Raw genomic sequence first — 57,013 nt, forward strand, 5'->3', positions numbered from 1 at the left:
CTGCCTGTTCCGTGTTTAGCGGACGGCAAAGGTAAATCAAACTTTTATTTCTGGCAAACTTTTTTTTGAAAAATTTTAATACCTTTCAACTAAAATTTCTGCCTCAATATTGATATGAACTACTGCTTTATTGCGGGTGCAAAAGTAATAGCTTTTTTCTATAACACAAACCTTTTTGCATTTATTTTTTATCCTTTTTTTTATTTTATATTTACTCAGTTGGTTTTGTGTATTTTACAATCAAAAATAATTTTAACCAGTTTTCATTATTAGCGCTCCAATCACAAACCAAACCTACACAACACCCCTTTTTCAATCAAATAAATCCACTTTATATTTATAAAAAATATTCTAAAACCATGAATCTTGTTAATAACTGAACTTTTATCTGAACTTATTTACTCCACTTTTTAGCTTTTCTTACCAAAACTTAAAATCAAAACAGCAAAACTTAATCTTTTAGTCACATCCTTTTCTTATTTACCATAAAAATAATGCAGAGCCAGAACAAAAAACTCTTTTAATTAAACTGAAGTATAAGATACTAATCGAAATCACACCTATATATAAAGGTGCATTTTTTTTATTTATAAATGAAACCTATATATATTGTATGTGTTTAGTCTTTGTTTTATATTTGCATCTTATTAAAAATACACAATGATACAAATTACTTTACCTGACGGGTCAATTAAGGAGATAACAAAAGGTTCTACTCCTATGGATGTTGCAATGAGCATTAGTGAAGGATTAGCTAGAAATGTTATTTCTGCTTCCTTTAATGATACAACAGTTGAAACAACAACCGAATTAACCACCGATGGTTCATTAATATTATATACTTGGAATAATGATGAAGGAAAGAAAGCTTTTTGGCATTCTACTTCTCACGTTATGGCACAAGCTATTGAAGAAAAGTTTCCAAATGCTAAATTAACATTAGGTCCTGCTATTGATAATGGTTTTTATTATGACGTTGATTTTGGTGATGATAAATTTACTGATGCAGACTTTAAAGCAATTGAAGATAGAGTTTTAGAAATATCTAGAGAGAAGCATGAATTTAAAATGCGTTCGGTTTCTAAAGCAGAAGCATTGTCTATATATAAGGATAATGAATACAAGACTGAACTGATTTCAAATCTTGAAGACGGAACGATTACGTTTTGTGATCATTCAAACTTTTTTGATTTGTGTCGTGGTGGGCATATTCCACATACAGGAATTATAAAAGCTTTTAAAATTCTTTCTATAGCTGGTGCATATTGGAGAGGAAATGAAAACAACAAACAGTTGACTAGAGTTTATGGAATATCTTTCCCAAAACAAAAAGATTTAACTGATTACTTACATTTACTTGAAGAAGCTAAAAAACGTGATCATAGGAAATTGGGAAAAGAATTAGATTTATTTCATTTTTCTCAGCGAGTTGGACAAGGCTTACCTTTATGGTTACCAAAAGGTGCTGCTTTACGTGATAGATTAGAACAATTTTTAAAGAAAGCACAAAAGAAGGCTGGTTACGAACAAGTAGTAACTCCACATATTGGTCAAAAAGAATTATATGTTACTTCTGGACATTATGCAAAATATGGAGCTGATAGTTTTCAACCTATAAACACTCCTGCAGAAGGTGAAGAGTTTTTGTTGAAACCGATGAACTGTCCTCACCACTGTGAAATATATAATGCTAGACCTTGGTCATACAAAGATTTACCTAAACGTTATGCAGAATTCGGAACAGTATATAGATACGAGCAAAGTGGAGAATTACATGGTTTAACTCGTGTAAGAGGATTTACTCAAGATGATGCACATATTTTCTGTACACCAGATCAATTAGATGAAGAATTTAAAAAAGTAATTGACCTAGTATTATATGTTTTTGGATCATTAGGATTTGAAAATTTTACAGCACAAATTTCTTTACGTGATCAAGAAAACAGAGAAAAATATATAGGTAGCGATGAAAATTGGGAAAAAGCTGAAAATGCTATTATCAATGCTGCAAAAGACAAAAACCTAAATACGGTTGTTGAATATGGTGAAGCTGCTTTCTATGGTCCAAAATTGGATTTTATGGTAAAAGATGCTTTAGGAAGAAGTTGGCAACTAGGAACAATCCAAGTTGATTATAATTTACCTGAACGTTTTGACCTTACATATAAAGGTAGCGATAATGAATTACATAGACCTGTTATGATTCACAGAGCACCATTTGGTTCAATGGAAAGATTCATTGCCATTTTATTGGAACATACAGCAGGAAATTTCCCACTTTGGTTAATGCCAGAACAAGCTATTATCTTGTCTTTGAGTGAGAAATATGAAAATTATGCTAAAAAAGTTTTAGAATTGCTAGAAAATCACGAAATTCGCACCCTCGTAGACAACAGAAACGAAACAATTGGTAAAAAAATTAGAGATGCTGAAGGACAAAAATATCCGTTCATGCTAATCATAGGTGAGGAAGAAGAGAAAAACGGTACAGTTTCTGTAAGAAGACATGGTCAAGATGGGAAAGGTAATATTACCGTTTCAATTGACGAATTTGCTTCACTTGTCAACGAAGAAGTGAAGAAAACATTAAAAACATTTGAAGTTTAACTAAATAATTAAAGCCATAGCAATAAGAAACAACAGAGGTTACCAACCTCGAGTAGAAAAGAAAGACGCGCACAGAATTAATAACTTTATTCGTGTACCTGAAGTACGTCTTGTAGGAGATAATATTGAACCTAAAATTTACAAAACCTCAGAAGCCATGAGAATGGCTGAAGAGCAGGAATTAGATTTGGTTGAAATTTCACCAAATGCTGAACCACCAGTTTGTAAAATAATGGATTACAAAAAATTTCTTTACATGCAAAAAAAGCGTGAAAAAGAAATGAAAGCAAAATCATCTCAAGTTGTTGTTAAGGAAATCCGTTTTGGACCTCAAACAGATGAGCATGATTATGAATTCAAACGTAAAAATGCAGAAAAATTCTTAAAAGAAGGTGCTAAATTAAAAGCATTCGTTTTCTTTAAAGGACGTTCAATTATCTATAAAGAGCAAGGACAAATTTTATTATTGCGTTTAGCTCAAGATTTAGAAGAGTTTGGTAAAGTGGAACAAATGCCAGTTCTTGAAGGAAAGCGAATGATTATGTTCATTGCTTCTAAAAAGAAAAAATAATCGAAAAGATTATATCGAAAAGAAAAGATGTTGAATAAATTCAGCATAAAAGATAATAAGTAAGATAAATATTAAATTAAGGAAGAAATGCCTAAAATGAAAACAAAGTCTAGCGCTAAGAAACGATTCAAAGTTACTGGTTCTGGAAAGATCAAAAGAAAGCACGCTTTTAAAAGTCACATTTTGACTAAAAAATCTAAAAAGCGTAAATTAGCTTTAACTCACTCTGCTTTAGTACATAAAACAGATGAGAAAAGCATTAAAGAACAATTAAGAATTATCTAATTTATTAGAAAACCTTAAAATTCTTTAGGTTAAAACAATTCAATAACCCTGTATTAGAGCAACTAAGTACTTTGAAAAAATAAGACGCCTACTACAAAACACATTTAAAATTATGCCAAGATCAGTAAATTCAGTTGCTAAAAGAGCACGTAGAAAAAGAGTATTAAAGCAAGCCAAAGGTTACTTTGGAAGACGTAAAAACGTTTGGACAGTAGCTAAAAATGCAGTAGAAAAAGCATTAACTTATGCTTACCGCGATAGAAAAGCAAACAAAAGAAACTTCCGTTCATTATGGATCGTGCGTATTAACGCAGGAGCTCGTTTACACGGAATGAGTTATTCTCAGTTTATGGGAAAAATTAAAGCTAACAACATCGAATTGAACCGTAAAGTTCTTGCAGATTTAGCTATGAATCACCCAGAAGCTTTTGGAGCTATTGTAAACAAAATTAAATAAAACGTCTAACCGTTTATCTTACTTATAAAAGAATCCCAATCGAAAGGTTGGGATTTTTTTATTTAATAGTTTTATCTTTACCAAAAACAAAAAACATTTTGAAAAAAATTCCAGAAAAAAAAGGTTTTCATCCTAGAAATAAATTTAAGTTTGGCTATGACTTTGAACAACTGATTAGCACTACTCCAACTTTAAAAGAATTTGTTTCCATTAATAAATTTGGAAATGAAAGTATTGATTTTTCAAACCCAAAAGCTGTAAAGTCTTTAAATGCTGCTTTATTAAAAACCTATTATGATATTGACTATTGGGATATTCCAAAAGGATTTCTTTGTCCACCAATTCCTGGTAGAGCTGAATATATCCATCATATTGCTGATGTTTTGAGTGAAGTTTATGGTGAAATTCCAACTGGAAAAAAAATAAAAATTTTAGATATAGGAACTGGTTCCAATTTAATCTATCCCATAATTGGTGTTAGTGAGTATGGCTGGCAATTTCTTGGTTCAGAAATTGACAGTCAATCTATAAAATGGGCTGATAAGATTGTAAAATCAAATATAAGTTTAAAAGATTTAATTGAACTTCGAATACAATCTTCCAAAAGAAATATTTTCAAAAACATCATTAAAGAAGGAGAATATTTTGATATGACTATGTGTAATCCTCCTTTTCACAGTTCTAAAGCAGAAGCTACAAAAGGAACGATTCGTAAAGTCAAAAATCTAAAAAATGAAATTACTTCTAAACCCACTTTAAATTTTGGTGGTGTCAATAATGAATTGTGGTGTGAAGGTGGAGAATTAGCTTTTATTACTAATATGATTTATGAAAGTGTACATTTCAAAACTCAATCTTTATGGTTTTCGACTTTAGTTTCCAAAAAAGAAAACTTGAAACCGATTTACAACTTACTTAAAAAAGTAGGAGCTGTAGAAGTAAAAACTATTAATCAAGAACAAGGAAACAAAATAAGTAGGTTGGTTTTTTGGAGTTTTAAAGATTTAAAAACACCTGTTATAAAACAATAAAGCATTCCAAATTGAAAATTATGCAAAAATCTGTAAAAAAAGAGAATGATAAAATCGGACTTAAAGATGCTATTTCCATTGGAATTGGTGGAATGGTTGGTGGTGGAATTTTTGCCGTTTTAGGTTTAGCTGTATCTTTATCAAAAGGAGGAACACCAATTGCATTTTTGATAGCTGGAATTTTGGCATTAGTTACTTCTTACAGCTATTCAAAACTTTCTATTACATATCCTGATAGAGGTGGGACAGTGAAATTCGTGAACCAAGGTTTTGGAGAAACTGTATTTAGTGGTGGAATTAATAATTTGCTTTGGGTAAGTTACATTATAATGTTATCCCTTTATGCATCAGCTTTTGGTTCCTATGCTCCTAACCTTTTCAAAATTACTGGAACTTCTGCAGATTTTCATATTTATGTAAGTGCTATCATTATTTTTGCTACTGCAGTCAACTATTACAGCATTAAAATAGTTGGAAAAATAGAATCAATTGCTGTTATTATAAAACTGGTTATTTTATTAGGTTTCATTGTAGTTGGAATTTATGGTTTAGTTGGAAATACAAATTTGACACAACTCTCATTATCAAATTGGGAAACTCCATTAAATCTTATAACTGGTGGAATGGTTATTTTTGTAGCTTACGAAGGTTTTGAGCTAATTGCAAATGCTGCTCCAGATATTGAAAATCCAAAAAAGAACATTTCAAAAGCATATTTCTATTCGGTTATTTTTGTCATTTTACTTTATATAATTATTGCTTTTGTAACTGTGGGTTCGTTGCCTTTTAAAGAAATTGCATCAGCTGAAGATTATGTTTTAGCTGAAGCTGCAAAACCCATGTTAGGGAAAGCGGGGTTCACTATTATAACAATTGCAGCATTAATTTCAACGTTTTCTGCCATAAATGCTTCTTTATATGGAGGAAGTCGTGTGAGTTATGAAATTGCAGAAGAAGACGAATTGCCTCACCAACTTACTGGAAAATTTTGGAATCAACCGATTGGATTAATGATAACTGCAATTGCCACATTAATAGTTGCTAATTTATTAAAGTTAGAAAGTATTTCCACAGCAGGAAGTGTTGGATTTCTATTGATTTTTGCTGTTGTAAATTATGTTGGATTTAAATTAGCTAAACAAATTAATGGAAATAAAATTATTTCAATAGTTGGTTTTTTACTTTGTACAATTGCTTTTTTTGTTTTATTAGCACAACAATATGAATCCAATAAAACTGGAGTGATTGCTGCAACTTCTATAATTGTAATTTGTTTTTTGATGGAATGGATTTATAAGAAAATGGGTAAATAGTTTTATAATTTCACTAAATTAGTTTTCAAATAAAATTATATGAAAGTTTATAAATATAGAGGCAGTGATGATAGAAAAATATTTGAACGAGATTTATTTTCTTTAGAAAAAAATTATTTTTGGGCTCCCGATTTTAATAGTTTAAATGATCCTTGTGAAACAACAATTAACAAAGATAATTATTTAAAACAATCCAATTTTATTCTTTCTTTTTTTGCTAGAAAAAATAAATCTACAAAATTTCAACCTGTAATTGAAGCTGTAAAAGACTTATTAGAATTTACTAAAAAAATAGGGATTTTTTCTTTATCAAAAACATTTAAAGACGAACTGCTCTGGGCTCATTATGCTAATTCCCATAAAGGTTTTTGCATAGAGTATGATCTTGATATCTTATTAAATACTTATCAATCTATCAATCTTTATAGTTTTCCAGTAATATACAAAAAAGAACCTCCTAGTATCGATTTAAAAGACATCATTAATCCAAAAAACATAATCCAAAAAATGTCTGGATATAAATCTTTAAGATGGAAATATGAAGAGGAAATTAGAGTAATAACTGAAAATTATGGAGAACATTCATATGACTTTATAGCAGTCAAGTCTATTTATTTTGGTTTAAGAATGTTGGAAAAAGATAAACTTGAAATTAAAAATCGCTTGAAAGGAAGAGGGATTAATTTTTATCAAATGGAAAGAATTCCTAAAACATATAAATTTGAGAGTGTTTTGATTCCAAATATGAAAGAAAATAATATTACTTATCTATGTCAAATCCAAAAAGCTAACAAAGAGAAAGTAAACTATAAAATAGTCGAAAAGAATTATTTTAAATATAAAGAAAAAGCAACTATTACTATTCTTTTAAGTGATAAAATAAATATTACAGAATTAAATTCAATTGCGGAAATAATAAAAAATGACATTTTTAGGCAAGCTAATAAAATATTTATTTCTTATATTTTAGAAGGTTCTTTAAAAGGAGAAGGTTATTGGGCTACTTCAAGATATTTAGATAATAAATTAAACACTACCATTCAAGGCTTAAGTCTAGAACAAGAAAAAACGTTAATAAAAGGATTAAAAAATGAAACTCGAGATGCTATTGGAATGTGGATTGATGAAACTCCACATGTTAGCTGTAGTATGAAATTATTGCAACTAAATGATGAAATTATTTTAGAAACTATTTATTTTGACGGTAGTAAATCTTCAGAAAAAATGAAATCCAAATTATTAAACAATAAAAAAAGATATGATTATTTAGAAACGAAAAAACATAATGAATATTTTGTAATTGATGAAAATGGTTTTTTAAACTTTTATTCAGAAAAAGATTTATTTAGAACACTTAAACCATTTAATAAATAGAAATCACCCAAAAACCTCCTCATTCTCCCCATCAAAACTAGCAAAAACCATACTTGGATGCGAATCTTGGTGAAACATATTTCCGCTTTTATCTATGGCAATTGCACCTGCAAAACCATCGTAAGGTTTTAATTCGTTGAACGTTTTTTCAAAGGCTTGTTCTAAAGTAAATCCATCCGTTACACGAGTTACTATTTTTGTAGCTACTGCTCCACTTACAATATCTTCACCAACACCAGTCAGACTTACACCACATTCAGCATTGGCATAATTTCCAGCAACGGTTGCAGAATCTGATATTCTTCCTGGAATTTCAAACCCTTTTCCACCAGTTGAAGTCGCTACTGCAATTTTCCCGTTTTTATCCAAAGCTACACAACCTACAGTTCCAGTTCCTGTTGCATTTAGTTTGGCTTCATATTCAGCTCTTCTTTGCGGAATTTCCGTTGAAAAAACTTCAAAACCATTTGCTCTCGCAAAATTTGTAGCACCACTTCCACCTAAAACTCTATCGTCAAAAGGCATTAATTTTTCAGCAACTCGAATCGGATTTTTAACGTCTTCAATATTAATAACACCACTGAATTTCTCTGTAGTTCCATCCATCAAAGCTGCACTCATTCTAATTTTTCCATCACTCTGAATTTGAGAACCAATTCCAGCATTGAATAATTCATCGTCTTCCAACAAAGAAACAGCATAAACTACAGTTTCTAAAGCCGAATGATTTTCCATATATGCATAAGATTCTTTCACAATTCGCAATAAAGCTTTTTGTTTAGCAACTTTCGTCTCATTAGAAGTAGATGATTCCGAAAAAAAACCACCGTGGATTATTAGTTTCATATTTTTTGGGCAATTGGTAATGGGCAATTGATAATGGGTAAACCTATCACCCAAAACCTATTACCTATAACCTTTATTAAACGTATTGCGAAGAATGAATTTTCATTTTATAGGTACTCAAATCAAAAGTATCGTGCATACTCATTACATGTGTAACCAAATGATTGATTGAAATCGGTTGACCTAGAGCAACTTCAGTTAAATTAGTGTCTTTTACTTCTCTTCCATCCACCAAAATAACTAAACCAGAACCAATCGCTTCCATATCATTATTATTGGTGATTAAAAGTCCAGTGTCTTCACCAAGTCCAATTCCAAGTAATTTTGGATTACTCACAACAGCTTGAAACAATCGTCCAATTCTTCCACGTTTTACAAAATGAGTATCAATAATTACGTTGTCAATAAACGAAAGTCCACTTGTGATTTTTACTTCACCTTTTAATAAAGCTTCACTACTACTTCCTTGATAAATCATATTATTAGAGGCTGCAGCAGCTCCAGCTGAAGTTCCTGCATATACAAAATCTTCATTTTTATACTTATCCATTAACATATCATGAAATTTTGTTCCTCCCAAAATAGAAGTCAAACGGAGTTGATCTCCACCAGTAAACATTACAACATCAGCTGCATTTAAACGAGCCAAAAACTCATCATCATTTGCTTGTTCACGTCTTTCAATATAAAGAACATCGGTGTTTTCAGCTCCTAAATATTGCAACGCTTTAACATATTCTGCACCAACTTCTTTTGGTATGCTTGAAGCAGTTGGTATAATTTCAATTCTCGATTTCTCTTTGTGTTTTGATTCGTCAATAATTCGTTTCAAAATACCTTTCTCAAAGAAATTGAGATTTTTAGCTACATCTTTATCAAAATTGATTTCTGTAAAACTGCCTTTGTCAACAGCTCCACCAATGATAATTAATTTTCCTCTACAATTCATGTATAGATACTATTTCCCCCAATTAATACTAAATTACTTTGTAACAGTAATTTCTTGAAGCAAAAATAACAAATTCATAATATCTAATCCTCTTTTTTATTTTAATTTATGAGCTAAACTTTTGGATTATTAACAATCCTTTTTCCTGCTGTCCGTTCTACAAGGTGCCACTCCCATCAGGGCTAGAAGAGAATGGTCTTTTTATTTTGAAAAGTTTACTAATTATTTGAATATCAACGCTATTTATGAATATCAAAAATAATTTTAACTTTCTGTCAAAATAATTCAAATATTAAAACAAAAAATTCTTATTTTTAACAATTACATAGATACATTTCACAAAAAACAGCATTAAACAATGAAAATATTAAAAATTCAAGCCTTGAGAGGGCCAAACATTTGGAGTGTAAAAAGAAAAAAATTAATCCAAATGCGATTGGATTTAGAAGAAATGGAGCAATCTCCTACTGATAAAATTCCTGGTTTTCGTGAACGTATCGAAAAAATGTTTCCTACTATGATTGAACATCGTTGTTCTGAAGGTTGTCGTGGTGGATTTTTTATGCGCGTTGAAAGAGGAACTTGGATGGGACATGTCATTGAACATATTGCATTAGAAATCCAAACTCTTGCTGGAATGGATACTGGTTTTGGTCGTACAAGAGAAACCAAAACTCCTGGCACATATAATGTTGTTTTTAGTTACACTGAGGAAAATGTAGGAATGTTTGCTGCCGAATCATCGGTTAGAATTGCAGAAGCTTTAATTTCGGGAGCTGAATATGATTTGGAAGCTGATATTCAAAAAATGCGAGAAATTCGTGAGCGAGTTCGACTTGGACCAAGTACAGGAAGCATTGTAGATGAAGCTGTTTCTAGAGATATTCCTTGGATTCGTTTAGGAACAAATTCTTTAGTACAATTGGGATATGGTGTTAATCAAATGCGTTTTCAGGCTACCATTACATGTAATACGAGCAACATTGCAGTTGATATTGCTTGCGATAAAGAAGAAACCAAACGCATGTTGAACATGGCTTCAATTCCAGTGGCTGATGGTGATATTTGTGTGGACGAAGAAGATTTAGAAGCTACAATTAAAAAAATTGGTTATCCAATTGTAATAAAACCTTTAGATGGAAATCATGGAAAAGGTGCTTCTATCAACGTAAAAACTTGGGAAGATGCTGTGGAAGGTTTGGCTTATGCAAAAAAATATAGTAGAAGAGTAATTGTAGAAAAATTCGTTACAGGTTTTGATTTTAGGGTTTTAATCATTGACAATAAATTAGTAGCTGCCGCCAAAAGAGTTCCTGCAAATGTGGTTGGTGATGGGAAAAACACAATCCAACAATTAATTGATATTACCAATCAAGATCCAAGACGTGGTTATGGTCATGAAAATGTATTAACCGAAATTGAAATTGACAGAGATTCTGAAGATTTATTAGACAAATATGGATACACTGTTGATACAATTCCAGCAAATGGTGAAGTTGTTTATTTAAAATCAACCGCTAATTTGAGTACAGGTGGAACCTCAGTTGATGTAACAGATATGATGCATCCTGAAAATATATTTTTGTGTGAACGAATTTCAAGAGTTATTGGTTTAGATATTTGTGGGGTTGATATTATGGCAGAAAATCTAACCCAACCTTTAAAAGAAAATGGTGGCTGTATTTTAGAAGTCAATGCTGCTCCAGGATTTAGAATGCATTTAGCTCCATCTGAAGGATTACCAAGAAACGTAGCTGCTCCAGTTATTGATATGCTATATCCACCCGGAAAAGAAAGTCGTATTCCAATTATTGCAGTAACAGGAACTAATGGTAAAACAACAACAACTCGATTATTAGCACATATTGTTAAAAATAATGGTTTTAAAGTTGGATTTACAACATCTGATGGAATTTATATTCAAAATCACATGATGGAAAAAGGTGACACAACTGGACCAATTTCTGCTGAATATATTTTAAAAGATCCAACGGTTGAATTTGCAGTTTTGGAAACAGCTCGTGGAGGAATTTTAAGATCAGGTTTAGGATTTAGTCGTTGCGATATTGCAGTTTTGACAAATGTAGCTGAAGATCATTTAGGTTTAGCTGACATTCATACTTTAGATGATTTGGCACGAGTGAAAAGTGTTGTTGTTCGAAGTGTTAAAAAAGATGGCTGGGCAGTTTTAAATGCTGAAGACGAACATTGTATAAAAATTGGAGAAAGTTTAGATTGCAACGTTGCTTATTTTAGTTTGGATGAAGAAAACCCATTTATAAAAAATTTGAGCAAAGAAGGAAAAACTGTTGCTGTTTACGAAAACGGCTACATCACTATTAAAAAAGGAGAATGGAAAATAAGAGTGGAAAGAGCTACTCATGTACCATTAACCCTAGGTGGGAAAGCTCGTTTTATGATTGCCAATGTTTTAGCTGCAACTTTAGCGAGTTATTTATGGGGTTTTAAAACCGAAGATATTAGTTTATCGTTAAAAACATTTATTCCAAGTGTAGCTCAAACTCCAGGAAGAATGAATATTTTTGAGTTCAGAAAATTCAAAGTATTGATTGATTTTGCTCATAATCCTGCTGGTTATCGAGGTATTGAAGAGTATTTACAAAATGTAGAAGCCAACAAAAAAATTGGAATTATTGCTGGTGTTGGTGATAGACGTGATGAAGATATTAAAGAATGTGGTTTAATTGCAGGAAGAATGTTTGATCATATTATCATTAGACAAGAAAAATATTTACGCGGCAGAACCGAACAAGAAATCATTGATTTAATTTTAGATGGAATTAAAGAAGCAGATAGCAATACAACATATGAAATCATCCCATTAGAAACTGAAGCTATCAAACATGCTATTGATACTGCTGAAGAAGGAGCGTTTATTACCGCTCTTAGTGATGTGGTTGCGAATGCTATTGATATAGTTCAAAATTATTTGGATAAAGAAAATGAAGAGCAGAATGTATAATTTTTAAATTAAATTAATATATAACAAAAAACCCAAATTCAGTAGTTAGAATTTGGGCTTTTTTACAAAACAAACAATTAATTTATTTTTTATCTAGAACTGTTACGTCATTTTTCTCTTTAATAGCAGCATCTAGATTAGCTTGTAATTCTCTTTCTTGTAATCTTCCTTTGCTCTTTTTGTTTGCAGCAAGTACTTCTCTGTGATTGTACTTTGGAGTATTTAACAAGTTAAGATTATTGTTTTTTGTTGGTGTAGTTGCATTTGCATATGTTCCATTTCCAAATGAACCAAAAGTATTCCATCCCATGTAATAAACACTTCCGTCTTTTTTAGTCAACATAGTTGCTTGAAATCCTTTTGCTTGAACTGTTTTCCAATCATTAGCTGTTCCTATTTGAACTGGTACATAACGATTTTCTGTTGTTCCATCACCTAGTTGTCCGAAGTTATTTCGTCCCCAAGCCCATAGTGTTCCATCACTTTTAACAGCATAAGAAACAGCAAAACCAGCAGAGAAATCAATCCATTTATCAGCAGAAACTAATTGTGGTCTATTTGTGTAACTTACTAATTCACCACTTCCTAATTGTCCCATACTTGAATCTCCCCAAGCCCAGATTGTTCCATCCGTTTTTTGAGCAATTACATGATTTTTTCCAGCTTCGATTCTAACCCAGTCTCTATCGTTGTTAACTTGTGTAGGTAAATACGTATTTCCAACTCTTGAATCTGGTACTATCATGTTCGAATCATTTAAACCCCAACCCCAAATTGTTCCATCTTCTTTGATAGCGAAAGCTGTTTTATTTGTAGTTACTGCAATATCAACCCAATTAGAAGCATCTCCAATTTGGATAGGTGATAATTCTTTATCACTTTTTGTTTTATTACCCATTTGGTTTGAGTCGTTTTGTCCCCAAGCCCAAATTGTTCCGTCACCTTTTATAGCAACCGTAAATAAATAAGAAGGAGCTACTTTAATCCAATCTGAATCGGTACCAACTTGATGGAAGTATTCTACCACTTGCTCTTCAGAATTAATTCCTAAAGCTCCATATTCGTTACTTCCACAAGCCCAAAGTGTTCCATCTTGTTTGATTGCAAATGTATTTTTTATTCCTGTTTGAACTGTTTTCCAATCATTTTCTTCGCTTAATTTAATTGGTTTAGGTTCGTTTTCACTTAAAGTTGCTAATTGTCCAGAAGAGGCATGACCCCAACCCCAAAGAGTTCCGTCAGCTTTTTTTGCTGTAGTGTGTCCACCACTGAATGAGTAACTTTCAAAATTTTGAGCACTTAAGGATAATGTTAATGCAAGAAACGATATTGTAAGTAGATTTTTCATAATATATAGTATTTTTTTGAGACTAAAAAGTCTAATTGTTAAGTTTGTTTTGGGTACTAGAATCCTGTGCTGAATTTCTTCAACAAAAAATTAATTTAAAAAAATAAAATAAGATACCTTTAACCGCTTGACCTCGAGGATTTACTTTGCTTCATCTGATTTAGGGACACAAATGAATTAAAAGTTTTTTCAAGCAGAAATTGATAGTAGATTTGGGAATAATTCTGATCTATAAAAAATAGAATTTATCGTTTGTTTTTGACTCGATAAATTTTATAAAGATAATTTACAAATTCGCTTTTTTCTAACTGAAAAAAAGCACTTTGTTGTTGAGATTTTGTTTGCTTTTTCATGACTAAATAATTGTTTGTTTGTTTTTGATATGTTAAATCTACAACTAAAAATCAATACGTTACAACTACAAAAATCACGAATGAGGTATTTGTGTAAAACAAAAAAGGTATAACCGTAATAAATATTGTTTTTTAACACAAAACTTGCATTAATTTTACACTATTTATCAATTTAATAAATATATTATCAATAAAAACAAATAACAACTTCTAATTATTCAATGCCAAAAAGCACATTTTCTATGTTTTTTGCTTTTTCTTTCTAGCTGCAGGAAACAATACATTATTTAAGATTAATCTATAGCCAGGAGAATTTGGATGCAAATCTAAAACTGTAGGAGCATCACCTACTCTATGTTGATAATCTTCAGGATCATGACCACCATAAAAAGTAAACATTCCCTTTCCTTTTGTTCCATGAATGTATCTTGCTTCACCATTGATTTTACATTCACCCATCACCAAAACATTTGATTTTACTTTGGAAGCATCAAAAGCCGTAGTTTGCCCCATAAATCCTTTTACTAATGTAGTATGATTTTGGCATAACATCGTAGGAATTGGATCCCATTTAGCAGAATATTCCATCAAAGAGAAATAATCATTTTCCATTGCCATTGCTCCTTTTCCATGTTCTAAAGTAGTGTCAATATCTGAAAACTCATACATCATTGGATTTCTTTCCAACATGAAGTCTTTAAAAGCAAATGTATTTGTAAAATCAATTTTTGATTGGTAATTGGCATCACTTTCATCACCATCAAACATAGGTTCACAAATATCAACTCCTTCAGCAGATAAAGCAATATCAAAACTGTCTGTAGCTGAACACATGGCAAACATAAATCCACCACCAATGACGTAATCTCTAATCTTTATAGCAACAGCTCTTTTTTCTTCAGAAACTTTACTATATCCTAATTTTGTAGCCAAAGCTTCTGCTTCTTTTTTTTGCTCTATGTACCAAGGTGCATTGCGATAAGCAGCAAAAAATTTTCCATATTGACCTGTAAAGTCTTCATGATGCAAATGCAACCAATCATACAATATTAATTGATCACTTAAAACTTCTTCATCATAAATTTCTGTATATGGAATTTCAGCATATGTCAAAACCATTGTTACAGCATCATCCCAAGGTTTTTTCCCTTTTGGTGTATACACTGCAATTTTTGGTGCTTTTTCTAGAATAACAGTTTCTTGATTTTGAGAAGGACTACTTATTTCTTCTAAAATAGTTGAAGTTTGTCCATCAGATAAAATTTCAAAAGTTACCCCTCTAATTTGGCATTCCTTACGAATTTCATCAGCATCAGGAAATAAGAATGATCCTCCACGATAATTTAGTAACCAATTTACTTTGTAGTTTTTTTCCAAAGCCCAATAAGTAATTCCATAAGCTTTTAGGTGATTTTGTTGCCCTTCAGCTTCCATTGGAATTAAAACAAAAGATGCTTTGGCAGTAAATGAAAATAAAATTATAAAGAGTATTGTAATTTTTCTAAGTAACTGCATTCCTTTTTTTATCAAAGATAAGAGAAAATATCTAAAAGAAAACATAAAAAAATCCACCTTTTGAGTGGATTTGTTTCTTAAAACGGAACATCTGAATCATCGTCATCATTGTTGAAATTACTTCCAAAAGCTTCATTAGGAGAAGGTAATTTTGGAGTAGCAAATGGATTTTGTTGATCATCCAAATTCATTTTTGAAGGTAAATCAGCAAAAGGAGAACTAAAATCATCTAAGTTATCAAACTTACCAAGATTTCCAACGAATTTTAATCTTACGTTATCTAAACCACCATTTCTATGTTTTGCAACAATAAATTCGGCTTGACCTTGAGTTGGAGAACGCTCTTCATCATCCCATTCATCAATTTTATAATATTCAGGACGATATATGAATGATACAATATCGGCATCTTGCTCAATTGCTCCAGATTCACGAAGGTCTGAAAGCAAAGGTCTTTTACTAGAACCACGTGTTTCAACCGCACGAGAAAGTTGAGAAAGAGCAATTACAGGAATTGATAATTCTTTGGCTAAAGCTTTCAAATTTCGTGAAATAGTTGAAATTTCTTGCTCACGGTTTCCACCACCTTTTCCATTTCCACCAGCAGTCATTAATTGCAAATAATCCACTACAATTAATTTAATTCCATATTGTGAAGCTAAACGTCTTGCTTTTGCTCGTAAATCGAAAATAGATAATGAAGGAGTATCATCAATATATAAAGGAGCTTTTTCTAAATTTTTTACTTTTATAGAAAGTTGTTCCCATTCGTGTTTCTCTAATTTTCCTGTTCTCAATTTTTCAGAAGACAATCCGGTTTCAGAAGAAATTAAACGAGTAATTAACTGAACTGAAGACATCTCTAACGAGAAAAAGGCAACTGGTGCTCCATAATCAATTGCCATATTTCGAGCCATTGAAAGTGTAAAAGCTGTTTTACCCATACCAGGACGAGCAGCTACGATAATTAAATCAGAAGGTTGCCATCCTGAAGTTAGCTTATCTAAAGCATGAAAACCTGTTGGAATTCCACTCAAACCTTCTTTACCAGCAATTTCTTCAATACGTTTTTTAGCTTGAATTACTAAACTTTGTGCTGTTTCAGAACTTCGTTTGATATTTCCTTGTGTAACTTCATATAATTTTGATTCAGCTCTATCCAATAAATCAAATACATCTGTAGTTTCATCATACGATTCTTCAATAATTTCGCTTGAAATTTTTATCAAACTACGTTGGATAAACTTTTGTAAAATAATACGTGAGTGAAATTCGATATGAGCAGAAGAAGAAACTTTTTGTGTCAACTGAATTAAATAAAAATCACCACCAGCTAAATCAAGTTTTGCGTTTTTACGTAATTGAGCAGAAACCGTTAATAAATCTATAGGTTGTGTATCGTTAAAAAGCTCAACAATAGCTTCAAAAATATGTTTATGTGCTTCTTTGTAAAAAGCATCTGCTTGCAAAATATCGATAACCTCATCAACACCTTTTTTATCAATCATCATTGCTCCAAGAACCGCTTCCTCCAAGTCTAAAACTTGAGGTGGCAACTTTCCTTTTTCAAGATTGATAATTGTTGTTTTATCTACTTTGATTGGGTTTATATTTCTGACATTTTCCATATTGCGAATGTATACCTTTTATAATAAAAAGTAAAGTTGAATTGTTAAAAATTCAATGTTAAATTAGTGTTAGTAAATTTATTTTAATGTTAACAACCCACAAAAAAAATCCGTCAGTAAATGTAAAAGACGGATTTTTTAAAATTGTAAGAATTTGGGTTATTAATCTTTAAATTCACCCATATTGCTATATTTATCCATTCTTTGTGCTACTAAATCTTTTGTTGATAACTCTTTTAGTTCATCAAAAGCCTTAAGTACATATTTTTTTACTGTTGCAAAAGTTGTTTCTCTATCATAATGAGCACCACCTAGTGGTTCAGGTATAATATCATCAATTAACTTTTGTTTCTTCATATCGTATGAAGTCAATTTTAAAGCTTCAGCTGCAACTTCTTTGTATTCCCAACTTCTCCATAAAATAGAAGAACAAGATTCCGGTGAAATAACAGAGTACCAAGTGTTTTCTAACATGAATACTTTATTTCCAACACCTATTCCTAATGCACCTCCAGAAGCACCTTCACCAACAATTACAGTAATGATTGGCACTTGAAGACGACACATTTCAAAAATATTACGAGCAATTGCTTCACCTTGACCTCTTTCTTCAGCTTCTAAACCTGGATAAGCACCAGGAGTATCAACTAAAGTTAAAACTGGAATTCCAAATTTTTCAGCCATTTTCATCAATCGCAATGCTTTTCTATATCCTTCAGGATTAGCCATTCCGAAATTTCTGTATTGACGTGTTTTAGTGTTATATCCTTTTTGTTGACCTATGATCATAAAAGATTGACCTCCAATTTTTCCTAAACCACCAACCATTGCTTTATCATCTTTAACTCCTCTATCTCCAAAAAGTTCTAAGAAAGTTCCTTCTGTTAAAGCATTAATATGATCCATAGTGTATGGACGATCTGGATGACGAGAAAGCTGAACACGTTGCCAAGCTGTAAGGTTTTTGTATATATCTTTCTTCGTTTCGTCTAGTTTTTTCTGAATTTGTTTGCAGGTTGTTGTCACATCTACATTTGACTCTTCACCAATTACCATACATTTATCTAACTGATCTTCAAGTTCTTTTATTGGTAATTCAAAATCTAAATATTCCATATATTGGTTTACGTTTAGTTTGTATTTTCTATTACAAATATAAAATTTTTATAACTTTTATCTAACTTAAATTTAATTAGTTTTTAACTTTTTTCTGTTCTTAACTATTCCATTTGCTATAACAGTAAGTAGAATTATTGCAGCACCAAGATAAAAAAGTGAATTCATGTGTTCTGAATCCTTAAAAATTAATAAAGCCAAAATAATACCATAAACGGGTTCAAGATTGACAGTCAACATTACCGTAAAAGGACTTAAAAACTTCATCACTTTTATGGAAGCTGAAAAAGCATAAGCTGTACATATTGAGGCTAAAACAATTAGCCAAGCAAAGTCTTCAAAAGTTAATTCAAAAAATGAAGTTGAAAATTTTTCTGTAGCTAACAAATATAAACTCAAAAAAAGAACTCCACTTGATAATTCATAAAATGAAATCACATTTGGATTATATATTTTAGCATACTTACTATTAATTACTGAAAAAAGTGCTGATAAAAAAGCAGAAACAATAGCTAGAATAATTCCTAATTTATGATTTGTCTCTACATTAAATATTATTGAAATTCCAATTACAGCAAAGAGTCCAAATAATACTTCATACCAAATTACTTTTCTTCTATAAAAAACAGGTTCAATCAAGGAAGCAAAAAAAGCTCCTGTAGACAAACAAGCCAATGTAATAGAAATAGTAGAAACCTTTATAGCTTGATAAAAAGTATACCAATGAGCTGCAATAATTATTCCTGAAATTATAAATCCAATTAAAGCATTTAAAGGTACTTTAATACTCTCTTTTTTGTATACCAAAAAAACAACTATAAAAAGAGCTGCCAAAAACATTCTGAACCAAACTAAATCTAAAGCTTCCAAAGAAATTAGTTTGCCAAGAATTGCAGTAAATCCCCAAATAAATACAATTACGTGAAGATGTAAATAGTTTTTGAGTTTATCGTTTAGCATTTCGAAGTAAATAAACCGCTAAAATTCCGAATACGATATTTGGAATCCAAACAGCAAGTAAAGGAGAAAAACTTGACTTTTCAGCTATTGTGCCAAAAACTTTATCGAAGAAAATAAAAGTAAATGCAATAATGATTCCTATTGCAAGGTTAACTCCCATTCCACCTCTTCTTTTCATGGCAGAAACAGCAACCGCAATAATTGTTAAAATGAAAGCAGAAACTGGTAAACTATATTTTTTATAAAGTACGACTAAATAAGTATTGATATTTGAATTTCCACGATCACGTTCTTTGTCAATAAAATCATTGATTTCAGTTATTGACATAGTTTCGGCTGCATAAATTACCGGAGTTAAATCATCAGGTTCAAAATTATATTTCTGAATCTTCTTTTCATAAGATTCCAAAATATCATTTAATTTACCAATCGTTCTTTTCTTATAATTATAAAGTGTGTAGCTTTTCGTTTTTTCGTCATATTTAATTCTACTTGCTGATACTTTGTATTGCAATTTGTTTCCAATACTTTTTTCAAATGTAAAATTAAAACCTGTTTTTGATAAATAGTTATAATTACTTACATAAATGTATTCACTAACATTATTTTCGTTCTTAATCTGACGATAAATATCATTGGTTTCTCTAGTTTGACTATTTCCTTTTAAGTTAGAATATCTAAAATCATTAAACCCTTTACTTGCACTTGGAACTAAAAAGAATCCCATAATAAGAGCAAAAACAGAAACTACAGTTGCACCAATAATATAAGGTTTTAAAAACCGATTAAAAGAAATTCCAGAACTTAGAATTGCAATAATTTCAGTATTGTTGGCTAATTTTGAAGTAAACCAAATAACCGATAAAAAAAGAAAAATAGGGAATAATAAATTTGCAAAATAGATAGTAAAATCACCATAATAGATTAAAATATCTTTTAATGGAATTTTATTTTCTATCATTTTATTTACTTTTTCAGAAACATCAATGACAATTCCAATAGGAATAAACATCAACAACATTACTGAAAATGTGCCTAAATAACGTTTTAATATATATTTATCGATTATTTTCATTTTCCAAATTTAAAATTTAGAATTTATAAACGTTGACTCATTTGTACAAGCATTTTATCTTTCCATTCTCTAAATGTTCCTGCCAAAATTTGTCTTCTAGCTTCTCGAACTAGCCACATATAAAATCCTAAATTATGAATTGTGGCAATCTGTTTACCTAAATATTCATTAGCTGCAAACAAGTGACGAAGATAAGCTTTTGTATATTCTGTATCGACAAAAGTGTGACCCATTTCATCAATTGGAGAAAAATCAGCTTCCCATTTTTTATTCTTAATGTTGATTGAGCCATTTGCTGTAAACAACATCCCGTTTCTGGCATTTCTTGTTGGCATTACACAATCAAACATATCAATTCCTAAAGCAATATTTTCTAAAATATTAATTGGAGTTCCTACACCCATTAAATATCTTGGCTTATCTTCTGGAAGAATAGCTGTTACCACTTCAGTCATAGCATACATTTCTTCAGCTGGTTCTCCTACTGACAATCCGCCAATTGCGTTTCCTTGTGCTCCAGCATTTGCTATATATTCAGCAGATTGTTGTCTTAAATCTTTATAAGTACTTCCTTGAACAATTGGGAAAAAAGTTTGCTCATAACCATATTTGAAAGGTAAGTTTTCCAAATGCGTAATACATCTATCCAACCAACGGTGAGTCATATGCATTGAACGTTTTGCGTAACGATAATCACATGGATATGGTGTACATTCATCAAAAGCCATGATGATATCTGCTCCAATAGTTCGCTGAATTTCCATTACATTTTCAGGTGAAAAGAAATGATATGAACCATCAATATGCGATTTAAACTTTACACCTTCTTCTTTAATTTTTCTATTGGAAGAAAGCGAATACACTTGATAACCACCAGAATCAGTTAAAATATTTCTATCCCAATTCATAAATTTATGTAATCCACCTGCTTTTTCAAGAATTTCAGTTTGTGGACGAAGGTATAAATGGTAAGTATTTCCTAATATAATATCTGGATTAATATCATTTTTTAATTCGCGTTGGTGTACTCCTTTTACTGAAGCAACTGTTCCAACAGGCATAAAAATTGGTGTTTCTATCACTCCATGATCAGTTGTTATTGTTCCTGCTCTGGCTTTTGATTGTGTATCTTTTTTAAGTAAATCGAATTTCATAGTGGCATTTTACAAGTGGCAAATATAATTTATTTGAAATTTAAGAAGAGCTGTTTTATGATTTAATTATAATGATTTTTATTCTTTAATGTAAATCATGCAATTAATTTAGAAAATAGTGTAAGGCAAAATTGGATAGTAATCATGAAATTTGTAAACACAATATAAATTTGCACATCATGAAAAATAAATTAACACTTCCATTAGTTGTTCTGTCGACTTCATTCTTATTTACAAGTTGTTCAGTAATTGAAGGCATATTTAAAGCAGGTTTTGGTATAGGAATTTTTGTTTCTATAGTAGTAGTTGCTTTAATTATTTATGTAATTAGTAGATTTTTAAAAAAATAAAATATAGAAATTATGAAAGATAAAAAGCAAAATTCAGAAAAAGAAATTGAGGATAATTTAGAAAAAATGAATTACCCTGCAAATGAAGATATTTATAACAAGGAAAAAGAAGAAATAGAATTAAACCCTGAAGATATTACTAAACTCAAAACAACAGACACTTTACCAGGAAAAATGAATGAAAAATCTTTTGATGATGTTAAAACAGGAGTTGACTTAGATGTACCTGGTTCAGAATTAGATGATGTACAAGAAAACATTGGTAGCGAAGATGAAGAAAATAATTATTACAGCGAAGCTGATACAAAATAAAAAATTATGTCAATACAATCAATAAATCCATACACTTTAGAAAAGCTAAAGTCTTTTGAAGAAATGAATGAATCAGAAATTGAAAAAGCTATTGCGAAGGCTGATGAAACATATCAAAAATGGAAATTTACTTCTTTTGAAGAAAGAGCTAAAGTTTTAAATAAAGTAGCTTCAATCATAAAAGAAAAGAAATCAGAACTGTCCAAATTAATTACTTTAGAAATGGGTAAATTAATTAGTCAAGCTGAATATGAAATTGATTATGCAGTTTCTATTTTTGAATATTATGCTAAAAATGCAAAAGATTTTCTAGCTGATGAATCTTTAAAAGTTGAGATAGGTGAAGCATTCATTAGAAAAAGTCCCATTGGAGTTCTATTAGGAGTTGAACCTTGGAACTTTCCATTTTACCAAGTTGCTCGTTTTGCGGCTCCAAATATCATGATTGGAAATACCATTTTATTAAAACATGCTTCAAATGTACCTCAATGTGCCCAAGCAATAGAAGATATTTTTAAAGAAACCAATGCTCCAGAAGGATTATATACCAATTTATTTTTATCAGGATCAAAAGTTTCAAAATTAATTGATGATAAAAGAATTCAAGGTGCTTCGTTAACAGGAAGTGAAAAAGCTGGTGCATCATTAGCAGAAGCTGCTGGAAAAAATATTAAAAAATCCGTTTTAGAACTTGGAGGAAGTGATCCTTTCATTGTTTTAGAAGATGCTGATATTGATAGAGCAACCGATTTAGCCATTTATGGTCGAACAGTGAATAACGGACAAAGTTGTGTAGCTTCTAAACGCTTTATAGTTGTAGAAAAAGTTGCTGACGAATTTTTATCGAAATTTAAAGCTAAAATGAGTGCTTTAAAACTAGGTGATCCGATGGATAAAGAAACCCAACTTGGCCCACTTTCTAGTGAAGATGCTTTGGAAACTATTTTAAAACAAGTTGAAAAAGCAGTTTCTCAAGGTGCAAAAATTGAAGTTGGAGGAAAAAAAGCTGATTTAAAAGGAAATTTTATGGAAGCAACCATTATCTCAAATATTACTCCAGAAATGGATTTATACAAAGAAGAGTTATTTGGACCTGTAGCTAGTTTTTATAAAGTAAAAAATGAAGAAGAAGCTATTAAATTAGCTAATGCAACAGATTTTGGTTTAGGAGGTTCAGTATTTTCAAAAAATATAGAGAGAGCAAAAAACGTAGCCAATCAAATTGATTCTGGAATGGTTTTTATCAATCATCCAACCAAATCTTCAACCGATATGCCTTTTGGAGGAACAAAAAGGTCTGGTTATGGAAGAGAATTATCTGCATTAGGTATAGACGAATTTGTCAATAAAAAATTAATTCGGGTCATATCAGAAACTGAAAAATTATAAGTTTAAAATCAAATAAAATATTGCCTTGCATCTGCGAGGCTTTTTTTTGTAGATAACTTTTAAAAAGTCAACATACTAAAGTAGAAATTAATAATTTTAAACTACTTATATTTGCACTTTTAAATTTTATCATTAAAAATGAAACCAAACACACAACAACTACAAGATTTAACTACACAAGTTAGAAGAGACATTCTTAGAATGGTACATGCTGTAAATTCTGGTCATCCAGGAGGTTCATTAGGTTGTACAGAATTCTTAGTAGCTCTTTACCAAAATCTAATGGAAAGAAAAGAAGGCTTTGACATGGACGGAATTGATGAAGATATTTTCTTTCTTTCAAACGGTCACATTTCTCCTGTTTTTTATAGCGTTTTAGCTCATAGTGGTTATTTCCCTGTAAAAGAATTAGCAACATTCAGATTGTTAAACTCAAGATTGCAAGGTCACCCAACTACTCACGAAGGTTTACCAGGGATTAGAATGGCTTCTGGTTCATTAGGACAAGGTTTGTCAGTTGCTCTTGGAGCTGCACAAGCTAAAAAATTGAACAACGATTCAAAATTAGTGTACACTTTACATGGTGATGGTGAAATGCAAGAAGGACAAAACTGGGAAGCGATTATGTATGCTTCTGCTAAAAAAGTAGACAATCTTATTGCAACTATTGACCTTAACGGAAAGCAAATTGATGGAACGACAGATGAAGTTCTTAACATGGGAAGTTTAAAAGCCAAATTTGAAGCTTTTGATTGGGATGTTTTAGAAATCAAAGAAGGTAACAACTTAGAAGCAATCATTGCTGGAATGACTGATGCAAAAAACAGAACAGGAAAAGAGAAACCAGTTTGTGTTCTTTTATATACTGAAATGGGTAACGGTGTTGATTTTATGATGCATACTCATGCTTGGCATGGAAAGGCTCCAAATGATGATCAGTTGGCAAATGCTTTAGCTCAAAACCCTGAAACTTTAGGTGACTATTAGAATGAATAAATTTTTCTTTATATTTTTTTTCTTTTTAAATCTAATGTCTTTTGGGCAAAGTGAAGGAATTAGCCTTGATTTTGACAATATGTCTTTTGCAAAGTTCGATAATAGTTATACAAATTTTCATGGAGAAAGGATTGAAATAAGAAATTCAAAAGATTCTACATATAAAATTACTATTATTCAAAGTGAAAAATATAAAAAGGCTGAACTATTTGACTTTAAAAACAACATTCAAGTAAATTTTGATTTAAATTTTACTTTCAAAAAAGTAGAGGATTTAGACAGATTAAAAGTAAAAGATTCATACTACATTTCCAATACTGAATCTGCAAATAAAGATGTCTTTACTGAAGTTACATATAAGAAAGACTCGATCAAAAATGAGATCATAGTTCGTTCTGTATTATATGCTTATACGAATAAAAAAAAGAATAAGAAAAAAATTTTAAAGGATTTTTATTACATTTTTAATACAATTCCAAATCAAAAGAATTACTATAATTATTATAAAAGTAATTTTATTAATGAATTTAAAATACCTCTAACTGAAAATGATGTTTTAGTAAGATTCATGAATGTTAGTGGTAATAAAATAAATACAGAATTAAATTATACAGAAACAAAAGAAGTTGAATTCAATTTTAAATTTTACTTTTAATTCAAATCAAAATGAAAAAATATACAAACACAGGAAATAAAGATACTCGTTCAGGTTTTGGAGCTGGTTTAACAGAGCTAGGTCAAAAAAATGAAAATGTAGTAGCACTTTGTGCAGACTTAATCGGTTCATTAAAAATGGACGATTTTAAAGCAAATCACCCAGAACGTTTTTTCCAAATCGGAATTGCAGAAGCAAACATGATTGGAATTGCAGCTGGTTTAACTATTGGTGGAAAAATTCCTTTTACAGGAACATTTGCTAATTTTTCTACAGGAAGAGTTTATGATCAAATTCGTCAATCAGTTGCTTATTCTGATAAAAATGTAAAAATTTGTGCTTCTCACGCTGGTTTAACACTTGGAGAAGATGGAGCAACTCACCAAATACTAGAAGATATTGGTTTAATGAAAATGCTTCCAGGAATGACTGTAATCAATACTTGTGATTACAATCAAACTAAAGCAGCAACAATTGCAATTGCTGATCATCATGGACCAGTTTATTTGCGTTTTGGCCGTCCAAGTGTAGCCAACTTTACTCCAGAAAACGGAGAATTCATAATAGGAAAAGCTGTTATGCTTAACGAAGGAACAGACGTTACAATAGTTGCAACTGGACATTTAGTTTGGGAAGCTTTAATTGCAGCTGAAAAATTAGAAGAAAGAGGTATTTCTGCTGAAGTAATCAATATCCATACAATTAAACCTTTAGATGAAGAAGCGATTATGAATTCTGTTGCAAAAACTGGGTGCATAGTTACAGCTGAAGAGCATAACTTCTTAGGAGGTTTAGGTGAAAGTGTTGCTAGAACATTGGTAACAAACAATCCTGTTCCGCAAGAATTTGTAGCAGTTCATGATAGTTTTGGAGAAAGCGGAACTCCAGCACAATTGATGGAAAAATATAAATTAAATAATGAAGCTATTGTTCATGCAGCTATAAAAGCTATTTCAAGAAAATAATTTAATTTGTTTATTAACACAAAAAAACCAATTCTTTCGAATTGGTTTTTTTGTGCTTTAAATAATAAATAGAAGTTTCTATTGACAACTTGGGTCTAAATGTTTCTTCAAAGATCCACCACTACATGTTGGAATATTGGCAAAATCATAATATTGTTTATCTCCATTGGTATCAAAATACTTAACCTCTTCTTTAGTTATAACTCCATCATTATCGTCATCCACATCAAGGTAATCAGGCACTCCATCCCCATCAGTGTCTAACAAACTCCCATCAGTCTTTGAAGGATCATAGTACTCATAAACTGACAAAACTCTATCACTATCATGATCAATATGTTTTTGACCAATTAATTTAAAATTAAAAATTAATGGAGCATAAGATGGTATAGCCCCAATAGAAGAACCATAGTAAGCAAAAGAAGAAGGCAAAAACATAACACCAGCTCCATAATTTTCATAAGTAACTGTTCCATCTGGATTTTCAATTGAATTACCTATCTTAAATTTAGGTACAATTTCTCCCCATCCTGGAATAACATCTTGTAAATTAAACCAAACAGGGCTTTCTGCTGTATCAAAAACAGTTCCATCAAATAAAGTTCCTTTATAAGAAACAAATGCTGAATCTACTTTTATAGGTTGTTCTCCAATTCCTTCATTTAATTCTAAATAATATAAAGTATAAGTCAAATCATTTCTATCTACTTCAATAGATTTTAAAATATCAGTCCTATCCTTAATAGGTATTTCTGTTCCTCCAGCCTCAATTAGAGTAAATGTTGTGTTATATTCAGCATCAACAGTAACATAATGTGTCGCAAGAAAATCGTCAATTGCCGCTTTATCAATTGGGTATTGCTCTGAATAAGGTTTTGGTGGTTGTGCTGTTATAGTATCATCTTTTGGACAACCAGCAAATAGAGTGGCTAAAACAACAAAACTTAATGCCTTAAAAATATTTTTCATTTTATTATTCAATTTTTATAGGGTGCAAGATACAATTTTGATTTATTTTTGTGTAATAATTAACATTGATTTTTGTTAAAATATGAGAATAGATAAATACTTATGGTGTGTTAGATATTACAAAACTAGAAATATGGCTTCAGAAGCTATAAAAAAAGGTCATGTTACAGTTAATAACCAAACGGCTAAGCCATCTAGAGAAGTTTATCCAACAGATAAAATTGTATTGAGAAAGGACCAAATTAACTATAAAATTACAGTTTTAGATGTTCCACAAAATCGAGTTGGAGCCAAATTAGTAGATATGTATCGCAAAGATGAAACTCCTGTAGAAGCTTTTGAGCATTTGGAATTATTAAAGTTATCTAAAGAGCATTATAGAGCAAAAGGTGACGGAAGACCCACAAAAAAAGACAGAAGAGACATTGATGATTATATTTGGGATGATGATAACATAGTGCAAAAAGAAGATGAATAAAGCATACTGGGAAGAAAGATATCAAAATAATGACACTGGTTGGGATACTGGTGAAATAACAACTCCATTAAAAGAATATATTGATCAAATTAAAAACAAGGATTTAAAAATTTTAATTCCAGGAGCAGGAAATGGCTATGAATTTGACTATTTAATTGAAAATGATTTTTCTAACGTAACCGTTATTGACATCGCTAAACAACCAATAGAAGCACTTAAAAAGAAAAATCCTAAACATATAGCTAACTTTATTCAAGGAGATTTTTTTGAATTAAACAAAACATTTGATTTAATCATTGAACAGACTTTTTTTTGTGCTTTAAATCCTGAAATGAGAAGTAGATATGCCACAAAAATGTATTCTTTACTTAAAGAAAAAGGAAAAATTGCAGGCTTACTATTTGACTTTCCTTTAACTGAAGTTGGTCCACCATTTGGAGGCTCTAAAGAAGAGTACTTAATTTTATTTTCTCAAAAATTCAATATAAAAAAACTCGAAAGAGCATATAATTCAATTAAACCACGAAAAGATAAAGAACTCTTTTTTATCTTTGAAAAAAAATAAACTACTATGCAAAATATCATTTTAAATAAAGAAGAGATTCAACACAAAACAAAAAGAATTGCTTATCAAATTTATGAAACTTTTGTAGATGAAAAAGAAGTTGTTTTAGCTGGAATTAGCTCAAGTGGTTATGTTTTTGCAAATAAAATTGCTGAAGAATTACAAAAAATATCTCCTATTAAAATTACAATGTGTGAAGTTTATATCAATAAAACAAATCCGCAAGATGAAATAAAAACATCTATTACCAAAGCAGAATATAGTAATAAAGGTTTAGTTTTAATAGACGATGTATTAAATTCAGGAACAACTCTTATTTATGGTGTTAAACATTTTTTAGAAGTCCCTTTAAACAAATTTAAAACAGCCGTATTAGTTGATAGAAATCACAAAAAATACCCTGTAAAAGCAGATTTTAAAGGAATTTCTCTCTCAACTTCACTACAAGAGCACATACAAGTTGTATTTGAAAAAGACAATATGTTTGTCTACTTAAATTAATTGAAGAATTTCATCAACTATTTCTTTTTTCTTTTTACCATCAACATTAATAATAAATTTTGAATTTTGATAGTAGTAATTCCTATCGAAAAGATGTTTTGCTATATATTCTTGTAACTCATCTTCTGATAAATTTTTAATTAAAGGTCTTTTGGCTCTCTTATTTTTTAATTTTTCAACTAAAGCACTTACACTTGCTTTCAAATAAACTGAAGTAACATCATCTCTTTGCAATAAAAGGTGATTATTAGCATAACAAGGTGTTCCTCCACCAAGACTTAAAATAAAATCTTCATCTCGCTCTATGAAAGTTTTAAATAATTCATGCTCAACTTTTCTAAAATAGACTTCTCCTTTATCTTTAAAAATGGTTTCAATAGTAGAATTCTCGCTTTTTTCAATCAATTCATCAAGGTCATAACAAGAAAATCCTACTTTTTTTTCCAATTTCTTTCCCAAAGACGTCTTTCCGACTCCCATATACCCAACTAATACTATTTTCATAAAAACATTAACATATTATAAAACAAGCAATTAAATAAAATCTTTAAAAAAAATACAAATTTATAATAAATTCCCATTGAATTCTAAATAATAGGTTTTATATTTGCACCCGCATTCAGGAAATAAAATGACTTGGTAGCTCAGTTGGTAGAGCACATCACTTTTAATGATGGGGTCCTGGGTTCGAGCCCCAGCCAGGTCACAAATTTACAACATATTGAATGCTTCGACTTGGTAGCTCAGTTGGTAGAGCACATCACTTTTAATGATGGGGTCCTGGGTTCGAGCCCCAGCCAGGTCACTTTAAAAAAGTTAAGCATCACGCTTAACTTTTTTTGTTTTTTGGCCATGTGGAGAAACGGTAGACTCGCCATCTTGAGGGGGTGGTGCTCGCAAGAGCGTGAGGGTTCAAATCCCTCCATGGTCACAGTAAATTTAAAGCTAAACAAAATTTTGTTTGGCTTTTTTTTGTTTACAACACCTATGTTCAATTATTTTTCATTACTTTTGTTTAACAAATTATAGAAAAAGATGAACAATGTTAAAAATGTATTCAGTATAAAAGACTTTGAAAACCTTTCTGGAATCAAAGCTCATACTATTAGAATATGGGAAAAGAGATATAATATTCTTGAACCTATGCGAACTGATACAAACATTAGGTGCTATGACATTAAAAATCTTCAAAAATTATTAAATATAGTATTACTACATAACTATGGTTATAAAATTTCTAAAATTGCACAATTAAAACCTGAAGAAATTCCTTTAAAAGTTAAAGAAATAATTTCTGAAAAAAGTGCAAACATTCATGCTATTAAATCTTTTAAAATGGCAATGATGGATTTTGATCATACTTTGTTTTTTAAAACATATAATGAGCTTCTAACACATAAATCTTTTAGAGAAGTGTTCTATGAGGTTTTTATACCGTTAATGGAAGAAATTGGCTTTTTATGGCAAACGGAGACTATTACTCCAGCTCATGAACACTTCATTTCCTACTTAATTAAACAAAAGTTATTAAGTGAGACTGAAAAAATTCAGAGTAAGCAGCCCACAAAGCATGATAAAGTTTTCATTTTGTTTCTACCATTAAATGAAATCCATGAATTAGGATTAATGTATGTGAATTATGAAATTTTAAATAAGGGTTATAAAACTATTTTCTTAGGAGAAAACCTTCCTATTGATAACTTAGTGGATATAAAAAAATATTTTGAAAAAATAACTTTTGTTAGCTATTTGACGGTAGAACCTTCAGCTAATGAAATTGATGAATATATTCAAAAAATTAATACAGAAGTACTAACAGAAAACGAACACAATTTAGTTCTGTTAGGTAGAATGATTGCTGATATTGACGAAAAAAAAATATCTGAAAAAATAAAAACCTACAAAAACATATCTGATTTTGTTCTTAGTCTCTAAATATGAATAAAAAAATAACAATTATTGGTTCTGGTTTTTCGGCTTTGGCAGCTTCTTGCTATTTAGCTCAAAGTGGTTATGATGTAACTATATATGAAAAAAACAGTACAATTGGAGGAAGAGCACGTCAACTAAAAAAAGAGGGTTTTACTTTTGATATTGGTCCAACATGGTATTGGATGCCTGATGTCTTTGAACGATTTTTTGCTGATTTCAATAAAAAACCTTCTGACTTTTATGAATTAATAAAATTAAGTCCAGCTTATCAAGTTTATTTTGATAAACTAGATTTTGTAACTATTGCAGATAATTTAGATGATATTATAGTCACTTTTGAATCAATTGAAAAAGGAAGTGGAAAAGTTCTTAAACAATTTATGAATGAAGCTCAAAGCAATTATAACATTGCTATAAAAGAGTTAGTTTATCGTCCAGGTGAATCTCCATTGGAGCTAATTACTTTAGAAACAGCCAAAAAAGTAAATCAGTTTTTTAGTACTATTTCAAAAGATGTGAGAAAACGTTTTAAAAATAAGAAGTTAATTCAAATTTTAGAATTTCCGGTTTTGTTTTTAGGTGCTAAACCAAGCGATACTCCTTCGTTTTATAGTTTTATGAATTTTGCTGATTTTGGCCTAGGAACTTGGCATCCAAAAAATGGAATGTATTCTGTGATTTTAGCTATGGAGTCTTTAGCCAAAGCGTTAGGAGTTAAAATCGAAACTAATTCAAATGTTGAGAAAATAATAGTTGAAAGTGGACATGCTGTTGGAATTGAAGTAAACGGAAAAAAAATTAAAAGTGATATAGTTTTAAGTGGTGCGGATTACCATCATACAGAAACTCTTTTAGAAGAAAAAGATAGACAATATTCTGAAAAATATTGGGATAATAAAACATTTGCTCCTTCTTCACTCCTATTTTATGTGGGTTTTGATAAGAAAATTGAAAATGTAGAACATCATTCTCTGTTTTTTGATGTTGACTTTGATATTCATGCTTCTGATATTTATGATGATCCAAAATGGCCTAATGAGCCTTTATTCTATGCAAGTTTTCCATCAAAAACAGATGAAAATTCAGCACCTGAAGGAAAAGAAGCAGGAATTTTTTTAGTTCCAATTGCTCCAGGATTAAATGACACTTTAACATTTAGAGAATTATATTTTGATAAAATAATCACTAGATTTGAGAAATTGACGAATCAAAAAGTGAAAGAAAATATAATCTTTAAAGAAAGTTTTTGCGTAAATGATTTTATAAAAGATTACAATTCTTATAAAGGAAATGCTTATGGAATGGCTAACACGTTACTTCAAACAGCATTTTTGAGACCAAAATTAAAGAGTAAAAAAGTTAAAAATTTATATTTTACTGGACAATTAACTGTTCCTGGACCAGGTGTTCCTCCTTCTTTAATTTCAGGAAAATTAGTTTCAGATTTAATAGAAAAATATCAAAAATAATGAAAGCACTATTTGACAAAGTTTCTAATGATTGCAGTGTAAAAGTTACTAAAACTTATAGTACTTCATTTTCAAGTGCTGTAAAAATGCTTGCTCCTTGCATTAGACAAGATATTTATAATATTTATGGTTTTGTTCGTTTTGCCGATGAAATTGTAGATTCGTTTCATGATTATGACAAAGAATTTCTTTTTAATAAATTTGAACAAGATTTAGCAGATGCTCTTGAACATAAAATAAGTTTAAATCCAATTTTAAATTCATTTCAACATACATTAAACAAATACAATATTCCACAAGAAATGATTGATGCTTTTATGAAAAGTATGCGTTTAGATTTAAGTAAGAGTGAATACAATACAACAGAAGAATATCAAGAATATATTTATGGTTCTGCTGATGTTGTTGGGTTGATGTGTTTGAAAGTTTTTGTCAAAGGAAATGATGAAAAATATAATGAACTGAAAGATTCTGCTATGCGATTAGGTTCTGCTTTTCAAAAAGTAAATTTTTTGAGAGATTTAAAAGCCGATTTTGAAGATTTAAGTCGAACTTATTTTCCCAATACAGATTTAAATCAATTGGATGAAAAATCAAAACAAGAAATAATTGCTGATATTGAAAGTGATTTTGAAGCGGCTTATGAAGGCATAAAAAAATTACCTTTGGAAGCTAAATTTGGAGTTTATACAGCTTATCGTTATTATAAAAAACTTTTGATTAAGCTACAAAAAACACCTTCGCTAGAAATTAAAAACACTCGCATTAGAGTTTCAGATTATCAAAAAATGCAGCTTTTAGCAAGATGCTACGTTAAATATAGATTGAATATTATCTAAAAATAAATTAAAAAAATGTTGTTACAAATTGTTGTTTTTATACTTACTTTTTGCATTATGGAATTTATGGCTTGGTTTACACATAAATACGTAATGCATGGTTTTTTATGGAATTTACACGCTGATCATCATAAAAAAGACCATGATTCTTGGTTTGAACGAAATGATGCTTTCTTTATTTTTTATGCTATTGTAAGTATTACTTGTTTTTACACTTGGAGCATTGGTTCATTTGACTTAGGTTTAGCAATTGGTTTAGGTATTTTAGCTTATGGAATTGCTTATTTCTTGGTTCATGATATTTTTATTCACCAACGCTTTAAACTATTTAGAAATGCCAATAATAGATATGCAAAAGCAGTTAGAAGAGCTCATAAAATGCATCATAAACATCTAGGAAAAGACAAAGGAGAATGTTTTGGAATGCTTGTTGTTCCGTGGAAATATTTTAAAAATTAAAAAAGCTCCAATTAAGGAGCTTTTTTTTTATTATTTCATCATTTCTTGTAAGGGTTTCAATTGATCCAAATTAATATCTGATTTTTGTATTAAATTCATTATTTTCATAATGTTCATTGGATTCATATCTTTTCCTAAAATTCGCACCACTGCAAAACCGTTTTCTTTTTTGTTGGCAAATAAAACAAATTCGTTAATATGATCATCATCACCAACAAAATAAATGGAAGCACCATCACTACCTGAACCAAATTTCATTAATTCATTGTAAGAAGTTGTGTCTTTCAAAATTGTTCTAACTTTTTCTACCTCAACATCATAATTTTGTTTATTGGTTTCTTCTTTTTTAAAAGCCAAAACATTCATTTTATCGAATGATTCCAAAGCTTCTTTATCTGAATCAGTCAAACTCATTTTTTCGGTATTGATAATATCTGAACCTAAATCAATACTTATAAAATCTTTTGATTCTGTATTTTCTACAAAGTACTTTTGTAAGGTTGGTTTAGTATTACAACTTATTAAAGTTACTATTGAAAATAAAAATATAGTTAGTTTTTTCATCTTATTTTTTTGAAGCTTTTTTCAATTCATCTTTTCCTGGCAAGTTTAATCGTTCGGTCAAAGAAGATATTTCATCTAAATCAAATTCACCAGTAAGTGATAATAAAACAGAAGGTGTGTCTTTTGAACTACTTTCCATAAACATCAATAATTCTTTAACTATTGAGCTACTTCCTGCTGATTTAATGTAAATTTTCACGTCTTTTCCATCGCTATTTGCACGCATCAATTCTTCCAAAGGATTTGATTTTAGATAAGAAGTAACAGACGATTTCATATCACTTGCTATCTTTGCATTACTTGTTGTTAAGACTTTTAAGTTATCTAACTTTTTAAGTAAATTAAGGTATTGTTGCATTTCTTTATCTTTTGCATCCACCTTCACTTTACTCATCATTTCGAACATTTTTTTACTCACATTTACTGAGCTCACTCCTTCTTTTCCTTCAAATTTATCGAAAGAAGATTGAGCAAACAAAAATGCTGGTAAAAGGACTAATACTAAAATTGCTATTTTTTTCATGATTTCTATTTAAAAATTATTTCTTTTGTTTTTTCGTATTCTTCTAAATAAGCTACATTTTCTAAACCTGAATTCATATTGTTGGCCACCAATTGTAAAGCTTTGTGTGTTTCAACAAAAGCTTCTTCAGGAGTTTTAAATGTATCTAAGTTTTCTTGGTTTGTTGTGTTTTCTTGCAAATACATAAATGTAATTATAGAAACAAATACAAGACTTGCGGCAACACCAAACCATTTTATATAATTATTTTTGTTTTTTGGGATTATGAATTCTTTACTCATTTCTTGTTTACTAATTTTATAGTATTCAAAAAGCGATTGATAGCTCTCTAAATGAGAAGGCACATTATCATTTGCAAAGAAGTTTTTTATAATTTTTTCTTCTTCTAATGAAGTAGTTCCTTCTAGATATTTTTCTAGTAATTTTTCAATTTTTTGCAGTTCCATAATCTATAATTGACTAAATTTTTCTCTAATTGTTTTTCTTGCTCTTGATAAAGCTACTCTAATTGCTGTTTCATTCATATCTACTATTTTGGCAATTTCAGCAAATTCATATTCTTCAATTTCTCTTAACTGAACAATTATTCGTTGTTGTTCAGGTAAAGTGTTTATAATTTTTTCAACAATATTTAAATCATCTTTAGCTATAACTTGCTTTTCTAAAGAAGAATTATCACTATAATTACTATGAACTAGAGATATATTATCACTCCTTTTTGCTTTCAATTGGTCTAAACAATAGTTTTTAGTCATTGTCATAGCCATTGCTTCAATACTCTTAAATTTAGTTGTATCAGCTTTCCATAATTTCAATAAAACTTCTTGAGTAGCGTCTTCTGCTTCTTCATTACTAACCAACATTCTCTTTGCTAAACGAAAAAGTTTATCCTTAAAAGGTTTAATCAGAGTAATGAACTCTTGTTGCTTCATTTTGTTAGTTTGTTTATAAAGTTAAGACGAATGTAAATTAAAATTGTTACAATAGCATAAAAAATATAAATTTACATACCAAAATTACTTCATTGAAGTTATATTAATAAACCTGCTAAAAAATTCTTTTATGAATAAAGTTTTAAAATCATTAGTACTAACATTTTGTTTCTTATTTATATTTCAAAGTTGTAGTGATGACTATGATGATGTTTTACACTATAAAAACACCAATGAATTTATCTGGACTGGGTTAAATCAATATTACTATTGGCAAAAAAAATCTCCTGATTTAGTTGATGGAAGATTTGCTAATGATGCTGATTTTCAAAATTTTTTAAGCAATTATACACCTGAAAGTTTATTTCAACACTTGAGATATGAACCAGGAAATGTAGATAAATATAGCGTTCTTTTTAGCGATTATAACATTTTAGAAGCTGCTTTGCAAGGAACTTCAAAAAATACTGGTGCTGATTTAGGTTTTAAAAGAAAAACACCTGGTTCTACAGAAGTTTTTGGTTTTGTGCGTTATATTCTTCCAAATTCGGATGCTTCTTCAAAAAACATCCATCGTGGAGATATTTTTTATGCTGTAAATGGTGTTCCGTTGACCGTAAATAGTGAAGGTTATTTAAATTCTTCTGGTTTATCAGATGATACTTTTACTTTAAACATGGCTGATTATGATAATGGAAACATTACTCCAAATGGAAACACAATTGAACTAACAAAAACGGCTTATTCAGAAAATCCTGTTTTAATTAAAAATGTACATACTGTTGGAACTAAAAAAGTAGGTTATTTAATGTACAATGGTTTTTATACAAATTATGAAAATGAACTAAATAATGCATTTGCTTATTTTCAAAGTGAAGGAGTTACACATTTAATATTAGATTTAAGATACAATTCTGGTGGTTCAGTTAATGTAGCTACAGAATTAGCAAGTATGATTACAGGACAGTTTAACGGTCAAGTTTTTGCAAGACAAGAATGGAATGAAAAAAGAATGAGTTATTACAACTCAGTCAATCCAGATGCTTTGATAAACAAATTCACGAACTCATTGAGTAATGGAAATGGAATAAACAGCTTGAATCTAAACAAAGTTTATGTTTTAACTACAAATTCAACAGCTTCTGCAAGTGAATTAGTCATAAATGGTTTAAGACCTTATATAAATGTTACTACAATTGGAAGTGTTACAACTGGTAAAAATGTAGGTTCAATTACTTTGTATGATTCTCCAACTTTTCGCAAAGAGAACCTTAATCCAAATCACAAATATGCCATGCAACCTATTGTTCTAAAAATAATCAATAAAGATGGATTTGGAGAATACTCAAACGGTTTTGTCCCAAATGTTCCACTTAATGAAGATTATGCAAATTTAGGAGTTTTGGGAGAGAACACTGAACCAATGCTTTATGCAGCTTTAAATTACATAAATACAAATGGAAGAATGAGTGATAATTCAAATATAAAAGTTTTTGAACATGTTACAGATTCCAAAAATCTAGACGGCATTGAAAAAGGAATGTATTTGGAGAATCTTCCAAATTTAAAATAGAAAATAATAAAAAGGCTTCCAAACGGAAGCCTTTTTTCTAACAAACAAAAAAATAAAAACAGTTAATTAAAATAAAAACCTGTTGGAGTTACACCAACAGTTAATTCTTTTTCTAAGTTTCCTGTTTTAGAATAAATATACACTTTACCATTGGCACTGTAATCTAAAGCATCACCAACAAAAATTTTGTCGTTGGCAACAGCAAAACTATAAACACCATAAACTCCTTGACTATTTGTTGAAAACAATTCTGTAGAAGGTAAGCTAGTTGCTGTTAAATTCATTTTATAGATTCCCAAATCAACTGTGTAATAAACTTCGTTACCATCAATAACTAAATTTGAAGGATGATTTCCTGCTGTAAAATCAATAGATGATGTAACTGTTTCGCTTGACAAATTAATTTTTATAAATTTTCCTAAAGTTTCATCCGCTGTCCAATCTGGTTTTCCACCACAGATAACGTATAAACTTCCATTTTCTATTTGCAATGAATTTGGAACATCAGCTCCAAGAGCGATAGAATTTGTAACTGAATTAGAAGTAGAACTTATCACAGAAACCGTATTACCATAACCATATCCACCTTTGTGAGCAACATATAATTTTCCGTTGTTTTCAATAATACGTTCCGGTCCTTCTACTACAGGAATAGTTCCAGAAACAGTATAGTTTGAAACATTTAATATTGCCACATAATCGTCTGTAGTAACAGAAGCATCGCCCCAATTCGTTACATAACCTTTACCGTTTGCAAAAGCAATATATCTTGGATTATCTAAACCTGTATCAACTGTCGCAACATATTCTAATGTATAACGGTTTACAATTTCAATTTTATTAGAAGCATTTACAACTACAAAAGCATAATCATCATAAAAACCAATATCTTGAGCTGTATTACCTAATATTTTTGTTGGATTTACCGTAGAAAAAGCACTAACTTGAAAATCGGCTAAATCATTTGATAAAAAAGAAATTGTACTATTATCTTGTCCAAAATTCCCTTCATTTAAAATTAAAACACCATTATCATAAGCTCCAAGAGGTAAATCATTATTAATTTGTTGGTTATCATCATCAGAACATGAAGCAAAAAACACAGCAATTGCTGCAATCATAAATACTCTTTTAAAAATCATTTTATTAAAAATTAAAGGTTAAATTCATCATATAATTACGACCAGGCATTGGTCTAGATAAAACATTTTGATAGGGTTTATTTTCCAAATTCAGCACTTGAAATCCTAAACGTAAAGGTTTTTTATTTCCTATTTTATAAGAAATTGAAGCATTTGATACTAAATATTCTTTCAATTCATAAGCATTATCACTTGAAGTATAAACAACACCGTTAAATAAATTTTGATAGGTAAATGTTGTTCTCCTGTACCGAAAAGCTACACTTGAAGTCGCTTTATGAAACGGAACATAAATCAATTGTTTTTTTGTATCCTCATTTTCTGAAACTGTATAAGCATAAGTTCCATTTAATTGAATACTTGAATTGGTAAAATCTTTTTTCCAATGAAACAAAGCTTCTAATCCATAAATAGAAACTTTATCTGTATTAGTAGGTTGCCATTGTCCTGAGCTATTTGGCAACCAACGCAACATATCTGTAATTTTTGAATAAAAAACAGTTGTAGTTAAAGAAGCATTTTTATAACTAAACACCTGACCTATTTCTGCTTGTAAAGAACTTTCTGGCTTTAAATTTAAATTTCCACTTCCTTGCCAATACAAATCATTGAAGGTTGGAATTCTAAAGTTTTTTGAACCTGAAAACTTCAGAGCATACCATTTAAACACTTGCAAATTTCCACCTAAAGAATATAACAATGGACTTTTGTAATTAGAAGTGATTTCTTTTCGAATACTTGCTTCATAAGAAAATTTCTTAGTGATTTGATGTTTGAACAACAAACTAAAAGAACCTATTTCTCTTTTATTTTCAGACAAACTTGAACCATTTCCAGCATTTTGAGTATAATCTACAATTGAGTTTATCTTAATTTTTGATGACCAATTGTACAACAAATCATATTTTGCAATAAACGTATTGGCATTTCCAGTTGTAAAATTTTCTAAAGCTTTATTTTCAAAATATTTATACTCTTCAGTTAAATAAGCCACTTTAGTTTTGGAAGTAAACAAACCTGAGAAATTAGTCCATTCCAATAAATTTCTAGTATTAAAATCTAAATAGTTACTCTTTGAAGGAGAAGCAATTGTTCCAGAAAAATTTCGACTACCATCAAATAAATAGCTAAAAAACTTGATTTCATTATTTTGATTTATACGATAACCAATATTCGAATTGAAACTTGTATTTTCATATTGACCGTTTGCGTTTATTTTGTCATATCCAATATATTTATAATCGTTTTCAGATTGATTATGAGATATAATTACATTAGCAAAAATTTTGTCTGTTGCAATATCTAAAGTATAATTGGCTCCAAAAGTTTCAAAACTACCATAATTTAAACGCAACTGATTTTCAAATTTCTCTTTAAAAGCAATTTCATTATTCAAGTGAATTGTTCCACCAACAGCTCCACTTCCATAAATAACACTTCCACCACCAGCTCTTACTGTAATTGAATTAAAACCGCTTGTAGTTAATGTGTTAAAATCCGTTTGACCATTTAATTGAGAGTTTATATTTATTCCATTCCAAATCACTGCAGTTTGTTGGGCAGTTGTTCCTCTAAATGATGGTGAAGAAACCATTCCATTGCCGTTTTCTTTGAAATAAATAACCGAATTATAACGTAACAAAGAAGTTAAAGAAGCTTGATTATTTTTAATCACACTATCATTAAGTTGGATTGTATTTTGAGTATCAGAAAAATTTTTCAATTGCGAATCGACAAGCACTACTTCTCGCAAATGAAAAATAGAATCTTGCTGTGCCCAAATAAGAGAACAAGCTGTTAAAGCAAAAAACAGAGCTAATTTTTTAAACATATCTTATAAACTTTTCTTCCCGAAAGTTTCTATTAGTTAACAAATTAGGCAGGTCTCCTGGCTTGCGTCTTGTTATTGACCTTCCCATTTTGAAGTTTGAAAGTAGAAGTTTGAAGTTAGAAATTTTCTAAATTCTGAATTCTAAATTCTAAATTACTAAACAGTGGTAATGTAGATAATAACAAGCTTAATAGCTTACAGTTGCGGGTACAGCTTAGGTTTTTAACCTAATTCCCTTTTAATGCTGTTCAATATTGAACAAGCAACCTTAATTCTGGTGCGAAGATATGGTTATTTTTTTAGAATAGAATAAAAAATATTTTAATCATTTGTATTACTTCCATTATTTTAATCAAAACAAAATTCTAATTTTGCGTAAAATTATTTTTATGCACAAGATTCTTAAAGCGTTTTTATTTTCCATTCTTTTTTTTGGTTTAATCCAATGTAAAAAGACTAAAAACATAGCAAAAGCAACAGTTAATGAAAATGAAATCATTCATGCTGAAGGTTTTTCATTGGTTGAATATGATGATTTTTCAATTTTAAAAGTTAAAAATACTTATCCTGAATCAGATGAAACTTTTACTTATGTTTTGCACAGAGAAAATGTAATTGTTCCTGATAGTTTACAAAAATTTACTGCCATACAAATTCCAATTCAGAAGATAATTGTTACTTCAACAACTCATATTCCATCACTTGAAATGTTAGGTGTTGAAAACACTTTGGTTGCATTTCCTTCCTTAAAATATATTTCTTCCGAAACAACCAGAGAAAGAATTGATCAAGGAAAAGTGAGAGAAATTGGTAAAAATCAAAGTTTAAATACCGAAATTATTTTAGATTTAAACCCAGATGTCATTATCGGTTTTAGTGTTGATGGCGATATGAAAACCTACAAAAATTTAGAAAAGAGCGGTCAAAAAGTAATCTTTAATTCAGATTGGACCGAAAAAACTCCATTAGGAAAAGCAGAATGGATTAAATTTTTTGGGGCTTTATATGATAAAAATGAAAAAGCAAATGCAGAATTTGAATCCATTGAAGAAAGTTATAACAAAGCTTTAAAATTAGCTCAAAAAGCTGAAATTAAGCCTACCGTTTTTGCTGGAGCAATTTATGAAGATCAATGGTTCTTACCTCAAGGTGATAGTTGGGCTGCTTTATTTTTAAAAGAAGCTAATGGAAATTATCTTTGGTCTGACACAGAAGGTACTGGAAGTTTAGCATTATCTTTTGAAACTGTTTTAGATAAAGCTAAAGATGCAGATTTTTGGATTGGACCTGGACAGTTTACTTCAATTGACGAAATTATTAAAGACAATAAAAATTATAAGTTCTTTAAAGCTGTAGAAACTAAAAATGTTTATTCATTCAGTACAAAAAAAGGAAAAACTGGTGGCATAATATATTATGAATTAGCACCAAACCGACCAGACTTAGTGTTAAAAGACATGATTAAAATTTTACATCCTGAACTTTTGCCTAATTATGAACTGTTCTTTTTTGAGCAATTGCAATAATTTTTGATTAAAATACTTTGTATTATCTTTGAGCATTGCTTTATAACTAATTCGAATAATGCCAAACTCCAAAAAACATTTTATATTATTCTTAGCACTACTTGCTGTCTTAGTGATTTTGTTTTTTGTAAACATCAGTTTAGGTTCAATTTCAATTCCAAATGAAGAAATTGTAAAAGGAATTTTCAATCAAAAAATGAGTAAAGAAAGTTGGGAAATCATTCTCTATAACTTTCGTTTACCAAAAGCACTAACAGCAATTTTAGTAGGAATGGCACTTTCAATAAGTGGACTATTAATGCAAACTTTATTTAGAAATCCTTTAGCTGGACCATATGTTTTAGGCTTGAGTTCAGGAGCAAGTTTAGGAGTTGCATTTATTATATTAGGAACTTCATTTTTACCATCATTTCTTTCTGAACTGTTTCTTTCTTCTTATGGAATAGTAGTAGCTTCAGGTTTAGGAAGTGCATTAGTTTTAATGGCTGTTTTAGTAGTTTCCCAAAAATTAAAAGATACTATGGCAATTTTAATTGTCGGATTAATGTTTGGAAGTTTTACCAGTGCAATTGTTTCAGTCCTAACCTATTTTTCAACAGCTGAACAATTACAAAAATTCACTTTTTGGTCAATGGGAAGTTTAGCCAATTTGAGTTGGAACGAAGTTAGTTTATTAGGTGTATTAACAGCCATCGGATTAAGTATTAGTTTTTTAGTCATCAAACCTTTGGATGCTTTACTTTTAGGAGAACGTTATGCTAATAGTTTAGGAATAAATTTCAAAAAAACACGAATTCTAATCATCATAGCAACCAGTATTTTAGCAGGAAGCATTACCGCTTTTGTGGGTCCAATTGCTTTTATTGGATTAGCAGTTCCTCATATGGCAAAATTATTATTTCAAACGAGTAATCATTTGACTTTGTTTTGGAGTACAATTTTATTAGGAGCCATCATTTTATTATTTTGTGATATCATAGCTCAATTACCAGGAAGTGATTTAACCTTACCTATAAATGCAGTAACTTCAATGATTGGTGCTCCAATTGTTATTTGGTTATTAGTTCGAAAACGAAATTTTAGTTGATTTGAATAAAAAAGTCCTACATACAAAAAATCTAACTATTGGATACAAAAACAAATCCAACACAACAGTTATTGCCAAAAATCTAGATATTCATTTGCCTTCTGGAAAATTATTTGGATTAATTGGGGCAAACGGAATTGGAAAATCAACTTTATTAAAAACCATAACAGGAATCATTAAACCTTTAGAAGGAAATGTTTTTATAAACGACAAATCCATTGAAACTTTCAAATCAGAAGATTTATCAAAAGAACTAAGTATTGTTTTAACCGAACATCTTCCACCAAGTAATTTATCGGTTTATGAAATCGTAGCTTTAGGAAGACAACCTTATACCAATTGGCTAGGAACACTTTCCAATGAAGATAAGATCAAAATTGAAGAAGCTTTAACATTAACTGAAATCCATACATTCCAACATAAAAAACATTTTGAAATTAGTGACGGTCAATTGCAAAAAACACTTATTGCTAGAGCGTTAGCACAAGATACAGATTTGATTATTTTAGATGAACCCACAACTCATTTGGATTTGGTTCATAAAGTCACATTGTTAAAATTACTGCAAAAACTAACACATGAAACTGGTAAAACAATTCTTTATTCTACTCATGATATTGATTTAGCCATTCAATTATGTGATGAAATAATTGTAATTACTGATGATAAAGTTTACCAAAACGAACCATGTAAATTAATAGAAGAAGGTGTTTTTGAAGTTATTTTTAAAAATGAAAACATCCAATTTGATGCTTCACACGGAAAATTTAATATTAAATAAAACTTATAAATTGTTTAATACTTTATAAATAAAGAATTTGTAATTTAGTAAAAAAAATAAATTATGAATTTAAAACAAATAAGCGCAATAGTTATTTTATTTTCATCTATTTACGCACAAGCTCAATTAAAATCAGTTCCATACACTGATGGAAATCAAAAATTAGAAGGTTTTTTAGCTACTCCTACAAAACCAAATGCTAAAAAAGCTGGTGTAGTTGTTCTCCATGCTTGGATGGGAATTAGCGAACACGAAAAAGAAAGTGCTCAAAAATTAGCTGATTTAGGATATTATTCTTTTGTAGCAGATGTGTATGGTGTTGGAAATAAACCTTCCAATACAAATGAAGCTGGAAAATTAGCTGGTTTCTATAAAACAGATTTTGCTTCTTATCAAAAAAGAATTCAGTTAGCCATTGATCAATTGGTAAAAGCTGGTGCAAATCCAGATGAAATTGCTGTAATTGGATATTGTTTTGGAGGAACAGGTGCTATTGAAGCTGCTCGTGGTGGTTTAAAAGTAAAAGGTGTTGTCTCTTTTCACGGTGGTTTAGGGAAAGATGGCAATAGAATTGCAACTCCAATTTCAGCAAAAGTTTTAGCACTTCATGGAGCTGATGACCCTTATGTTCCAGCTAAAGAAGTTAGTGCTTTTGAAGACGAAATGAGAACTGCTAAAGCAGATTGGCAATTAAACATTTACGCAAATGCTGTTCATGCATTTACACACAAAGATGCAGGAAGTGATAATAGTAAAGGTGCAGCTTACAATGAAAAAGCAGATAAAAGAAGTTGGGAAGCGATGAAAATTTTCTTTGACGAACTATTTAAATAATTACACAGACAATCTTGTCATTCTGAATTTATTTCAGAATCTTTTCAAATCTCAAAGTGAAAAAGATTTTAGAAACTGAAACAAGTTCAGAATGACAAAAATTGGATACTATTTTAAATCAATCTGCCTTTTGGCTTCACCAATTAAAAAAGTTACAGAATTAGCTAAATTATAACTTCGAACATATTTTGAAATCGGAATTTTTAGATGGTTTTCAAATTGAGCTAAGACTTCTTCACTCAATCCAACACTTTCTTTTCCAAAAACCAACCAATCACCATCTTGAAATTCTTGTTCCAAATACGATTTTTCAGCATGAGAACTCATTAAAAAAACACGTGATAAATCAGGAATTTGTGCTTTCCATTCTGCAACGGATTGGTATTCTTTCCAATCTAAATGCACCCAATAATCCAAACCCGAACGTTTTAAATTCTTATCCGTAATTTCAAAACCAAAGGGATGAATTAAATGCAAACGACTTTCAGTTCCAACACATAATCGACCTATGTTTCCTGTGTTGTTTGGTATTTCGGGTTCTATTAAAACTATGTTTAGCATTATTTAAGTTTGTGGTTAATTGTTTATAGTCTGTTGTTTAAATATCAAATGCTTGTACTTCTAAAACTTCACCTGCTTGTAATCCTTTTAAAGTTGTATTTCCAATTCGAATTCTAACTAATCTTAAAGTTGGAAACCCAACAGCAGCTGTCATTTTTCGCACTTGACGAAATTTTCCTTCTGTTAAAGTTACCGAAACCCAACTCGTTGGTCCATGTCGTTCATCTCTAATTCTTCTTCCTGGTCCAATATAATTTGGCAATTCATGTAGTAAATGAGCTTTACAATTTCGAGTTAAATATTTCGAACCGTTGATACCAATTTCAACACCTTTAGTCATCAAATCAACCGTTTCTTGGGTAATAATTCCATCGACTTGTGCATAATATTCTTTCTCTACTTTTTTGCTTCTAACTTGCTCACTAACTTTTCCATCAGTAGTTAAAAACAATAAACCTTCAGAATCTTCATCTAATCTTCCAACAGCCATTGTTCCTTCAGGAAAATCAAACAATTCACCTAATAAACGCTTTTTTCGCTTTTGTTCATAAATGAATTGGCTTAGATAACTATGAGGTTTATGTAACAAGAAATGACGGTGCATTATGAAATAAATTTTGGCAAAAATACATTATTAATCTTACTTTTAAATTCAAGTATTAAATCTATAATCTGAATATTTTATTAACTTTACATAAAATTATTTCTATGAATGAATCGTTTCTTATTCTAATCACATTTCTAGTAGCATTAGCTATTGGTTTTTTTGTTGGAAAACTACTTTCTAAAGCCCAATCACAATCCGAAAAATCAGGTTTAGAAGAAAAAGTGAATGGCTTAATGAGTCAGATTGAACAACTTAAAAATCAATTGGCTTCAGAAAAAATGCAATTTGAAAAAGTTTTACAACAAGTAAATAGTGAAAAAGAAACCATTCGTACAGAAAAAGAAGCTTTAGCCATTCAATTGTCTAAAAAAGAAGTTGATTTTGAAAATCTTTGGGAACGAAATAAAGAGCAAAAACAAGAAGTTGAGCAACTACAAGAAAAGTTTACCAAAGAATTTGAGAATTTAGCCAATAAGATTCTGGACGAAAAATCTAATAAGTTCACAGAACAAAACAAAGAGAATATGAAAAATATTCTTTCTCCTTTGCAAGATAAAATTCAATTATTTGAGAAAAAAGTAGAAGATACTCATAAAGAAAGCATCGATTATCATGCAGCTTTGCGTCAACAAATTCTTGGCTTACGCGAAATGAACGAACAAATGAGTAAGGAAACAATCAACTTAACCAAAGCTCTAAAAGGTGATAGCAAATTGCAAGGAAATTGGGGTGAATTAGTTTTAGAACGTGTTTTAGAAAAATCAGGTTTAGAGAAAGGTCGTGAATATGAAGTACAACAAAGTTTTACTAATGAAGAAGGAACACGAATTCTTCCTGATGTTATCATCAATCTACCTGATGGAAAGAAAATGGTGGTCGATTCAAAAGTATCTTTAACAGGTTATGAGCGATATGTAAATGAAGAAGATGAAATTTTAAAAGTAACTTATTTAAAAGAACATGTCAATTCAATTAAACGACATGTGGAACAATTAAGTGCCAAAAATTACCACGACATTTATCAAATGGAAAGTCCTGATTTTGTTTTACTTTTCATTCCTATAGAACCAGCCTTTGCTTTAGCTTTGAATGATGATAGTAGTTTATACAGCAAAGCATTTGAAAAAAATATTGTGATTGTTACACCTACTACTCTATTAGCTACTTTGCGAACTATTGATAGCATGTGGACGAATCAAAAGCAACAAGAAAATGCCATTGAAATTGCCCGTCAAGCTGGAGCTTTGTATGATAAATTTGAAGGATTTGTTTCTGATTTAATCAAAATAGGAAAGAAAATGGATGAAGCCAAATCAGAGTATGGAAATGCCATGAATAAGCTTGTTGAAGGAAAAGGAAATTTGGTTACAAGTGTAGAAAAATTGAAAAAAATGGGTGCAAAAGCTAAAAAAGCATTACCTGAACCTATATTAAAAAGAGCAAACGAATTAGAAGAAAATTTAACAGATAACGAATAAAGCTATGAGTAAATTTATGAAAGTATTGTTGTATGGAGCATTAGGATTCCTTTTGTTTCTAATTGGTTACTTTGTTTTTGTGTATTATGTTCCTTACAGCGAAGGAGTAAGATCTGGTGAATTAATAAAAATTAGTCACAAAGGATATGTGGTAAAAACTTGGGAAGGAGAAATTAGTCAAGGAATTTCTGGTGCTCAAATTTTTGAATTTTCTGTGATGGACAATCAACCAGAAGCTATTGAAAAATTAAAAGAACTTCAAGGTAAATTTGTAAAAGTAAACTATGTTGAAAGATATAAAACATTCTTTTGGTGGGGAGATACTCGCTATTTTATTACAGATGTAACTGAAGATCAATCCCCTTTTGCAAGATAAATATGAACGAAAAAACAAATACAGTTAACGCTTCCAAAATCACATTTACCGAATTAATGTTGCCATCACATTCCAATTTTAGTGGAAAAATCCATGGTGGATATTTGTTACAATTGATGGATCAAATTGCATTTGCAAGTGCTTCAAAATATTCAGGTTTATATTGTGTAACAGCTTCTGTTGATACAGTTGATTTTTTAAATCCTGTAGAAATTGGAGAACTTTTAACCTTAAAAGCTTCTGTAAATTATGTAGGAAATAGTTCAATGGTTGTAGGAATACGTGTAATTTCTGAAAACATTAAAACTGGAAAAGTAAAACATTGTAATTCTAGTTATTTTACTATGGTTGCTAAAGATGAAGAAGGAAACAATGCTAAAGTTCCAACACTAATTTTATACAATCTAGAAGAAGTCAGACGTTTTTATGATTGTGTAATTCGAATTAATCAAAAGAAAAAGAACAAAATTTTAGAAGATAAATTTGATCATACTTCTGAGAAATCTATTGAAAACCTATCAAATTTTAATGTGCAATTAGATATTAAATAAAAAATCCCAATCTTAGTTGATTGGGATTTTTTATTTCTTTTTAAAATACTCTGACTAGATTAAATCCAAAAGCAATTTCACTTTTACTCCATTTTCCACTAGTGTTTCCGAGAAAACCACTTTCGTGCATTGCTTGAGAATTAGTAAAATGCATTTGAAAAACGTGTCCACCAGTTTCTAAATCAACACCAATTGACAATGGGTTTGTAAAAGGTGAATTAGAAGCTCTGTTTAAATGAGCTGCATAATCCATATTAATAGACCAACGAGTTGTTAATTTATATCTTCCTCCAAAACCTAGTGCAAATTGACTATTATCTTGATTATTATCAACAACATAGTTCTCATGAAAATAAGTTGGAGCCAATTCCAAAGATAAATTATCACTAAATTTTCTAGAAATTAATAATTGGTTCACATAACTTAATCTGTCTTCAAATTCCAATAAAGGCAATAGATCTTTTTCTAAAGCTGTGTTTATAGCAATACTATTGAACCCAACAATTTCAAAAGGAAAACCTCCTTCTTCTTGATGCATTAAACTATATTTTCCAGCAGCTTCATAGGTTTTATTAAAACCACTACGAGAAGCATGAACACTTAACCAAGGAGTAACTCCATACACAAACTGCAATCTTGTATTGGCATTATCTAATCCAAAAAAATCATCAAAACCATTTTTAAAATAATCAAATCGATGCGAAACAACAAAATATAAATCTCCTTTAGAAGCAAGCTTTGTAGATTCTAAATTGACTATTTTTAAGGATTTGAAGGATGAATTGACTCTTTTATCAACTGCTACTGTATCAATTTCGTTTAGTAAATCATCTTGAGCAAAAAGATAGGTTGAAACTAATAAAAACAAAACAGATATTTTCCAATTTCTCATGGTTATAAAAAAAGAAATAGTAGCCTAAACTACTATTTACTATTAAAGGTTACTAATTTTATTCGCTAATGATAATTTTTTTCCAAGAACTATCAGTCTCATTTTTAATTTCTAAAAGATAAATACCAGTTTGCAAACCTTCAACATTAACTTCAATTGACTCTGAATTTTTAGCATCAATTGTTTTAACAAAAGAACCTGTGTGAGAATAAATATTTATTGTTTGCACTGTTGTTTTTGATTCAATAGTAAAATTACCATTTGAAGGATTTGGATAAATTTGAGCACTATTTAAAGAAAAATCTTCAACACCTAAAGTTGATAAAGGAGTATTTAACAACACAGCTCTATTATTCCCATGATAAGACAATGCAAATGTTGCACTACTCATTTTTGCCCAAGCTAAATCAATATTGTTATCAGCAAAATTAAATACATAATCAGTAGCATCACCAGTATTAAAAGCTCTTGTATAAACCAAAGTCCTTAATCCTGTAGATGGAGTATTATTAGTATTTGAAACTAAAACCCAATTATTTGTAGTATCATTTGTAGGTGTTGAACCAATTCCATTGTGATCTGCTTCCACTAGTGTTACATTATTCCAATAAACTAAATCAGCACCTGATTCCATTCCACCGTTAAAAGAACCATATTGTAATGCAAACCATCTGTCATTTGGACCTGTTAAAGTCAAAGTAACCGTCTGAGAAGGACTATCCAATAACATTGTCGCAGTAGTATTGGAAGAAAGATTCAATAGACCTGTAGTTTTTTGCTGGGAAAAACCAACAAGTGTAAATAAGGATAATAAAATTAAAGTAGTTTTTTTCATAGTTTTTATTTTAGTAAATTAATAATTTCTTTATTTTCTGAAAACACAGCATATTCAAAAGCTGTTTTGCCATTTTTATCAAGTACAGTTTTGTCTGCATTATGTTTTAACAAAGCCTTTACTAAATCTTCATTTTTAAACTGCACTGCATACATTAATGCTGTAACACCATTACTATCAGTAAGGTTTGGGTTGGCCTTTTTTTCTAACAAATAGGTTCCTATTTCAACATTACCTTTAACAACAGTTGCCATCAAAGCTGTTCCCATTTCGGTTGTAACATCTAAATCTTCAACAGAATCAATTAAAAATTTAGCCACATCATTATTGTTTTTATAACAGGCCAAAATTAATGGTGTAAAACCTCTATCGTTTAATTCATTAATTACAGATGGATTTGATTTCATAATCTCTTTCACCTCTTCTACTGTTCCACTTCTAGCTATAGTAAAAATGTCTTTTTGAGCAATCCCTTGAAAAGACATGAAAATTGTAAAAAAGTAAAGTATTTTTTTTATCATTTTATTATTGTTATTTGATCCATTTTTACTTCTTCTAATAATTCATCATAACCTATAAATCTCCCTTTAAGAGTTACCGAATCATTAATAGTAATATTATCTAAACCGTTTTCTACCAACCCAAATAACTGATTGTCTATAGTTATTGACTTATCTGAGTTATTAGTTGAAGTAACAACACCTCTAACAGTAATTGTTTTATCTAAATACCTTTGGTCAGCTTCTTCTTCTCCATTTGAATATGCTTCAATTAACTCACTAACAGTAACACTGTAAGATGATACTTCTTCTGAAATACTTCTGTGCGATTTATAAACATACTTATAAATTCCAAATGATACTAAGCAAATTAAAAGAAAAAATAAAATTACTTTCTTTTTCATTTTTAACAATTTATTTCAAATTTAATAAAAATTATTAACTTTATACAAAAAAATAACATGCTGAAAATTAAATATTTATTTATTCCCTTAATTTTATTAAGTCTTTCGTGTACAAATCATTCAGAAGATGATTTAATTATTAAAAGTGAGAACCCTATTTTAGTAACATACGAGCAAAATGTTAAATCAATAATTAACAATAATTGCGTTAGTTGTCACGGTTCAACTCCTTCCAACGGAGCACCAATGTCATTAACAACTTACAACCAAGTAAAAGATGCTGTCTTAAATAGAGGTTTATTAGACCGAATTTCCCGAACCACTGGAGAACCAGGATTGATGCCAAATGGTGGGCCAAGGTTACCACAGCAAACCATAGACATTGTTGTAAAATGGAATTCAGATGGACTATTGGAATAATTCTTGTAATTAATTTATAAAAACAAAAACATGAAAAATATTTTAGGCTTTTTAACTTTATGTCTACTCAGTTTTTCTCCAATTGTTGAGAAAAAAATAACGAAAACTGGCACTATTACTTTTGAAGCTTCTGTTCCTTCTTTTGAAGAAGTCAAAGCCAAAAACGATGCTGTTACTGCTATATTAAATACAGAAAATGGTGAAATTGCAGCTCTAGCACTTATGAAAGGATTTCGATTCAAAGTTGCTTTAATGGAAGAACACTTTAATGAAAACTATATAGAAAGTAACAAATATCCAAAAGCAACTTTTAAAGGTAAAATTGAAAATTTTGATGCTTCAAAATTGTCTTCAACTGCACAAGAATACACTATAAAAGGAAAGCTTGAGCTACATGGAAAATCTAAAGATTTAAACATTAAAGCAAAACTTAAAAAAAATGGAGAAATCATTAATTTAATCTCTGATTTTAAGGTTAATGTAGACGATTTTGATATTGAAATACCAAGTGTAGTTAGTAAAAAACTTTCAAAACAAGTTAACGTTTCCTTAGATTTTAATTTGAAATAACTTGTAATTCTACTTTTTTTAATACTTTTATAAAAAAATTTATACTTAATAAAATGAAAAAAATTAAACAAATCTCAATTTGCCTTTTGCTATTAGCTTCTATTAGTTCAATCGGTCAAACAATGACTAGTGGTGTTGTAAAATACAAGATGACTAGCGACAACGAACAAATGGCAATGATGGGTGACATCATAATGACCAATTATTTTGACAAAGATAATGTTGCCGTAGAAGTAGATATGATGGGTGGAATGGTTTTGACAAAAGTGTACAAAAAAATCAATGAGCCAAACTCTACAAAAATGACTATGGATGCAATGGGTAATAAATATGAAATTACTGAAATTGATGAAAATGCTTCAAAAGGTGTAGATATGGCTGATTTAGACAATATTGTTTCTGTTACTTTAGACAAAAAAGACACTAAGGAAATAGCAGGATACAAATGCTACAAAGCAAGTGTAACTTATAAAGAAGACAAAACAGGTGAATTTTATGTTACTGACAACATTCAAATGATGAATTCTACTAAAGAAAATAAATTAAAAGGTTTTCCTTTAGAAATGACAATCGTTACTCCTCAAGCAACATTAAACTTAATAGCTACTGAAGTTTCTAAAGATTTACCAAAAGAAGCATTCATCGTTCCAGAAGGATTTGAAAAAGTAACTATGGAAGAATTTCAAGAAAAAATGGGTGGATAATCCAAAATAAATTAAAAACAAAAAGCACAATCTCATCACGAAATTGTGCTTTTTTTTTTATGCTTTCAAAGAAACCTTCTGATATGAATTTAATTTTTCTAAATGCAAAATAGTCTTCGTATCATCTTCATTTCTATTGTACATCATATCAAATTTTGCACCATAAACAACTTCGTTTAAAACATAAGATGTACGCTTAACAACTTGGTCGCTATACATATCATCAAAGGTTTTTACATACACAATAATTTCACCATCAATTGTTTGATAATCTTCTTCTGTAAAACCGTATAAAGGACTTTCTTTTGTAATTGGGTGAACCAAAGTCCAACTCAACATTAAGGAATTTATTTTTTCCAATTCTAAATCCAATTGATAAAACTTATTGACTGGTTTTCCATTTTCTTCCACACTTAAACCTAAAGTTACTCTAGCTTCTACTTCAAAAAGATTTGTATTTTTATAAGGAGCCATTCGCAACATCAAAGCCGTTTCTTCTCCATAAGGAGCTATTAAAGCATTATCAGAAAAACGAATAAAAGCTTCCGATTTACTAAAACGACCAAAAAACAAACCCGTAGCAATCGCAAAAGTTAGCAAACCAATCAAAGCTTCTATAGACGAAACAAAACTTGCCCAAAAACCTGTTGGATTAATATGTCCATAACCTACAGTTGTATAGGTTTGAATACTAAAAAAGAAAGCTTGTGCAAATTTTTCAAGATTATTATCAGCGGTGATACCACTTAAATGTTCTACTCCAATTAAATAATACAATGTGGCAAAAAGCGTATTCACCACAAAATAAAAAAGAAGAATTACCAACAAAAATTTCCATCTTGGAATGTTGATCATGGTATGATACCAACTCACACTTTCTAAAAAACTAATTCCTACTTTTTTAACGTTAGCATCTCCATTTTTAGAAATAAACCGACCACCATAATTAGAAGCATTAGCACCAAAACCAGTATCGTTATCTAGTTTAGCCTTTTTATTTATTTTTTTCAGAAAATCCATAATAGTAATTTGAAGTAGTAAAAATATAAAAACTCTTTCATTAAAAACAGTTGATGCAAATACATTATTATTTTATAAATAAATTATTTACAACAATTAATTTTATATATTTGATAGAACAACAAAAACATGCGACTATCCTGCCAATTTGGTATAAAAACAGTAGGAAAGTAGCGACTATAAACTAGTTGGTAGATATAGTATTTCAGATTTCCAAAACAAAATTTTCTTAAAAAAACAACAAATAAATTTCTATTCAAAATATATTTGTATCTTTGTATGGAAACAAATTAAGCTGAATGAATAAATTTAATGTTATATTTTTGACTGAAGCAAGGGAATTTTTGCTAGAAATTGATGAAAAAAGTCGGGACAAGATAATTTTCAACATTGACAAATCAAAAATAAAAAATGATAATGAACTGTTCAAAAAACTAAAAGGAGAAATCTGGGAATTTAGAACTTTATATAACAAAACATATTACAGAATTTTTGCTTTTTGGGACAAAACAGAAAAAATTGAAACATTGGTTTTGGCAACACATGGAATAGTGAAAAAAACAGGAAAAACTCCTGAAAAAGAAATTGAAAAAGCAGAAAATATAAGATTGAGATATTTTGAACTTAAAAATAAGAGAAATGAAAAATAAAGGAAAAGAATTAGAAATGTTCTCTTTTGACAAAATTAAAGATGAATTCATCGGAGAAGTTGGAACCGTAAAAAGAACACTATACGAACAAGAACTTCAAATGGAAATTCTTGGCGATCTAATAAAAAAAGTTCGTATTGAAAGAAATATGACGCAAGAAGAACTTGGAAAATTAATAGGCGTTCAAAGAGCACAAATTTCAAAGCTTGAAAACAATACAACTAATGTCACAGTTGAAACAATTTTGAGAGTTTTCAGTGCCTTAAAAGCCAAAGTGAATTTTAATGTAGAAATCTTAAATAGTAACGTAAAAATTGCTGGATAAAACTACATCTACCAACACACGTTTGTGCTAATGGCTAGGTAATTTTTCATCAGAAATCAATCCGTCGAATCAATTATTTGTGTATTTTTGGTTTGGCTAGTAATCAAACTACGCCACTAGCACAAGCGCGAGAACGTTAACAATAATTTAAAAAAAGTTGTTTATGTGCTACTCGCACATTTTTTAGAGTATAAACAAAAAAAGTCCTCAATTACGAGGACTTTTTTGTCTTACTACTTAATACTATTTACTCAAATACATTTTTCTTCTTGAGTACAACTCATAAAATTGATCATCTTTCAAATCGTCAATAAACAATATGCTTTCTCCAGTTGATTTCATTTCTGGTCCTAAAGCTTTGTTTACATTTTTAAACTTACTAAAAGAGAAAACTGGCTGCTTGATGGCAAATCCTTTTAATTGTGGATTAAATTTAAAGTCTGTTACTTTATTGTGACCTAACATCACTTTTGTAGCATAATTTACATAAGGTTCACCATACGCTTTTGCAATAAATGGAACCGTTCTAGAAGCTCTTGGATTGGCTTCAATAATATAAACCGTATCATCTTTAATCGCAAATTGAATGTTGATTAATCCAACCGTTTTTAAAGCACGAGCAATTTTGTGGGTATGTTCTTTGATTTGTTGCATTACAAATTCACCCAAGTTAAAAGGAGGTAAAGTTGCATTACTATCTCCTGAATGAACTCCACAAGGTTCAATGTGTTCCATGATTCCGATGATGTACACATTTCCATCAGCATCACAAATTGCATCAGCTTCAGCTTCGATGGCACCATCTAAATAATGGTCTAACAACAATTTATTTCCTGGAATTGACTTTAATAAATCAATTACATGTTCTTCTAATTCTTGTTTGTTAATTACGATTTTCATTCCTTGTCCACCCAAAACATAAGAAGGACGAACTAACAATGGAAAATCTAAAGTATCAGCTAATTGAGAAGCTTGATCAGCATTTTCAGCAATTCCGAATTTAGGGAAAGGAATATTTAATTCTGTTAATAAATCTGAGAATCTTCCTCTGTCTTCTGCTAAATCTAAGGCATCGAAAGAAGTTCCTAATATCTTAATTCCATATTTAGAAAGTTTCTCAGCTAATTTCAAAGCGGTTTGTCCACCTAATTGAACAATAACTCCTTCTGGCTTTTCATGACGAATGATATCGTAGATATGTTCCCAAAAAACAGGTTCGAAATATAATTTATCAGCTGTATCAAAATCTGTAGAAACCGTTTCAGGGTTACAGTTAATCATGATAGTTTCATAACCACATTCTTTTGCTGCTAAAACTCCATGCACACAAGAGTAATCAAATTCAATTCCTTGTCCAATTCTATTTGGTCCAGAACCTAAAACAATTACTTTCTTTTTATCGGTAACAATACTTTCGTTATCTACATAAGTTGTTCCATCAGCTTTTTGAATTTCAGCTTCAAAAGTGGAGTAATAATAAGGTGTTTTTGCAGTAAATTCAGCAGCACAAGTATCCACTAATTTATAAACTCTGTTAATGTTTTGTTCATCTCTCAATTTATAAACTTGACTTTCCAAACAACCCATCATATGAGCAATTTGTCTGTCTCCATATCCTTTTTGCTTAGCTTCAAGCAATAATTCTCTAGGTAAAGTTTCTACTTTATATTTTGAAATTTCTCTTTCTAAGTGGAATAATTCTTCATATTGTTTTAAGAACCACATGTCTATTTTAGTAATTTCATGAATTCTACTCAATGGAATTCCCATTGCAATAGCATCATAAATTACGAAAACTCTGTCCCAACTCGCATGAGTTAGTTTCTCAATAATTTGGTCGTAGTTTTTGTAACCTTTTCCATCAGCTCCTAAACCATTTCTTTTAATTTCTAACGACTGAGTTGCTTTGTGAAGCGCTTCTTGGAACGAACGTCCAATTCCCATAACTTCACCAACCGATTTCATTTGAAGTCCTAAAGTTCTGTCAGCACCTTCAAATTTATCGAAGTTCCAACGTGGTATTTTTACAATTACATAATCAAGAGTTGGTTCAAAAAGAGCCGAAGTTGATTTTGTAATTTGATTTTGTAATTCGTCTAAGTTATACCCTAAAGCTAATTTTGTTGCGATTTTTGCAATTGGATATCCGGTAGCTTTTGAAGCTAAAGCCGAAGAACGAGAAACCCTTGGGTTAATTTCAATAGCAACAATGTCTTCTTTTTCATCTGGTGAAACAGCAAATTGAACGTTACAACCTCCAGCAAAATTTCCGATAGAACGCATCATTAAGATGGCCATATCTCTCATTTTTTGGAATGTTGTATCTGATAAAGTCATAGCTGGTGCAACCGTGATACTATCTCCAGTATGAATACCCATTGGATCCATATTTTCGATAGAACAGATGATTACTACGTTATCATTTTTATCTCTAAGTAATTCTAATTCATACTCTTTCCAACCAATTAAGGCTTTATCAATCAACACTTCATGAATAGGAGACATTTCTAATCCATAAGTCAATTTTTCATCAAAATCATCTTTGTTGAAAACGAAAGCTGCTCCAGTTCCACCAAGTGTAAACGAAGGACGAATAACTACTGGAAAACCAAATTCTTGAGCAATTTCTTGACCTTGTAAAAAAGAAGTTGCAATTTTTGCTGGTGCTGCTCCTACTGCAAGTTTAACTAAAAGTTGTTTGAATTGCTCTCTATCTTCTGTAATATTAATGGCATTTACATCAACACCAATCATTTTTACATTAAAATCATCCCAAATACCTTTATCATTAGCTTCCAAACAAAGGTTTAAAGCTGTTTGACCACCCATTGTTGGCAAAACAGCATCAATTTGAGGATGTTCTTTTAAGATTTGGATTAAAGA

General features: G+C 30.1%; 59 protein-coding genes, 3 tRNA genes and 1 riboswitch (1 of these 63 cut by a window edge). Of the genes, 37 read left to right on the forward strand and 25 right to left on the reverse strand.

What is annotated here, in order from left to right:
• The first annotated feature begins 660 nt into the window (after window positions 1-660).
• The 7 genes from thrS to ACFO3U_RS11070 all read left to right on the forward strand — a co-directional run bounded on the left by thrS (window position 661) and on the right by ACFO3U_RS11070 (window position 7,638).
• A complete protein-coding gene (thrS, locus tag ACFO3U_RS11040; protein WP_379742095.1) occupies window positions 661-2,607 on the forward strand; it encodes a threonine--tRNA ligase in 1,947 nt (648 codons plus the stop codon).
• A gap of 16 nt (window positions 2,608-2,623) precedes the next feature.
• On the forward strand, window positions 2,624-3,178 hold the full coding sequence (infC, locus tag ACFO3U_RS11045) for a translation initiation factor IF-3 (RefSeq protein WP_379742474.1): 555 nt from the start codon (window positions 2,624-2,626) through the stop codon (window positions 3,176-3,178).
• 87 nt (window positions 3,179-3,265) lie between these two features.
• Entirely contained in the window at window positions 3,266-3,463 is a 198-nt protein-coding gene (gene rpmI, locus ACFO3U_RS11050) for a 50S ribosomal protein L35 (protein WP_379742098.1), read from the forward strand.
• A gap of 112 nt (window positions 3,464-3,575) precedes the next feature.
• Window positions 3,576-3,920 (forward strand): 50S ribosomal protein L20, encoded by a 345-nt coding sequence (rplT, locus tag ACFO3U_RS11055; protein WP_379742101.1) that lies wholly within the window; start codon window positions 3,576-3,578, stop codon window positions 3,918-3,920.
• Between the two features lie 98 nt (window positions 3,921-4,018).
• Window positions 4,019-4,951, forward strand: a complete 933-nt coding sequence (gene rlmF / locus ACFO3U_RS11060; protein WP_379742104.1) for a 23S rRNA (adenine(1618)-N(6))-methyltransferase RlmF — start codon at window positions 4,019-4,021, stop codon at window positions 4,949-4,951.
• Between the two features lie 20 nt (window positions 4,952-4,971).
• Window positions 4,972-6,264 (forward strand): APC family permease, encoded by a 1,293-nt coding sequence (locus ACFO3U_RS11065; protein ID WP_379742107.1) that lies wholly within the window; start codon window positions 4,972-4,974, stop codon window positions 6,262-6,264.
• 39 nt (window positions 6,265-6,303) lie between these two features.
• Window positions 6,304-7,638 (forward strand): DUF2971 domain-containing protein, encoded by a 1,335-nt coding sequence (locus ACFO3U_RS11070; protein WP_379742110.1) that lies wholly within the window; start codon window positions 6,304-6,306, stop codon window positions 7,636-7,638.
• A gap of 3 nt (window positions 7,639-7,641) precedes the next feature.
• Here the strand turns inward: ACFO3U_RS11070 and ACFO3U_RS11075 are convergent, their stop codons facing one another.
• Together ACFO3U_RS11075 and ACFO3U_RS11080 are read right to left on the reverse strand one after the other, a co-directional pair.
• Entirely contained in the window at window positions 7,642-8,484 is an 843-nt protein-coding gene (locus ACFO3U_RS11075) for an isoaspartyl peptidase/L-asparaginase (protein WP_379742113.1), read from the reverse strand.
• 76 nt (window positions 8,485-8,560) lie between these two features.
• Window positions 8,561-9,433: a cyanophycinase gene (locus ACFO3U_RS11080; protein WP_379742116.1), complete on the reverse strand. Its 873-nt coding sequence runs from the start codon at window positions 9,431-9,433 to the stop codon at window positions 8,561-8,563.
• Window positions 9,434-9,791: 358 nt separating this feature from the next.
• On the opposite strand from ACFO3U_RS11080, the gene cphA reads away from it, so the two are divergent.
• Window positions 9,792-12,416 (forward strand): cyanophycin synthetase, encoded by a 2,625-nt coding sequence (gene cphA / locus ACFO3U_RS11085; protein WP_379742119.1) that lies wholly within the window; start codon window positions 9,792-9,794, stop codon window positions 12,414-12,416.
• Window positions 12,417-12,498: 82 nt separating this feature from the next.
• On the opposite strand, the gene ACFO3U_RS11090 is transcribed toward cphA, so the two are convergent.
• The 7 genes from ACFO3U_RS11090 to tgt all read right to left on the reverse strand — a co-directional run bounded on the left by ACFO3U_RS11090 (window position 12,499) and on the right by tgt (window position 21,565).
• Window positions 12,499-13,764, reverse strand: coding sequence for an RCC1 domain-containing protein (locus ACFO3U_RS11090; RefSeq protein WP_379742122.1), 1,266 nt, complete (start codon window positions 13,762-13,764; stop codon window positions 12,499-12,501).
• 593 nt (window positions 13,765-14,357) lie between these two features.
• Window positions 14,358-15,632, reverse strand: coding sequence for an asparagine synthetase B (locus ACFO3U_RS11095; RefSeq protein WP_379742125.1), 1,275 nt, complete (start codon window positions 15,630-15,632; stop codon window positions 14,358-14,360).
• 77 nt (window positions 15,633-15,709) lie between these two features.
• On the reverse strand, window positions 15,710-17,260 hold the full coding sequence (gene dnaB / locus ACFO3U_RS11100) for a replicative DNA helicase (RefSeq protein WP_379742128.1): 1,551 nt from the start codon (window positions 17,258-17,260) through the stop codon (window positions 15,710-15,712).
• Between the two features lie 162 nt (window positions 17,261-17,422).
• Entirely contained in the window at window positions 17,423-18,376 is a 954-nt protein-coding gene (locus tag ACFO3U_RS11105) for an acetyl-CoA carboxylase carboxyltransferase subunit alpha (RefSeq protein ID WP_379742131.1), read from the reverse strand.
• A 72-nt stretch (window positions 18,377-18,448) separates the two neighbouring features.
• The gene (locus ACFO3U_RS11110) at window positions 18,449-19,336 is read right to left on the reverse strand and encodes a DMT family transporter (RefSeq protein WP_379742134.1); all 888 of its coding nucleotides are present in this window, start codon (window positions 19,334-19,336) and stop codon (window positions 18,449-18,451) included.
• Window positions 19,323-20,411 (reverse strand): LptF/LptG family permease, encoded by a 1,089-nt coding sequence (locus tag ACFO3U_RS11115; RefSeq protein WP_379742137.1) that lies wholly within the window; start codon window positions 20,409-20,411, stop codon window positions 19,323-19,325. Before ACFO3U_RS11115 ends, ACFO3U_RS11110 begins: the two co-directional genes overlap by 14 nt.
• A gap of 23 nt (window positions 20,412-20,434) precedes the next feature.
• Window positions 20,435-21,565, reverse strand: a complete 1,131-nt coding sequence (tgt, locus tag ACFO3U_RS11120) for a tRNA guanosine(34) transglycosylase Tgt (protein WP_379742140.1) — start codon at window positions 21,563-21,565, stop codon at window positions 20,435-20,437.
• Between the two features lie 179 nt (window positions 21,566-21,744).
• Between tgt and ACFO3U_RS11125 the strand changes: the two genes are divergently transcribed.
• The 6 genes from ACFO3U_RS11125 to ACFO3U_RS11150 all read left to right on the forward strand — a co-directional run bounded on the left by ACFO3U_RS11125 (window position 21,745) and on the right by ACFO3U_RS11150 (window position 26,232).
• Window positions 21,745-21,915 carry a hypothetical protein gene (locus ACFO3U_RS11125; RefSeq protein ID WP_379742143.1) on the forward strand — a complete coding sequence of 57 codons (171 nt, stop codon included), beginning with the start codon at window positions 21,745-21,747 and terminating at the stop codon, window positions 21,913-21,915.
• 12 nt (window positions 21,916-21,927) lie between these two features.
• On the forward strand, window positions 21,928-22,227 hold the full coding sequence (locus tag ACFO3U_RS11130; protein WP_379742146.1) for a hypothetical protein: 300 nt from the start codon (window positions 21,928-21,930) through the stop codon (window positions 22,225-22,227).
• Window positions 22,228-22,233: 6 nt separating this feature from the next.
• On the forward strand, window positions 22,234-23,616 hold the full coding sequence (locus ACFO3U_RS11135; RefSeq protein WP_379742149.1) for an NAD-dependent succinate-semialdehyde dehydrogenase: 1,383 nt from the start codon (window positions 22,234-22,236) through the stop codon (window positions 23,614-23,616).
• A gap of 138 nt (window positions 23,617-23,754) precedes the next feature.
• Window positions 23,755-24,603 carry a transketolase gene (locus ACFO3U_RS11140; RefSeq protein ID WP_379742152.1) on the forward strand — a complete coding sequence of 283 codons (849 nt, stop codon included), beginning with the start codon at window positions 23,755-23,757 and terminating at the stop codon, window positions 24,601-24,603.
• A 43-nt stretch (window positions 24,604-24,646) separates the two neighbouring features.
• Window positions 24,647-25,267, forward strand: coding sequence for a hypothetical protein (locus ACFO3U_RS11145; RefSeq protein ID WP_379742155.1), 621 nt, complete (start codon window positions 24,647-24,649; stop codon window positions 25,265-25,267).
• A gap of 11 nt (window positions 25,268-25,278) precedes the next feature.
• The gene (locus ACFO3U_RS11150; protein WP_379742157.1) at window positions 25,279-26,232 is read left to right on the forward strand and encodes a transketolase family protein; all 954 of its coding nucleotides are present in this window, start codon (window positions 25,279-25,281) and stop codon (window positions 26,230-26,232) included.
• A 78-nt stretch (window positions 26,233-26,310) separates the two neighbouring features.
• On the opposite strand, the gene ACFO3U_RS11155 is transcribed toward ACFO3U_RS11150, so the two are convergent.
• Entirely contained in the window at window positions 26,311-27,201 is an 891-nt protein-coding gene (locus tag ACFO3U_RS11155; protein WP_379742160.1) for an FKBP-type peptidyl-prolyl cis-trans isomerase, read from the reverse strand.
• Window positions 27,202-27,283: 82 nt separating this feature from the next.
• Here ACFO3U_RS11155 and ACFO3U_RS11160 point away from each other — a divergent pair, with 82 nt between their 5' ends.
• Genes ACFO3U_RS11160 through ACFO3U_RS11170 form a run of 3 tightly spaced genes read left to right on the forward strand, consistent with a single transcriptional unit; the run spans window position 27,284 to window position 28,745 of the window.
• A complete protein-coding gene (locus ACFO3U_RS11160) occupies window positions 27,284-27,679 on the forward strand; it encodes an RNA-binding S4 domain-containing protein (protein ID WP_379742163.1) in 396 nt (131 codons plus the stop codon).
• Complete coding sequence (locus ACFO3U_RS11165; RefSeq protein WP_379742167.1) at window positions 27,672-28,244, forward strand: methyltransferase domain-containing protein; 573 nt, start codon at window positions 27,672-27,674, stop codon at window positions 28,242-28,244. The genes ACFO3U_RS11160 and ACFO3U_RS11165 overlap by 8 nt, the downstream gene beginning before the upstream one ends.
• Window positions 28,245-28,250: 6 nt before the next feature.
• Window positions 28,251-28,745, forward strand: a complete 495-nt coding sequence (locus ACFO3U_RS11170; RefSeq protein ID WP_379742170.1) for a phosphoribosyltransferase family protein — start codon at window positions 28,251-28,253, stop codon at window positions 28,743-28,745.
• On the opposite strand, the gene ACFO3U_RS11175 is transcribed toward ACFO3U_RS11170, so the two are convergent.
• Window positions 28,737-29,249, reverse strand: coding sequence for a shikimate kinase (locus ACFO3U_RS11175; protein ID WP_379742173.1), 513 nt, complete (start codon window positions 29,247-29,249; stop codon window positions 28,737-28,739). The two genes, ACFO3U_RS11170 and ACFO3U_RS11175, sit on opposite strands and share 9 nt — an antisense overlap.
• Before the next feature lie 129 nt (window positions 29,250-29,378).
• Here ACFO3U_RS11175 and ACFO3U_RS11180 point away from each other — a divergent pair.
• The 7 genes from ACFO3U_RS11180 (at window position 29,379) to ACFO3U_RS11210 (ending at window position 33,444) form a co-directional block, all read left to right on the forward strand.
• A tRNA-Lys gene (locus ACFO3U_RS11180) sits at window positions 29,379-29,451 on the forward strand.
• Window positions 29,452-29,477: 26 nt separating this feature from the next.
• Window positions 29,478-29,550, forward strand: a tRNA-Lys gene (locus ACFO3U_RS11185).
• A gap of 43 nt (window positions 29,551-29,593) precedes the next feature.
• A tRNA-Leu gene (locus ACFO3U_RS11190) sits at window positions 29,594-29,676 on the forward strand.
• Between the two features lie 104 nt (window positions 29,677-29,780).
• The gene (locus tag ACFO3U_RS11195; protein ID WP_379742176.1) at window positions 29,781-30,680 is read left to right on the forward strand and encodes a MerR family transcriptional regulator; all 900 of its coding nucleotides are present in this window, start codon (window positions 29,781-29,783) and stop codon (window positions 30,678-30,680) included.
• A 2-nt stretch (window positions 30,681-30,682) separates the two neighbouring features.
• Entirely contained in the window at window positions 30,683-32,146 is a 1,464-nt protein-coding gene (locus ACFO3U_RS11200; protein WP_379742179.1) for a phytoene desaturase family protein, read from the forward strand.
• Entirely contained in the window at window positions 32,146-32,985 is an 840-nt protein-coding gene (locus ACFO3U_RS11205) for a phytoene/squalene synthase family protein (protein WP_379742182.1), read from the forward strand. Before ACFO3U_RS11200 ends, ACFO3U_RS11205 begins: the two co-directional genes overlap by 1 nt.
• 15 nt (window positions 32,986-33,000) lie before the next feature.
• A complete protein-coding gene (locus tag ACFO3U_RS11210) occupies window positions 33,001-33,444 on the forward strand; it encodes a sterol desaturase family protein (RefSeq protein ID WP_379742185.1) in 444 nt (147 codons plus the stop codon).
• A 30-nt stretch (window positions 33,445-33,474) separates the two neighbouring features.
• Here the strand turns inward: ACFO3U_RS11210 and ACFO3U_RS11215 are convergent, their stop codons facing one another.
• From ACFO3U_RS11215 to ACFO3U_RS11230, 4 genes are read right to left on the reverse strand one after another with little or no spacing between them, the layout of a single operon-like run.
• Window positions 33,475-34,008 (reverse strand): DUF4252 domain-containing protein, encoded by a 534-nt coding sequence (locus ACFO3U_RS11215; protein WP_379742188.1) that lies wholly within the window; start codon window positions 34,006-34,008, stop codon window positions 33,475-33,477.
• Window position 34,009: 1 nt separating this feature from the next.
• Entirely contained in the window at window positions 34,010-34,531 is a 522-nt protein-coding gene (locus tag ACFO3U_RS11220; protein WP_379742191.1) for a DUF4252 domain-containing protein, read from the reverse strand.
• Between the two features lie 5 nt (window positions 34,532-34,536).
• Window positions 34,537-34,977, reverse strand: coding sequence for a hypothetical protein (locus ACFO3U_RS11225; protein WP_379742194.1), 441 nt, complete (start codon window positions 34,975-34,977; stop codon window positions 34,537-34,539).
• A 3-nt stretch (window positions 34,978-34,980) separates the two neighbouring features.
• The gene (locus ACFO3U_RS11230; RefSeq protein ID WP_379742197.1) at window positions 34,981-35,463 is read right to left on the reverse strand and encodes an RNA polymerase sigma factor; all 483 of its coding nucleotides are present in this window, start codon (window positions 35,461-35,463) and stop codon (window positions 34,981-34,983) included.
• 130 nt (window positions 35,464-35,593) lie between these two features.
• On the opposite strand from ACFO3U_RS11230, the gene ACFO3U_RS11235 reads away from it, so the two are divergent.
• Window positions 35,594-37,036: a S41 family peptidase gene (locus ACFO3U_RS11235; RefSeq protein ID WP_379742200.1), complete on the forward strand. Its 1,443-nt coding sequence runs from the start codon at window positions 35,594-35,596 to the stop codon at window positions 37,034-37,036.
• Window positions 37,037-37,098: 62 nt separating this feature from the next.
• On the opposite strand, the gene ACFO3U_RS11240 is transcribed toward ACFO3U_RS11235, so the two are convergent.
• Together ACFO3U_RS11240 and ACFO3U_RS11245 are read right to left on the reverse strand one after the other, a co-directional pair.
• Window positions 37,099-38,157: a YncE family protein gene (locus ACFO3U_RS11240; protein ID WP_379742203.1), complete on the reverse strand. Its 1,059-nt coding sequence runs from the start codon at window positions 38,155-38,157 to the stop codon at window positions 37,099-37,101.
• Between the two features lie 25 nt (window positions 38,158-38,182).
• Window positions 38,183-40,009: a TonB-dependent receptor plug domain-containing protein gene (locus ACFO3U_RS11245; RefSeq protein WP_379742206.1), complete on the reverse strand. Its 1,827-nt coding sequence runs from the start codon at window positions 40,007-40,009 to the stop codon at window positions 38,183-38,185.
• A 30-nt stretch (window positions 40,010-40,039) separates the two neighbouring features.
• Window positions 40,040-40,295: riboswitch (cobalamin riboswitch) on the reverse strand.
• A 103-nt stretch (window positions 40,296-40,398) separates the two neighbouring features.
• Here ACFO3U_RS11245 and ACFO3U_RS11250 point away from each other — a divergent pair.
• From ACFO3U_RS11250 to ACFO3U_RS11265, 4 genes are all read left to right on the forward strand, one after another.
• Complete coding sequence (locus ACFO3U_RS11250; protein ID WP_379742209.1) at window positions 40,399-41,535, forward strand: ABC transporter substrate-binding protein; 1,137 nt, start codon at window positions 40,399-40,401, stop codon at window positions 41,533-41,535.
• Window positions 41,536-41,593: 58 nt separating this feature from the next.
• Window positions 41,594-42,622, forward strand: coding sequence for an iron chelate uptake ABC transporter family permease subunit (locus ACFO3U_RS11255; protein WP_379742212.1), 1,029 nt, complete (start codon window positions 41,594-41,596; stop codon window positions 42,620-42,622).
• Window position 42,623: 1 nt separating this feature from the next.
• On the forward strand, window positions 42,624-43,403 hold the full coding sequence (locus ACFO3U_RS11260; protein ID WP_379742214.1) for an ABC transporter ATP-binding protein: 780 nt from the start codon (window positions 42,624-42,626) through the stop codon (window positions 43,401-43,403).
• A 63-nt stretch (window positions 43,404-43,466) separates the two neighbouring features.
• Window positions 43,467-44,237, forward strand: coding sequence for a dienelactone hydrolase family protein (locus tag ACFO3U_RS11265; protein ID WP_379742217.1), 771 nt, complete (start codon window positions 43,467-43,469; stop codon window positions 44,235-44,237).
• 108 nt (window positions 44,238-44,345) lie between these two features.
• On the opposite strand, the gene ACFO3U_RS11270 is transcribed toward ACFO3U_RS11265, so the two are convergent.
• Together ACFO3U_RS11270 and ACFO3U_RS11275 are read right to left on the reverse strand one after the other, a co-directional pair.
• Window positions 44,346-44,798, reverse strand: a complete 453-nt coding sequence (locus tag ACFO3U_RS11270; RefSeq protein WP_379742220.1) for a tRNA (cytidine(34)-2'-O)-methyltransferase — start codon at window positions 44,796-44,798, stop codon at window positions 44,346-44,348.
• Between the two features lie 37 nt (window positions 44,799-44,835).
• Window positions 44,836-45,402 carry a pseudouridine synthase gene (locus ACFO3U_RS11275; protein WP_379742223.1) on the reverse strand — a complete coding sequence of 189 codons (567 nt, stop codon included), beginning with the start codon at window positions 45,400-45,402 and terminating at the stop codon, window positions 44,836-44,838.
• A 104-nt stretch (window positions 45,403-45,506) separates the two neighbouring features.
• Here ACFO3U_RS11275 and ACFO3U_RS11280 point away from each other — a divergent pair, with 104 nt between their 5' ends.
• Genes ACFO3U_RS11280 through ACFO3U_RS11290 form a run of 3 tightly spaced genes read left to right on the forward strand, consistent with a single transcriptional unit; the run spans window position 45,507 to window position 47,810 of the window.
• Complete coding sequence (locus ACFO3U_RS11280; RefSeq protein ID WP_379742226.1) at window positions 45,507-46,883, forward strand: DNA recombination protein RmuC; 1,377 nt, start codon at window positions 45,507-45,509, stop codon at window positions 46,881-46,883.
• Window positions 46,884-46,887: 4 nt separating this feature from the next.
• Window positions 46,888-47,259 (forward strand): 6-phosphogluconate dehydrogenase, encoded by a 372-nt coding sequence (locus ACFO3U_RS11285; RefSeq protein WP_379742229.1) that lies wholly within the window; start codon window positions 46,888-46,890, stop codon window positions 47,257-47,259.
• 2 nt (window positions 47,260-47,261) lie between these two features.
• On the forward strand, window positions 47,262-47,810 hold the full coding sequence (locus ACFO3U_RS11290; RefSeq protein WP_379742231.1) for an acyl-CoA thioesterase: 549 nt from the start codon (window positions 47,262-47,264) through the stop codon (window positions 47,808-47,810).
• 40 nt (window positions 47,811-47,850) lie between these two features.
• Here the strand turns inward: ACFO3U_RS11290 and ACFO3U_RS11295 are convergent, their stop codons facing one another.
• From ACFO3U_RS11295 to ACFO3U_RS11310, 4 genes are read right to left on the reverse strand one after another with little or no spacing between them, the layout of a single operon-like run.
• Window positions 47,851-48,702 carry a DUF5777 family beta-barrel protein gene (locus ACFO3U_RS11295; protein WP_379742234.1) on the reverse strand — a complete coding sequence of 284 codons (852 nt, stop codon included), beginning with the start codon at window positions 48,700-48,702 and terminating at the stop codon, window positions 47,851-47,853.
• A gap of 58 nt (window positions 48,703-48,760) precedes the next feature.
• Window positions 48,761-49,537 (reverse strand): T9SS type A sorting domain-containing protein, encoded by a 777-nt coding sequence (locus ACFO3U_RS11300; RefSeq protein WP_379742237.1) that lies wholly within the window; start codon window positions 49,535-49,537, stop codon window positions 48,761-48,763.
• Window positions 49,538-49,542: 5 nt separating this feature from the next.
• Window positions 49,543-50,058 carry an ankyrin repeat domain-containing protein gene (locus ACFO3U_RS11305; protein ID WP_379742240.1) on the reverse strand — a complete coding sequence of 172 codons (516 nt, stop codon included), beginning with the start codon at window positions 50,056-50,058 and terminating at the stop codon, window positions 49,543-49,545.
• The gene (locus ACFO3U_RS11310) at window positions 50,055-50,441 is read right to left on the reverse strand and encodes an OB-fold protein (protein ID WP_379742243.1); all 387 of its coding nucleotides are present in this window, start codon (window positions 50,439-50,441) and stop codon (window positions 50,055-50,057) included. The genes ACFO3U_RS11305 and ACFO3U_RS11310 overlap by 4 nt, the downstream gene beginning before the upstream one ends.
• A 57-nt stretch (window positions 50,442-50,498) precedes the next feature.
• Between ACFO3U_RS11310 and ACFO3U_RS11315 the strand changes: the two genes are divergently transcribed.
• Genes ACFO3U_RS11315 through ACFO3U_RS11325 form a run of 3 tightly spaced genes read left to right on the forward strand, consistent with a single transcriptional unit; the run spans window position 50,499 to window position 52,135 of the window.
• The gene (locus ACFO3U_RS11315) at window positions 50,499-50,861 is read left to right on the forward strand and encodes a c-type cytochrome (RefSeq protein ID WP_379742246.1); all 363 of its coding nucleotides are present in this window, start codon (window positions 50,499-50,501) and stop codon (window positions 50,859-50,861) included.
• Window positions 50,862-50,891: 30 nt separating this feature from the next.
• Window positions 50,892-51,431, forward strand: coding sequence for a YceI family protein (locus tag ACFO3U_RS11320; RefSeq protein WP_379742249.1), 540 nt, complete (start codon window positions 50,892-50,894; stop codon window positions 51,429-51,431).
• Between the two features lie 53 nt (window positions 51,432-51,484).
• The gene (locus tag ACFO3U_RS11325) at window positions 51,485-52,135 is read left to right on the forward strand and encodes a hypothetical protein (RefSeq protein ID WP_379742252.1); all 651 of its coding nucleotides are present in this window, start codon (window positions 51,485-51,487) and stop codon (window positions 52,133-52,135) included.
• 57 nt (window positions 52,136-52,192) lie between these two features.
• Here ACFO3U_RS11325 and ACFO3U_RS11330 read toward each other — a convergent pair whose 3' ends face one another.
• Complete coding sequence (locus ACFO3U_RS11330; RefSeq protein WP_379742255.1) at window positions 52,193-53,155, reverse strand: ion channel; 963 nt, start codon at window positions 53,153-53,155, stop codon at window positions 52,193-52,195.
• 299 nt (window positions 53,156-53,454) lie between these two features.
• Between ACFO3U_RS11330 and ACFO3U_RS11335 the strand changes: the two genes are divergently transcribed.
• Together ACFO3U_RS11335 and ACFO3U_RS11340 are read left to right on the forward strand one after the other, a co-directional pair.
• Window positions 53,455-53,805, forward strand: a complete 351-nt coding sequence (locus ACFO3U_RS11335) for a type II toxin-antitoxin system RelE/ParE family toxin (RefSeq protein WP_379742258.1) — start codon at window positions 53,455-53,457, stop codon at window positions 53,803-53,805.
• Window positions 53,795-54,130, forward strand: coding sequence for a helix-turn-helix domain-containing protein (locus ACFO3U_RS11340; RefSeq protein ID WP_379742261.1), 336 nt, complete (start codon window positions 53,795-53,797; stop codon window positions 54,128-54,130). The genes ACFO3U_RS11335 and ACFO3U_RS11340 overlap by 11 nt, the downstream gene beginning before the upstream one ends.
• A gap of 243 nt (window positions 54,131-54,373) precedes the next feature.
• Here the strand turns inward: ACFO3U_RS11340 and carB are convergent, their stop codons facing one another.
• Window positions 54,374-57,013, reverse strand: the 3' portion of a protein-coding gene (gene carB / locus ACFO3U_RS11345) for a carbamoyl-phosphate synthase large subunit (protein WP_379742477.1). 216 nt of this gene lie beyond the right edge of the window; only the last 2,640 of its 2,856 coding nucleotides appear in the window; its start codon lies beyond the right edge, outside the window — the gene reads right to left on this strand; its stop codon occupies window positions 54,374-54,376.

The sequence above is a fragment of the Flavobacterium ponti genome (assembly GCF_042652765.1).
GTDB classification, from domain to species: domain Bacteria; phylum Bacteroidota; class Bacteroidia; order Flavobacteriales; family Flavobacteriaceae; genus Flavobacterium; species Flavobacterium ponti.

Bases quoted from the DNA above. Each gene is read 5' to 3' on its own strand.
- thrS (WP_379742095.1), top strand. From the start codon at position 661: ATGATACAAATTACTTTACCTGACGGGTCAATTAAGGAGATAACAAAA.
- rpmI (WP_379742098.1), top strand. From the start codon at position 3,266: ATGCCTAAAATGAAAACAAAGTCTAGCGCTAAGAAACGATTCAAAGTT.
- rplT (WP_379742101.1), top strand. From the start codon at position 3,576: ATGCCAAGATCAGTAAATTCAGTTGCTAAAAGAGCACGTAGAAAAAGA.
- ACFO3U_RS11065 (WP_379742107.1), top strand. From the start codon at position 4,972: ATGCAAAAATCTGTAAAAAAAGAGAATGATAAAATCGGACTTAAAGAT.
- ACFO3U_RS11070 (WP_379742110.1), top strand. From the start codon at position 6,304: ATGAAAGTTTATAAATATAGAGGCAGTGATGATAGAAAAATATTTGAA.
- ACFO3U_RS11075 (WP_379742113.1), bottom strand. From the start codon at position 8,484: ATGAAACTAATAATCCACGGTGGTTTTTTTTCGGAATCATCTACTTCT.
- ACFO3U_RS11080 (WP_379742116.1), bottom strand. From the start codon at position 9,433: ATGAATTGTAGAGGAAAATTAATTATCATTGGTGGAGCTGTTGACAAA.
- cphA (WP_379742119.1), top strand. From the start codon at position 9,792: ATGAAAATATTAAAAATTCAAGCCTTGAGAGGGCCAAACATTTGGAGT.
- ACFO3U_RS11090 (WP_379742122.1), bottom strand. From the start codon at position 13,764: ATGAAAAATCTACTTACAATATCGTTTCTTGCATTAACATTATCCTTA.
- ACFO3U_RS11095 (WP_379742125.1), bottom strand. From the start codon at position 15,632: ATGCAGTTACTTAGAAAAATTACAATACTCTTTATAATTTTATTTTCA.
- dnaB (WP_379742128.1), bottom strand. From the start codon at position 17,260: ATGGAAAATGTCAGAAATATAAACCCAATCAAAGTAGATAAAACAACA.
- ACFO3U_RS11105 (WP_379742131.1), bottom strand. From the start codon at position 18,376: ATGGAATATTTAGATTTTGAATTACCAATAAAAGAACTTGAAGATCAG.
- ACFO3U_RS11110 (WP_379742134.1), bottom strand. From the start codon at position 19,336: ATGCTAAACGATAAACTCAAAAACTATTTACATCTTCACGTAATTGTA.
- ACFO3U_RS11115 (WP_379742137.1), bottom strand. From the start codon at position 20,411: ATGAAAATAATCGATAAATATATATTAAAACGTTATTTAGGCACATTT.
- tgt (WP_379742140.1), bottom strand. From the start codon at position 21,565: ATGAAATTCGATTTACTTAAAAAAGATACACAATCAAAAGCCAGAGCA.
- ACFO3U_RS11125 (WP_379742143.1), top strand. From the start codon at position 21,745: ATGAAAAATAAATTAACACTTCCATTAGTTGTTCTGTCGACTTCATTC.
- ACFO3U_RS11130 (WP_379742146.1), top strand. From the start codon at position 21,928: ATGAAAGATAAAAAGCAAAATTCAGAAAAAGAAATTGAGGATAATTTA.
- ACFO3U_RS11135 (WP_379742149.1), top strand. From the start codon at position 22,234: ATGTCAATACAATCAATAAATCCATACACTTTAGAAAAGCTAAAGTCT.
- ACFO3U_RS11140 (WP_379742152.1), top strand. From the start codon at position 23,755: ATGAAACCAAACACACAACAACTACAAGATTTAACTACACAAGTTAGA.
- ACFO3U_RS11145 (WP_379742155.1), top strand. From the start codon at position 24,647: ATGTCTTTTGGGCAAAGTGAAGGAATTAGCCTTGATTTTGACAATATG.
- ACFO3U_RS11150 (WP_379742157.1), top strand. From the start codon at position 25,279: ATGAAAAAATATACAAACACAGGAAATAAAGATACTCGTTCAGGTTTT.
- ACFO3U_RS11155 (WP_379742160.1), bottom strand. From the start codon at position 27,201: ATGAAAAATATTTTTAAGGCATTAAGTTTTGTTGTTTTAGCCACTCTA.
- ACFO3U_RS11160 (WP_379742163.1), top strand. From the start codon at position 27,284: ATGAGAATAGATAAATACTTATGGTGTGTTAGATATTACAAAACTAGA.
- ACFO3U_RS11165 (WP_379742167.1), top strand. From the start codon at position 27,672: ATGAATAAAGCATACTGGGAAGAAAGATATCAAAATAATGACACTGGT.
- ACFO3U_RS11170 (WP_379742170.1), top strand. From the start codon at position 28,251: ATGCAAAATATCATTTTAAATAAAGAAGAGATTCAACACAAAACAAAA.
- ACFO3U_RS11175 (WP_379742173.1), bottom strand. From the start codon at position 29,249: ATGAAAATAGTATTAGTTGGGTATATGGGAGTCGGAAAGACGTCTTTG.
- ACFO3U_RS11195 (WP_379742176.1), top strand. From the start codon at position 29,781: ATGAACAATGTTAAAAATGTATTCAGTATAAAAGACTTTGAAAACCTT.
- ACFO3U_RS11200 (WP_379742179.1), top strand. From the start codon at position 30,683: ATGAATAAAAAAATAACAATTATTGGTTCTGGTTTTTCGGCTTTGGCA.
- ACFO3U_RS11205 (WP_379742182.1), top strand. From the start codon at position 32,146: ATGAAAGCACTATTTGACAAAGTTTCTAATGATTGCAGTGTAAAAGTT.
- ACFO3U_RS11210 (WP_379742185.1), top strand. From the start codon at position 33,001: ATGTTGTTACAAATTGTTGTTTTTATACTTACTTTTTGCATTATGGAA.
- ACFO3U_RS11215 (WP_379742188.1), bottom strand. From the start codon at position 34,008: ATGAAAAAACTAACTATATTTTTATTTTCAATAGTAACTTTAATAAGT.
- ACFO3U_RS11220 (WP_379742191.1), bottom strand. From the start codon at position 34,531: ATGAAAAAAATAGCAATTTTAGTATTAGTCCTTTTACCAGCATTTTTG.
- ACFO3U_RS11225 (WP_379742194.1), bottom strand. From the start codon at position 34,977: ATGGAACTGCAAAAAATTGAAAAATTACTAGAAAAATATCTAGAAGGA.
- ACFO3U_RS11230 (WP_379742197.1), bottom strand. From the start codon at position 35,463: ATGAAGCAACAAGAGTTCATTACTCTGATTAAACCTTTTAAGGATAAA.
- ACFO3U_RS11235 (WP_379742200.1), top strand. From the start codon at position 35,594: ATGAATAAAGTTTTAAAATCATTAGTACTAACATTTTGTTTCTTATTT.
- ACFO3U_RS11240 (WP_379742203.1), bottom strand. From the start codon at position 38,157: ATGATTGCAGCAATTGCTGTGTTTTTTGCTTCATGTTCTGATGATGAT.
- ACFO3U_RS11245 (WP_379742206.1), bottom strand. From the start codon at position 40,009: ATGTTTAAAAAATTAGCTCTGTTTTTTGCTTTAACAGCTTGTTCTCTT.
- ACFO3U_RS11250 (WP_379742209.1), top strand. From the start codon at position 40,399: ATGCACAAGATTCTTAAAGCGTTTTTATTTTCCATTCTTTTTTTTGGT.
- ACFO3U_RS11255 (WP_379742212.1), top strand. From the start codon at position 41,594: ATGCCAAACTCCAAAAAACATTTTATATTATTCTTAGCACTACTTGCT.
- ACFO3U_RS11265 (WP_379742217.1), top strand. From the start codon at position 43,467: ATGAATTTAAAACAAATAAGCGCAATAGTTATTTTATTTTCATCTATT.
- ACFO3U_RS11270 (WP_379742220.1), bottom strand. From the start codon at position 44,798: ATGCTAAACATAGTTTTAATAGAACCCGAAATACCAAACAACACAGGA.
- ACFO3U_RS11275 (WP_379742223.1), bottom strand. From the start codon at position 45,402: ATGCACCGTCATTTCTTGTTACATAAACCTCATAGTTATCTAAGCCAA.
- ACFO3U_RS11280 (WP_379742226.1), top strand. From the start codon at position 45,507: ATGAATGAATCGTTTCTTATTCTAATCACATTTCTAGTAGCATTAGCT.
- ACFO3U_RS11285 (WP_379742229.1), top strand. From the start codon at position 46,888: ATGAGTAAATTTATGAAAGTATTGTTGTATGGAGCATTAGGATTCCTT.
- ACFO3U_RS11290 (WP_379742231.1), top strand. From the start codon at position 47,262: ATGAACGAAAAAACAAATACAGTTAACGCTTCCAAAATCACATTTACC.
- ACFO3U_RS11295 (WP_379742234.1), bottom strand. From the start codon at position 48,702: ATGAGAAATTGGAAAATATCTGTTTTGTTTTTATTAGTTTCAACCTAT.
- ACFO3U_RS11300 (WP_379742237.1), bottom strand. From the start codon at position 49,537: ATGAAAAAAACTACTTTAATTTTATTATCCTTATTTACACTTGTTGGT.
- ACFO3U_RS11305 (WP_379742240.1), bottom strand. From the start codon at position 50,058: ATGATAAAAAAAATACTTTACTTTTTTACAATTTTCATGTCTTTTCAA.
- ACFO3U_RS11310 (WP_379742243.1), bottom strand. From the start codon at position 50,441: ATGAAAAAGAAAGTAATTTTATTTTTTCTTTTAATTTGCTTAGTATCA.
- ACFO3U_RS11315 (WP_379742246.1), top strand. From the start codon at position 50,499: ATGCTGAAAATTAAATATTTATTTATTCCCTTAATTTTATTAAGTCTT.
- ACFO3U_RS11320 (WP_379742249.1), top strand. From the start codon at position 50,892: ATGAAAAATATTTTAGGCTTTTTAACTTTATGTCTACTCAGTTTTTCT.
- ACFO3U_RS11325 (WP_379742252.1), top strand. From the start codon at position 51,485: ATGAAAAAAATTAAACAAATCTCAATTTGCCTTTTGCTATTAGCTTCT.
- ACFO3U_RS11330 (WP_379742255.1), bottom strand. From the start codon at position 53,155: ATGGATTTTCTGAAAAAAATAAATAAAAAGGCTAAACTAGATAACGAT.
- ACFO3U_RS11335 (WP_379742258.1), top strand. From the start codon at position 53,455: ATGAATAAATTTAATGTTATATTTTTGACTGAAGCAAGGGAATTTTTG.
- ACFO3U_RS11340 (WP_379742261.1), top strand. From the start codon at position 53,795: ATGAAAAATAAAGGAAAAGAATTAGAAATGTTCTCTTTTGACAAAATT.